This window comes from Paenibacillus sp. 2003, from assembly GCF_031455635.1.
GTDB classification, from domain to species: Bacteria; Bacillota; Bacilli; order Paenibacillales; family Paenibacillaceae; genus Paenibacillus; species Paenibacillus amylolyticus_B.
On sequence record NZ_JAVDTB010000001.1, the window covers coordinates 519044 to 576714 of the forward strand.

Annotated in this window: 59 protein-coding genes and 1 other RNA gene (2 of these 60 running past the window's edge); 38 read left to right on the plus strand and 22 right to left on the minus strand. The window is 46.5% G+C overall.

Annotated features, from left to right (window positions below; all coding sequences use genetic code 11):
• The 8 genes from J2X75_RS02480 to J2X75_RS02515 all read left to right on the plus strand — a co-directional run.
• Positions 1-345: the 3' portion of a DUF86 domain-containing protein gene (locus tag J2X75_RS02480; RefSeq protein WP_124113915.1), read on the plus strand. Its footprint begins 117 nt before the window's first position; 345 of the gene's 462 nt are visible here — the last part of the coding sequence; its start codon lies beyond the left edge, outside the window; the stop codon is at positions 343-345.
• A gap of 10 nt (positions 346-355) precedes the next feature.
• Positions 356-1270: a DUF4261 domain-containing protein gene (locus tag J2X75_RS02485; protein WP_310334121.1), complete on the plus strand. Its 915-nt coding sequence runs from the start codon at positions 356-358 to the stop codon at positions 1268-1270.
• A gap of 185 nt (positions 1271-1455) precedes the next feature.
• Positions 1456-1833 (plus strand): YtxH domain-containing protein, encoded by a 378-nt coding sequence (locus J2X75_RS02490; protein ID WP_091017573.1) that lies wholly within the window; start codon positions 1456-1458, stop codon positions 1831-1833.
• Positions 1834-2052: 219 nt separating this feature from the next.
• On the plus strand, positions 2053-2862 hold the full coding sequence (racE, locus tag J2X75_RS02495) for a glutamate racemase (RefSeq protein WP_076209504.1): 810 nt from the start codon (positions 2053-2055) through the stop codon (positions 2860-2862).
• 228 nt (positions 2863-3090) lie between these two features.
• Positions 3091-4302, plus strand: coding sequence for a M14 family zinc carboxypeptidase (locus tag J2X75_RS02500; RefSeq protein WP_397382977.1), 1212 nt, complete (start codon positions 3091-3093; stop codon positions 4300-4302).
• A 196-nt stretch (positions 4303-4498) separates the two neighbouring features.
• Positions 4499-4756, plus strand: a complete 258-nt coding sequence (locus J2X75_RS02505) for a hypothetical protein (RefSeq protein ID WP_017689423.1) — start codon at positions 4499-4501, stop codon at positions 4754-4756.
• Between the two features lie 142 nt (positions 4757-4898).
• On the plus strand, positions 4899-5201 hold the full coding sequence (locus J2X75_RS02510; RefSeq protein ID WP_036670085.1) for a heme biosynthesis protein HemY: 303 nt from the start codon (positions 4899-4901) through the stop codon (positions 5199-5201).
• 21 nt (positions 5202-5222) lie between these two features.
• Positions 5223-5444, plus strand: coding sequence for a YuzB family protein (locus J2X75_RS02515; RefSeq protein ID WP_017689421.1), 222 nt, complete (start codon positions 5223-5225; stop codon positions 5442-5444).
• Positions 5445-5544: 100 nt separating this feature from the next.
• Here J2X75_RS02515 and J2X75_RS02520 read toward each other — a convergent pair whose 3' ends face one another.
• Positions 5545-5943 (minus strand): hypothetical protein, encoded by a 399-nt coding sequence (locus tag J2X75_RS02520; protein WP_310334126.1) that lies wholly within the window; start codon positions 5941-5943, stop codon positions 5545-5547.
• A gap of 149 nt (positions 5944-6092) precedes the next feature.
• Between J2X75_RS02520 and J2X75_RS02525 the strand changes: the two genes are divergently transcribed.
• Positions 6093-6374, plus strand: a complete 282-nt coding sequence (locus J2X75_RS02525; protein WP_310334128.1) for a hypothetical protein — start codon at positions 6093-6095, stop codon at positions 6372-6374.
• Between the two features lie 174 nt (positions 6375-6548).
• Positions 6549-7379 (plus strand): aldo/keto reductase, encoded by an 831-nt coding sequence (locus J2X75_RS02530; protein WP_310334130.1) that lies wholly within the window; start codon positions 6549-6551, stop codon positions 7377-7379.
• Between the two features lie 352 nt (positions 7380-7731).
• On the opposite strand, the gene J2X75_RS02535 is transcribed toward J2X75_RS02530, so the two are convergent.
• The 4 genes from J2X75_RS02535 to J2X75_RS02550 all read right to left on the minus strand — a co-directional run bounded on the left by J2X75_RS02535 (position 7732) and on the right by J2X75_RS02550 (position 12412).
• Positions 7732-8457: a DsbA family oxidoreductase gene (locus J2X75_RS02535; RefSeq protein ID WP_310334131.1), complete on the minus strand. Its 726-nt coding sequence runs from the start codon at positions 8455-8457 to the stop codon at positions 7732-7734.
• Between the two features lie 84 nt (positions 8458-8541).
• On the minus strand, positions 8542-8967 hold the full coding sequence (locus tag J2X75_RS02540; protein ID WP_310334132.1) for a cytidine deaminase: 426 nt from the start codon (positions 8965-8967) through the stop codon (positions 8542-8544).
• A 74-nt stretch (positions 8968-9041) separates the two neighbouring features.
• A complete protein-coding gene (locus J2X75_RS02545; protein ID WP_310334133.1) occupies positions 9042-11042 on the minus strand; it encodes an LTA synthase family protein in 2001 nt (666 codons plus the stop codon).
• Positions 11043-11257: 215 nt separating this feature from the next.
• Positions 11258-12412, minus strand: a complete 1155-nt coding sequence (locus J2X75_RS02550; RefSeq protein WP_310336624.1) for a THUMP domain-containing class I SAM-dependent RNA methyltransferase — start codon at positions 12410-12412, stop codon at positions 11258-11260.
• Between the two features lie 239 nt (positions 12413-12651).
• On the opposite strand from J2X75_RS02550, the gene J2X75_RS02555 reads away from it, so the two are divergent.
• On the plus strand, positions 12652-13284 hold the full coding sequence (locus J2X75_RS02555; protein WP_150364378.1) for an O-methyltransferase: 633 nt from the start codon (positions 12652-12654) through the stop codon (positions 13282-13284).
• A 182-nt stretch (positions 13285-13466) separates the two neighbouring features.
• Here the strand turns inward: J2X75_RS02555 and J2X75_RS02560 are convergent, their stop codons facing one another.
• Positions 13467-14678, minus strand: coding sequence for an asparaginase (locus J2X75_RS02560; protein ID WP_310334134.1), 1212 nt, complete (start codon positions 14676-14678; stop codon positions 13467-13469).
• A gap of 485 nt (positions 14679-15163) precedes the next feature.
• Between J2X75_RS02560 and J2X75_RS02565 the strand changes: the two genes are divergently transcribed.
• Positions 15164-16366, plus strand: coding sequence for a cytochrome P450 (locus J2X75_RS02565; RefSeq protein WP_310334137.1), 1203 nt, complete (start codon positions 15164-15166; stop codon positions 16364-16366).
• Positions 16367-16472: 106 nt separating this feature from the next.
• On the opposite strand, the gene J2X75_RS02570 is transcribed toward J2X75_RS02565, so the two are convergent.
• A complete protein-coding gene (locus J2X75_RS02570) occupies positions 16473-17684 on the minus strand; it encodes an MFS transporter (RefSeq protein ID WP_076209040.1) in 1212 nt (403 codons plus the stop codon).
• A 204-nt stretch (positions 17685-17888) separates the two neighbouring features.
• Between J2X75_RS02570 and hemE the strand changes: the two genes are divergently transcribed.
• The 6 genes from hemE to J2X75_RS02600 all read left to right on the plus strand — a co-directional run bounded on the left by hemE (position 17889) and on the right by J2X75_RS02600 (position 24373).
• Positions 17889-18953 carry a uroporphyrinogen decarboxylase gene (gene hemE, locus J2X75_RS02575; protein WP_133384225.1) on the plus strand — a complete coding sequence of 355 codons (1065 nt, stop codon included), beginning with the start codon at positions 17889-17891 and terminating at the stop codon, positions 18951-18953.
• Complete coding sequence (hemH, locus tag J2X75_RS02580) at positions 18946-19896, plus strand: ferrochelatase (RefSeq protein ID WP_036609705.1); 951 nt, start codon at positions 18946-18948, stop codon at positions 19894-19896. Before hemE ends, hemH begins: the two co-directional genes overlap by 8 nt.
• Entirely contained in the window at positions 19896-21320 is a 1425-nt protein-coding gene (hemY, locus tag J2X75_RS02585) for a protoporphyrinogen oxidase (RefSeq protein WP_307413924.1), read from the plus strand. Before hemH ends, hemY begins: the two co-directional genes overlap by 1 nt.
• Positions 21321-21504: 184 nt before the next feature.
• A complete protein-coding gene (locus J2X75_RS02590; RefSeq protein ID WP_310334142.1) occupies positions 21505-22917 on the plus strand; it encodes a CapA family protein in 1413 nt (470 codons plus the stop codon).
• A gap of 24 nt (positions 22918-22941) precedes the next feature.
• Positions 22942-23694: a glycerophosphodiester phosphodiesterase gene (locus J2X75_RS02595; RefSeq protein WP_047842367.1), complete on the plus strand. Its 753-nt coding sequence runs from the start codon at positions 22942-22944 to the stop codon at positions 23692-23694.
• Between the two features lie 46 nt (positions 23695-23740).
• Positions 23741-24373 (plus strand): fumarylacetoacetate hydrolase family protein, encoded by a 633-nt coding sequence (locus J2X75_RS02600; RefSeq protein ID WP_310334145.1) that lies wholly within the window; start codon positions 23741-23743, stop codon positions 24371-24373.
• Positions 24374-24495: 122 nt separating this feature from the next.
• Here J2X75_RS02600 and J2X75_RS02605 read toward each other — a convergent pair whose 3' ends face one another.
• Positions 24496-24903, minus strand: coding sequence for a hypothetical protein (locus J2X75_RS02605; RefSeq protein WP_310334147.1), 408 nt, complete (start codon positions 24901-24903; stop codon positions 24496-24498).
• Positions 24904-25291: 388 nt separating this feature from the next.
• On the opposite strand from J2X75_RS02605, the gene J2X75_RS02610 reads away from it, so the two are divergent.
• The 9 genes from J2X75_RS02610 (at position 25292) to J2X75_RS02650 (ending at position 34744) form a co-directional block, all read left to right on the plus strand.
• A complete protein-coding gene (locus J2X75_RS02610) occupies positions 25292-25849 on the plus strand; it encodes a MarR family winged helix-turn-helix transcriptional regulator (protein ID WP_124113931.1) in 558 nt (185 codons plus the stop codon).
• Between the two features lie 59 nt (positions 25850-25908).
• Positions 25909-27357, plus strand: a complete 1449-nt coding sequence (locus J2X75_RS02615; RefSeq protein WP_310334148.1) for an aryl-sulfate sulfotransferase — start codon at positions 25909-25911, stop codon at positions 27355-27357.
• 39 nt (positions 27358-27396) lie between these two features.
• A complete protein-coding gene (locus J2X75_RS02620) occupies positions 27397-28425 on the plus strand; it encodes an ABC transporter substrate-binding protein (RefSeq protein WP_310334150.1) in 1029 nt (342 codons plus the stop codon).
• 27 nt (positions 28426-28452) lie between these two features.
• Positions 28453-29229, plus strand: coding sequence for an ABC transporter ATP-binding protein (locus J2X75_RS02625; RefSeq protein ID WP_310334151.1), 777 nt, complete (start codon positions 28453-28455; stop codon positions 29227-29229).
• Positions 29230-29246: 17 nt separating this feature from the next.
• Entirely contained in the window at positions 29247-30020 is a 774-nt protein-coding gene (locus J2X75_RS02630) for an ABC transporter permease (protein ID WP_310334152.1), read from the plus strand.
• 228 nt (positions 30021-30248) lie between these two features.
• Complete coding sequence (locus tag J2X75_RS02635; protein ID WP_310334153.1) at positions 30249-31058, plus strand: DUF92 domain-containing protein; 810 nt, start codon at positions 30249-30251, stop codon at positions 31056-31058.
• A 13-nt stretch (positions 31059-31071) separates the two neighbouring features.
• Positions 31072-31650: a TetR/AcrR family transcriptional regulator gene (locus tag J2X75_RS02640; protein ID WP_310334155.1), complete on the plus strand. Its 579-nt coding sequence runs from the start codon at positions 31072-31074 to the stop codon at positions 31648-31650.
• Positions 31651-31710: 60 nt separating this feature from the next.
• Positions 31711-33642 carry an ABC-F family ATP-binding cassette domain-containing protein gene (locus J2X75_RS02645; protein WP_310334156.1) on the plus strand — a complete coding sequence of 644 codons (1932 nt, stop codon included), beginning with the start codon at positions 31711-31713 and terminating at the stop codon, positions 33640-33642.
• Between the two features lie 163 nt (positions 33643-33805).
• Positions 33806-34744 carry a hypothetical protein gene (locus J2X75_RS02650; protein ID WP_310334157.1) on the plus strand — a complete coding sequence of 313 codons (939 nt, stop codon included), beginning with the start codon at positions 33806-33808 and terminating at the stop codon, positions 34742-34744.
• Between the two features lie 119 nt (positions 34745-34863).
• On the opposite strand, the gene J2X75_RS02655 is transcribed toward J2X75_RS02650, so the two are convergent.
• From J2X75_RS02655 to J2X75_RS02675, 5 genes are all read right to left on the minus strand, one after another.
• Positions 34864-35904, minus strand: a complete 1041-nt coding sequence (locus J2X75_RS02655; RefSeq protein WP_310334158.1) for a M42 family metallopeptidase — start codon at positions 35902-35904, stop codon at positions 34864-34866.
• A 113-nt stretch (positions 35905-36017) separates the two neighbouring features.
• Entirely contained in the window at positions 36018-36398 is a 381-nt protein-coding gene (locus J2X75_RS02660; RefSeq protein ID WP_310334160.1) for a LapA family protein, read from the minus strand.
• A 133-nt stretch (positions 36399-36531) separates the two neighbouring features.
• On the minus strand, positions 36532-38322 hold the full coding sequence (gene pepF / locus J2X75_RS02665) for an oligoendopeptidase F (RefSeq protein WP_310334162.1): 1791 nt from the start codon (positions 38320-38322) through the stop codon (positions 36532-36534).
• Positions 38323-38535: 213 nt separating this feature from the next.
• Positions 38536-38721, minus strand: coding sequence for a hypothetical protein (locus J2X75_RS02670; RefSeq protein ID WP_047842378.1), 186 nt, complete (start codon positions 38719-38721; stop codon positions 38536-38538).
• A gap of 3 nt (positions 38722-38724) precedes the next feature.
• The gene (locus J2X75_RS02675) at positions 38725-38958 is read right to left on the minus strand and encodes a hypothetical protein (RefSeq protein WP_017689395.1); all 234 of its coding nucleotides are present in this window, start codon (positions 38956-38958) and stop codon (positions 38725-38727) included.
• 162 nt (positions 38959-39120) lie between these two features.
• On the opposite strand from J2X75_RS02675, the gene J2X75_RS02680 reads away from it, so the two are divergent.
• A complete protein-coding gene (locus J2X75_RS02680) occupies positions 39121-39318 on the plus strand; it encodes a cold shock domain-containing protein (RefSeq protein ID WP_017689394.1) in 198 nt (65 codons plus the stop codon).
• Between the two features lie 154 nt (positions 39319-39472).
• Here the strand turns inward: J2X75_RS02680 and J2X75_RS02685 are convergent, their stop codons facing one another.
• Together J2X75_RS02685 and J2X75_RS02690 are read right to left on the minus strand one after the other, a co-directional pair.
• On the minus strand, positions 39473-40645 hold the full coding sequence (locus J2X75_RS02685) for an MFS transporter (protein WP_074094449.1): 1173 nt from the start codon (positions 40643-40645) through the stop codon (positions 39473-39475).
• A 40-nt stretch (positions 40646-40685) separates the two neighbouring features.
• Entirely contained in the window at positions 40686-42026 is a 1341-nt protein-coding gene (locus J2X75_RS02690) for a polysaccharide biosynthesis protein (RefSeq protein WP_310334166.1), read from the minus strand.
• Positions 42027-42205: 179 nt separating this feature from the next.
• On the opposite strand from J2X75_RS02690, the gene J2X75_RS02695 reads away from it, so the two are divergent.
• The gene (locus J2X75_RS02695; RefSeq protein ID WP_206099097.1) at positions 42206-43285 is read left to right on the plus strand and encodes a tetraprenyl-beta-curcumene synthase family protein; all 1080 of its coding nucleotides are present in this window, start codon (positions 42206-42208) and stop codon (positions 43283-43285) included.
• A 53-nt stretch (positions 43286-43338) separates the two neighbouring features.
• Positions 43339-44310, plus strand: coding sequence for a 6-phosphofructokinase (gene pfkA, locus J2X75_RS02700; protein WP_053783630.1), 972 nt, complete (start codon positions 43339-43341; stop codon positions 44308-44310).
• 83 nt (positions 44311-44393) lie between these two features.
• Here pfkA and J2X75_RS02705 read toward each other — a convergent pair whose 3' ends face one another.
• From J2X75_RS02705 to J2X75_RS02720, 4 genes are all read right to left on the minus strand, one after another.
• Positions 44394-45746 (minus strand): MATE family efflux transporter, encoded by a 1353-nt coding sequence (locus J2X75_RS02705; protein WP_310336626.1) that lies wholly within the window; start codon positions 45744-45746, stop codon positions 44394-44396.
• A gap of 219 nt (positions 45747-45965) precedes the next feature.
• The gene (locus J2X75_RS02710; RefSeq protein ID WP_307537941.1) at positions 45966-47147 is read right to left on the minus strand and encodes a putative glycoside hydrolase; all 1182 of its coding nucleotides are present in this window, start codon (positions 47145-47147) and stop codon (positions 45966-45968) included.
• 162 nt (positions 47148-47309) lie between these two features.
• Positions 47310-47498, minus strand: a complete 189-nt coding sequence (locus tag J2X75_RS02715) for a hypothetical protein (protein ID WP_029880762.1) — start codon at positions 47496-47498, stop codon at positions 47310-47312.
• 173 nt (positions 47499-47671) lie between these two features.
• Positions 47672-48493: a YitT family protein gene (locus J2X75_RS02720; RefSeq protein WP_310334171.1), complete on the minus strand. Its 822-nt coding sequence runs from the start codon at positions 48491-48493 to the stop codon at positions 47672-47674.
• Between the two features lie 304 nt (positions 48494-48797).
• Between J2X75_RS02720 and cshA the strand changes: the two genes are divergently transcribed.
• From cshA to J2X75_RS02740, 4 genes are all read left to right on the plus strand, one after another.
• Positions 48798-50393: a degradosome RNA helicase CshA gene (gene cshA, locus J2X75_RS02725; protein WP_091017518.1), complete on the plus strand. Its 1596-nt coding sequence runs from the start codon at positions 48798-48800 to the stop codon at positions 50391-50393.
• A 208-nt stretch (positions 50394-50601) separates the two neighbouring features.
• Complete coding sequence (locus tag J2X75_RS02730; RefSeq protein ID WP_017689383.1) at positions 50602-51414, plus strand: YesL family protein; 813 nt, start codon at positions 50602-50604, stop codon at positions 51412-51414.
• Between the two features lie 51 nt (positions 51415-51465).
• Positions 51466-51657, plus strand: a non-coding RNA gene (gene ssrS / locus J2X75_RS02735) — 6S RNA.
• A gap of 181 nt (positions 51658-51838) precedes the next feature.
• Positions 51839-52231: a DUF1499 domain-containing protein gene (locus J2X75_RS02740; RefSeq protein ID WP_017689382.1), complete on the plus strand. Its 393-nt coding sequence runs from the start codon at positions 51839-51841 to the stop codon at positions 52229-52231.
• Positions 52232-52303: 72 nt separating this feature from the next.
• Here J2X75_RS02740 and tpx read toward each other — a convergent pair whose 3' ends face one another.
• The gene (tpx, locus tag J2X75_RS02745) at positions 52304-52822 is read right to left on the minus strand and encodes a thiol peroxidase (protein ID WP_310334172.1); all 519 of its coding nucleotides are present in this window, start codon (positions 52820-52822) and stop codon (positions 52304-52306) included.
• Positions 52823-52970: 148 nt separating this feature from the next.
• Here tpx and J2X75_RS02750 point away from each other — a divergent pair, with 148 nt between their 5' ends.
• Both J2X75_RS02750 and gltC read left to right on the plus strand, forming a co-directional pair.
• Entirely contained in the window at positions 52971-53597 is a 627-nt protein-coding gene (locus tag J2X75_RS02750) for a rhomboid family intramembrane serine protease (RefSeq protein WP_036609651.1), read from the plus strand.
• Between the two features lie 69 nt (positions 53598-53666).
• Positions 53667-54578 (plus strand): glutamate biosynthesis transcriptional regulator GltC, encoded by a 912-nt coding sequence (gltC, locus tag J2X75_RS02755; RefSeq protein WP_062833647.1) that lies wholly within the window; start codon positions 53667-53669, stop codon positions 54576-54578.
• 36 nt (positions 54579-54614) lie between these two features.
• Here gltC and J2X75_RS02760 read toward each other — a convergent pair whose 3' ends face one another.
• Together J2X75_RS02760 and J2X75_RS02765 are read right to left on the minus strand one after the other, a co-directional pair.
• A complete protein-coding gene (locus J2X75_RS02760; RefSeq protein ID WP_036609646.1) occupies positions 54615-55295 on the minus strand; it encodes a zinc metallopeptidase in 681 nt (226 codons plus the stop codon).
• A 28-nt stretch (positions 55296-55323) separates the two neighbouring features.
• Positions 55324-55752, minus strand: a complete 429-nt coding sequence (locus tag J2X75_RS02765; protein ID WP_017689377.1) for a MerR family transcriptional regulator — start codon at positions 55750-55752, stop codon at positions 55324-55326.
• Positions 55753-56103: 351 nt separating this feature from the next.
• Between J2X75_RS02765 and J2X75_RS02770 the strand changes: the two genes are divergently transcribed.
• On the plus strand, positions 56104-57504 hold the full coding sequence (locus tag J2X75_RS02770) for an ammonium transporter (protein WP_074094452.1): 1401 nt from the start codon (positions 56104-56106) through the stop codon (positions 57502-57504).
• A gap of 41 nt (positions 57505-57545) precedes the next feature.
• Positions 57546-57671: the 5' portion of a DUF294 nucleotidyltransferase-like domain-containing protein gene (locus J2X75_RS02775; RefSeq protein ID WP_397383475.1), read on the plus strand. The gene runs 960 nt beyond the window's last position; 126 of the gene's 1086 nt are visible here — the first part of the coding sequence; its start codon is at positions 57546-57548; the stop codon falls past the right edge of the window.

The following is a 57671-nucleotide window of genomic DNA, read 5'->3' on the forward strand; positions in this document are numbered from 1 at the left end:
CAGGAACGTTGTCTTCACCTGGCGATCGAAATTGTTACCGATGTGGGAAGTTATCTGATAGACGGCTTCATCATGAGAGATGCGAGCAGTTATGATGATATTATTCAGATTAATTATGAAGAAAAGGTTTTTGATGATTCGACCTATGAGATATTGCGTCAGCTTGTCACGTTACGCAAACCACTGGTGCAGGATTATTACAGTTGGGAGCGGTCTGAGCTGCATCCGATTAGCGTAGAGTTGCCGAGTATACTTGAACATTTTACTACTCAGGTTAGCGCCTACGTGGAAACAGAACTTGGTCCTTTCAATACGGCACAGGCCGAGGGACAGCGTAAGGAATGAGGGAAATCGCATGACAAATCAATCAAGAGAATTCAATGAAGTAAATACTGAAAGTAACGAAACGAATGAAATACCTTCCGGATTCCATCCGGTGTATATGGTTGAATTCTTGTTCCGGGAACGTCCAGAGGTGGATCACTTGCGTTTGCAGGAAGCGATGATTCGTCATACAGGACAAGTCCGACTGGATGTGAAACAAGAAAGCGGAGGGCAAAAGCATGAGATGCTCGTCTTCTACCACCTGGACCATAAGGTATCCTTTCAGGAAGGGGATATCCCTGCGCAGACCTGCATGCTTCCTGTGAATGAAATCGCAGATCGTGCTCGCTTTGGCGGTGCTCTGCAACAAGCATGGCATTGGCCGGAAGTGGGACAGGTTGTAGAAGCTTCGCGGTACTCCATCCGGATACATGATATGTTCACGGCTGCCATGCCTCGTAAGCAGCGCCTGGAGCTGTTTCAGAAGACTGTGCTGGCAATCATGGAAAGTTTGACCTGTGACGCGCTGTATTGGTATGGCAGTGATAAGCTCGTTGAACCGGAAGCATATACGCAAGCTCAGGAACGTGAGGAACATCTGTATGCAGCCATGAATGTTCGAATGTATCAAGCCGGAGGTACAGAGGAACAACGCGGGTTGGTCATGGATACCGTGGGATTATCTGCGCTGGGTGTACCTGATGTCCAGTGTCACTTCGTCGGTCTTGATCCAGATACGGTGGCTCAGACCTTACTGGGTGCAGCGTATTACATATTTGATCAGGGGGATGTCCTGCAAGATGGACAGACGCTGGGTTCTTCAGGTGGACGTCGCTGGCGTTGTGAACATCAGGCGGCATTGATTGCACCTGGACGATATGTGATTGATTTGGACCCGGGGGATGAGCATGCCGCGGCTGATCTCGAGCCGGCTCGTCAGAACTGAGTTTAAGCCAAGTCATTTGCATCCATTCAAAAAGGGCGTGCAGATTATTTTTAACATCTGGAGTGTCAAGTCAAGCCTGTGCTGCTTATAATGCATCAACAGAGTAGGCATTCGCCCGGATGGCTGAGCGACAGACCGTTGCTTCTAGTCCGGTACTTAAACAATAGTAAAGGGAGAGATGTGACGTGAAGGATTCTAACAAAAGTTTGTTGTGGGGAGCTCTTATCGGCTCCGTGGTTGGTTCAGTAACGGCATTATTGCTGGCACCGAAATCGGGACGTGAACTTCGTCAGGATATTACAGAAGGTGCTCGTCAGGTATCGGAGAAAGGTCAGGAACTGGCTGGTATCGTGGGTGAACAAAGTTCCCAGATCGTATCCAAAGTTAAAGAGACCGCAGATGTCGTGATTCAGGATATTCAATCCTGGCGCAATTGCGCTGAAGGAAAAGAAATTCGCATATCGGCAGCCATTGTTGATAACGAGATTGATAAAGAAGCTGATGAACCCGGAATTGACATTGTAGCGAAGCTTCCTGCGGATGAGTCCAAGGACGACAACTAAGCAAAGCTTGATAAGCAGGCTTTCCTCTATTTAGAGGAGAGCCTGCTTTGTTGCGTGTCCACACATAGATGACGTAGCGCGTGGATTTAATTTGAACCCTGCGATGAAATCGGGTAAGATGTAGGTACCTTTTTGCCGGAATGTTCATACGGTAGGAAGAAAGCTCTGAGAAACAATCATTTTGAGAACCAATTCAAGGAAGAAGGAAGCGGTGTGTTCGTGCAGCAAGCAATCGCTATATTAGACTCCGGTGTGGGGGGATTGACCGTCGCCAAGGAAGTGATGCGTCAGCTCCCGCGGGAAAAGATCATTTATTTTGGGGATACTGCCCGGACACCGTACGGACCCCGTTCGTCCGAACAAGTAAAACAATTTACGGAACAAATCGTTGATTTCTTGATCCAATTCGATCCGAAGGTTATCGTTATCGCCTGTAACACAGCAACAGCAGCCGCGCTGGAGTATATCCGTGCCAAGGTGAATGTGCCTGTCATTGGTGTTATACATCCGGGTGCGCGGGCCGCAATCACAGCGACACGTACAGGACGTATTGGTGTGATTGGTACCACGGGTACCATAGGTAGTGGGGCTTATACATCGGCACTCAAACAGTTGTCCCCCTATATTGATGTGGTCAGTCAGGCTTGTCCGGCGCTGGTGCCGTTGGTGGAACAAGGTGAATTTCGTTCCGAGCACACGACACATACGGTGGAACAATCATTGGGCGAGATCAAACAACAGCCAATCGATTGTCTTATTCTGGGTTGTACGCATTATCCCTTTCTCATGGACACGATTCAGGAAGTTATGGGGCAGGAAGTGAAGTTAATCAGTTCAGCAGATGAAACGGCACGTGAAATCAGTACGATTTTATATGATAAACGAAAGCTGGCCAGTGGGGATGAGACCCCGGTGCATCAATTTTTCTGCACGGGTGACCCGCGAATGTTCCAGAATATCACCCGTCGATGGTTGGGGGAGCAGATCTCCAAGACCCCTGTTGTCTGGCAGGTAACGCAATTATCATAGTTATACTCAGAATATGCATGAATAAGACTTTTAATTAATGTATTTTGGTTGTGGACTATCCCGGAACTGTGAAGTTCCGGGATTTTTTGTCGTCATTATGCATTAACCGGAGATAAACATGATTCATGTCACATGACGGACAACCCGACCTGCATACATATGTTACAGACACGAAATCGGTCAGAACTGGACAGGAAACCTGTCTTTTCCTGTGGAAAGGAGAACAACATGGATCTGCAGTGGATTATCGTTCAGCGGGGAGATACATTGCCGCGAATTGCGTCAGCGTATCATATGTCCAAAGAGTTTCTTGCCGCACTGAACCCGGAAGTGGCTTCCCAGCCATACTTGCTGGCAGGTCAGATGCTGCGTATTGTCCCCGGGACAGGTCGCAGATACGCTGTACCGCCTGGAGAAAGTGTAGGGGAGATTGCAGGCAGATTTGGTCTGGACGAAGAGGTTTTGCGCCAGGCCAATCCCGAAATCACCAATGTAACCGACTGGGTTGGTCGCTGTATTCATATTCCGGCTTCGAATGGAAAAACTATTGTAAAGATTCAGGGAGAGTATGGTTATCGAGAATTAATCAGGGATATAGACAAGCTGGAGAATCAATACCCTTTTATCGAAACAGGGTCCATTGGAACAAGTGTCATGGGGAAGTCGCTGCCTTATTTGCGTATTGGGCAAGGGTCGAGACATATCCATGTTAATGCTTCCGTTCATGCGAATGAGTGGTTGACAACAGCAGTTCTGATGAAGTTTATTGAAGAGTATGCCGAGGCGTATGGTGCGCATAGGGCATGGCATCAATACCAGACAGAACGCTGGATGCAAGAGACGACACTCTGGGCCGTGCCGATGGTTAATCCGGACGGGGTCGAACTGGTTCAGGAAGGTGTGGTCAATCAGCATCCACATGCACAGCAGTTGTTAACCTGGAATGCGGACAGATCACATTTTACCCATTGGAAGGCCAACATCAGAGGGGTGGATCTGAATGATCAATTTCCAGCCCATTGGGATGAAGAGGCAGCGAGAAGAGGTATAACCTCACCTGGCCCCAGGGATTATGCGGGGACAGCGCCATTGACAGAACCGGAGGCACAGGCGCTTGCGCAGTGGACGCAGAAACATACATTTGATGTGGTTGTATCCCTGCATAGTCAGGGACAGGAGATCTATTGGAACTACCGTGATCTGGAACCTAGAGAGAGTGGACCGCTGTCGCGTAGACTCGCCAAAGCTTCGGGTTACAAGGCGGTGAAGCTTGGTGGCAGTGATGCCGGATACAAGGACTGGTTTATTCAAGATTTCGGTAGACCGGGCTTCACGGTAGAAGTTGGATTGGGTGTTAATCCGCTTCCCGTAGAACAGTTTGATGATGTTTGTATAGAAGTGGGAATGTTGCTGGCTGAACTGTTATCCAATGGACAATGAGGCAAGACCCCGAATGACGAAGGTGTGAAACTTAACAGTAGATCATTCGTATAACAGGAACGGACGCCATGAGCGACGTTCCGTTTTTATTATTTTTGATAATGGCATGTCACGTCATTCGTTCTGAATGGTTTTCGAACGGGTAATGATGGATGTGCCGTTTCGGCGACATATACAATTATACGGAGGGATTCAAATGAAGTGGAGAAGACTGCTGTCGTTCAAACGATGGACACAAGTTTTCAAAAGGCTACCCCGGCTGCTCCGGGCTCCGCAGATTCCTTTGGGAGAAAAGTTGTTGTTTATTATTCCGGCGCTGTTATACTGGGTACTTCCTGACGTAATGCCGTTTATGCCCATCGATGATATCGGGGTCACTTTGATTCTGATGAACTGGTTTGTAAGCCGGGCAGAACGTAAATATCCTGTGCTTCAGGAGGGGGCACCTTCTTAATTTGCGGCCCAATGGATCATTTTAACACTGAATTCGCATCAATGTTATTGCGAAGAGTGGTAACTTTCTTTACAATAGATGCTGTAGTTTAAGAATGCTGAAATTGTTGAAACCTGCAATTACAATATAGGAGATGAAGAGAATGAACTGCAAAATTACGCGTAATGCTGCTAAAGTATTGAAGCTTGAATTGGACAAGCCGGAGAACGAAGGAAAAAAACTGCGCGTTGTCATCACCCATGCACATGGTGACCATGCTCACTACGGGCTTGATCTCGACACACCTAAAGAAAATGATACGGTTGTATCTACGGATAAAGAAATTGATGTCATTCTCGCGAATGATCAGCCTTTGTTGAACGGTGTTAAAATTGACTATCTCTACTTCCCTGAAGAGGGATTTGTTATTACGAATCCGTCCCAAGGCAATCACGGCGACCACTAAGGGCGCGAAGAAGGGGAACTCATGGCTAACGATATCCGCGTATGCGAAAAGTGTAATCATGTTCGACTGAAATCGATTGTGCCCAAGCTGCAAAAAATGGCTCCAGATACGGAGATCAAGATTGGGTGCAAATCCTATTGCGGTCCTTGCGCGAAACGCGCATTTGTTTTTATTAATGGTCGGTATATCAGTGCGCCGACTGAAGAAGAAGTGCTCGCCAAAGTTGCAAAGTTCGTCAAGTAATAGGATATAACAAGATGAGTGGAGAAAACTGTTCACACATCAGAAAGGAGGGGCTGCGTGCCTCTCCTTTTTTTGCGTTTGGGTGGCAGCGAAGGCTGCTTTAAAATGCAGCATCCTCCATCATTTCGATAATTTGGAAGGTATTTTCTTGAATTTCAATGGCGATGACGGTGTTCTCCTTTTTCAGAAAATGTACATTTCCCATTCGTTTTTCCTCCAGTTCTACCCAACCTGTATCCGCTAACTTCTGAAAATAATCCATTGGTGGGTATAGTCCTTGCTCACCCCCAATATGTTTCAGTTCATACTTAGCGCCTTTTTTAAGATTGAGATCATCGGAATAAGCTATGTTTTCAATAAGCTTTGCATTGGTTGGAACCGGGATGTCTGGGTTCATGTATGATGCTTTATATCCTTCTATCTCGTATGTTGCAGGAGCGCAGCCTTGTACCCAAATGAGCAAGGGCAACATGCAGAGTGTCAGTAATATTTTCTTCAAATAAATTCCTCCCGACTCACATGATTATCTAATAAACGTAGCGTAATCAACTAAAGTTACGATAAAAACACAAAAGAAGAATAAGGAAGGCTTGTGTTATCCATCCTAAAGGGGTAACAGGAACATGATAATCCCAAGGAGGAATACTCATGCCGAAGCGTTATGATTCCAGTTTGCAAGCCGATACCACCGTATCTCAGGCGCAAAATGCGGTGAACAAGCTTCATTATGCTGTATCTCAGGCCCTGTCTCATCCGACGGCACAGACCATTATACAGGCGGAACGTCGTCTGGCACATACGGAGCAAGCGATGCGACAAGCAGAGCTTTCACTCGGAGGGCAAGGTGTTGAGTTGGCAGAGGAAATGTTCATCGAGGAGAAGAGAAGATTGAATTCAATCCAGAGTCAGCACGGTCAAGGGAATATATAACGTTCCTGTCACATCAGAACCCGCAGGGCAGCAATGCTTTGCGGGTTTTTCATATCTTTTGCAAAGACTCTCGATCCATGGGCTTACTCCGACAGTATGTCGAATGGTCGCTTAAAATTCTGTGAGAAGGTTAATAGAACAAGAGCAGGCAAAATTCCATACGGGAGGTACAGAATGACAAAACATATTACAGATTGTACGATTCTGAACAACGGAGTAACGATGCCATGGCTAGGATTTGGAACATATAAAGCAAAAGGTAAGGAAGTACAACAGGCGGTTGAGACCGCTTTGGAGGTTGGATATCGCAGTATTGATACCGCGTCCATCTATGGCAATGAAGAAGAAGTGGGACAAGCTATTGCAAGCAGTGGTGTTGCCCGTAACGAACTGTTTGTGACGACCAAGCTCTGGAACGAGGATCAGGGATTTGATTCAACGTTGAGAGCATTTGAAGCCAGTCAGAAGGCACTGGGACTGAATGTGATTGATCTTTACTTAATTCACTGGCCTGGCAGAGACCAGTATAAGGAGACGTGGAGAGCATTCGAACGTCTATATAGCGAAGGAAGCATCCGTGCGATTGGTGTGAGTAACTTTCAAGTTCACCATTTGCAAGATATCATAGATGAGGGCGGAACGGTGCCTGCGGTAAATCAGGTAGAGCTGCATCCGGCTCTGATCCAGCAGGAACTTCAGGATTTCTGTGGGGCGCAGGGAATTCAGTTGGAGGCATGGAGTCCTATTATGAAAGGTAAGCTGAACCATGAGTCCACCCTCAAAGCACTGGCCCAGAAATATGGGAAAACACCAGCACAGATTATTCTGCGTTGGGACATTCAGAATCAGATTGTGACGATTCCGAAGTCCGTTACCCCGGAGCGTATTCGTGAGAATGCGGACATCTTTGACTTTGAATTGACACCGGATGAGTTGAGACAAATTGATGCACTGGATTCGGATAAGCGGACGGGTCCACATCCGGATCAACTGTTCTGGGATTAAGGGAGTAGGCGCTAATTGAATATAAGTGTTTGATGATAAGTTAGTGGAGGTTCCGGTTACGGATCGTTCTTCGTGGATTAAAAATGTAGTATAATCGGTCACGGTAAGACACTACGTGTGCAGAACAATCTTTCGATCGCCGTTATCCCCGGATTTTTGAAAGTTTCTATATTAAGGTAGAAATCCGGTGATAAATGCGAGCGCTCCGCTTCTCCAGCTTTGTTCTGCCCACTCCGTTATCGTGAAAATTATAAATTCATCTTTAGGTGGGTAGGTAATTAAAAGGCAGGTAAAAAAGCAGCAGGATCGGGAAATATCCCCTGATCCTGCTGCTTTGTGTGTGTGAATTGGCTTAATTTTTTTTCGGAACTTCGCACCCGTCATCTGTGCAGACACCGCTGCCGTCTGTTTCTGTTGTGTTGGATTCAACCATTGTGAATGGGGAACGCTCGTCCCATGCTTTTTGAATGGCATCCAGAAACACCTCGTCAGGCTGAGCGCCCGATACGGCGAACTTGCGGTCGAATACAAAGAACGGTACACCGCGGATACCGAGTTGCTCGCCTTCTGCTTGGTCAGCGCGGACATTGTCGGTGAATTGATCACTGGACAGCACTGCCGTAGCTGCGTCTCGATCCAGGCCTACTTCTTCTGCTAACTGAGCCAACACTTCAGTGTCGCCGGAGTGTTTACCTTCAATAAATACAGCTTGGAAGATCCGTTCACTCAGTTCAAGCGCTTTGCCTTGTGTATCCGCCCAGTGTGTCAATCGGTGAGCTGAGAAGGAGTTCGTAGGGATCATGGCATCGATATTGTATTCCAGTCCTGCCGTGCGAGCATTGGCATTCATCTGGGCATTCATACCTTTGGCCTGTTCCTCGCTCATATTATATTTGGCAGCCAAATATTCCGTATTGGTTTTGCCTGGGTTCAAAGCAGCGTTTGGATCAAGCTCAAAGCTTTTGAATTGCAGCTTCACTTCATCACGATGTGGAAATTGTTGCAATACATTCTCCAGGCGGCGTTTGCCGATATAACAGAAAGGGCAGAGAAAATCAGACCATATCTCAATATTCATTATGTTAAACCTCCATTATCCTTTTAGTTGAAACTAATATAGTTACAATTATAAAGCCACTTTCTATAATTCGCAAGGAGATTGCTATTTATCCCGATATGCCTTGGACCAATGATAAGGCTGGATCTCATCCAGTCTCTTGAAGACCAGTTGACCAGAAGGATCGTATACGGCAGCTTTGACTTCTTCGCCCCAGTAAAATAATCGTTCCTGGCATACACCGCAAGGTGTAAGGACCTTAAATTCTGAATGCTCGTCATCACGAGCGATACAGAGGGAGTGGGTGACACGTTCGTTCAATTTGTGGGCTTCCAGATAAGCTCCTGTTTCCATGCACAGATGCGTGGCATCGTTGATGACCTCTGGAGCTACGCTAATCAGCAGGGAACCGGCTTCGGTATAAACGGCACCCGCACCGCCCCATCCATGAGGATAACGTTGCTTCACAAAATTTTCGGCTGCATCGAACAATTTCTGTTCAATATTAAGTGGTTCAGTGTGTGATGTCATGTAATGAGAGTTCCCCTTTGTAAATCCAATTCAATTGATTTCGTGTATTTGTTTAGTTGTCATTACGATATTGCTCATTGCGATGTTGCTGTTGAACTGTCTTCCTCTCGAAAGCGCTGAATCAAATCATAGGTAATGACCGTGTCCGAGACATGCAATCGCTTGGCTGCTTCATCATGACCGGGGCGGCAAGCATTGATATCTGTTTTGTCACGTGTGGACAGGTCATAACAAGCGCCGCTCTCGTAGATATAATCATCCGATGGAATATAGAATACAGAACCATCCGAGAATGCGCCATTACGCAGCACAACCGTACGTTCAGACCCGTCATATACGTCGTTACCCATATGATAATAGGACTGGTCGGATAAGCCTAGCAAATGCAGTACGGAAGGTGTGATGTCCAGTTGTCCCGAAGGTTCGTCAATGGTTCCGGCAGCTGCTCCGTCCGGTAAATGCACGAGCAGAGGGACTTCGTTCATGATCTGTGCCATATCCAGTTCGTTCAGCGAACGTCCCAGGAACTGTTCGTATTGTGATTGTTCCTTGATCGAGTTGTCGTGGTCTCCGTAGAACATAAAGATGGTTTTTTCCCATAATCCCCGATTTTTCAGATCCTCCACCATCTTGCCGAGCGCCGAATCCACGTAATGAACGGATTGCAGATAGTTACCGAACATGCTCCCCTGGAACTCGCCTACATCCAGCTGCTGTCTCTCTTTAGGCAGGGCGTATGGGTGGTGACTGCTGAGTGTAATGAGGAAGGAATAGAACGGTTCGGTCACCTCACTACTCATTTTCTCAACGGATTGGCGGAAAAAGGATTCATCAGACAGGGACCAGCCAAGCGGGTCATCCTGTGCAAAATCATTTTTACTATAAAACTTGTCGTACTTCATGTTCTGATACATCGTATACCGATTCCAGAATCCACTCTCATAAGCGTGAAATACATTGGTGCTATAACCGTTATCCTTCAGAATGGAAGGAAGGGAATCATACGTATGGTCTGCATAGCGTACAAAGGCTGATCCAACCGGAAGTGGATGTAGGGAAATGTTTGCTCCAAAATCGGCATCAGACGTTCTGCCCTGACCTGTCTGGTGATAAAAGTGACTATAATACTGGCTTTCCTTCATCAGTTCATTAAAATGGGGTGTGATCTCCTGACCGCCAATGCTCTGGCCAATCATGAAGTTCATAAAAGCCTCACCCTGGACAATGATCACATTGCTGTCTTTATATTTGCCAAACAAGGCATCATTCTGTGGGGCAGCTCCTTGCCTTTCAGCGAAGAACGCTTTTGCTTGCTTAACATCAGCGGGATCAGCCTGCGGCCCGGAGCCGATATGGTCTTTGGCATAGTTGTACAGATCATAACCGTGAAAAGCGAGCAGTCCGGTCACATTATACATGGATACATTCCACCAGTTGTTATCGAACAGGCCTTTGGCCCATGTTTTGCTATAAAAATAAATCGGGCCGACGGCGAGGCCAAGTCCCAGCACAAGGGCAATGCTGCCAGCCGTGAGACGGCGGCGCAACCGTGCCTTGCCATCGCTATACGAATAACTCCCGTAACCAGTAACAGACGTACTGGAGTGCTTCGAACGGTAACGTCTGCTGAACATTACGATAGCTGCGAACGGAATGACGACAAGCCAGTCGGCAAAGAACCAAAGATCACTTGTGTAGATCAATGTAGCGATGCTGTCACCCAATGCGTCAACTTGTCTCGCCTGCAACAATACCGGGATGGTCAAGAAATCCTGGAAATAGCGATAATACACCATATCGGCGTAGATTAGTGCGGTAAGCAGCAGGTTAAGGACCGCGAGAGAAATGATCATGCCTCTACGTGGCAGCAACCAGGTCCAGAAGGACAAGAGTAGTAAAGATCCAATGGCAATGACTTTATCCAGCAGTCCCATCGTAATGTTATAAGCGTGAAGATTGTGATGGAGCCACATGAGTTTGAACAGCATGAGCACAAGAAAAATAAGATATAACGTTAATGGATGATTTAGAAGCCCGCGTGGCATGGAGCTGCGCGTAGGCCGAGTGACAACCATATGTATGTCCCCCTTGTTTTTGTTGTTTTGTTATCGGAATGTAAAATAGGGCTCCATTCATTATAGCGTGGCCTCATGTGTTTTCAACTATGCCTCGGGGAGAATTGATTTCTGCGGAAGCGAAGACCGAAGTCAGTGAATTCTTATGACCAGAAAAGCGCACAAAAAAAGCGCTCCCGGCCATGGATGGAAGGAGCACTTTAGATTCGGAACAATTATGAAGATTGTGGTGTTTTATTTCGTGGGGGCAGTGGGCCCAAATACTGATAGTACTGGGTTTCAATTCGTCCGTTGAACAACTTGCGACGTTTGTCAGCCTTATGACCGAAATACTCCTCGAAAGCTTTGGTCGACGTGATTGCAAAAAAGGACCATGTTGGCATGTCGAGGTAACTGCGCCCTAATGAGCGGAGCAACTTCTGAACTTCTTTTTCTTCACTCAAACGTTCACCATATGGGGGATTGGTAATGATGACACCATATTCACCCTGTGGTCTTGCGCGATGCGCGGGCAGGACGCTGACTTCAATATCTTTGGCGAAGCCGGCACTCTTGATTGCAGCCTGAGCTACTTCAATCGCTTCAGGATCAATATCGCTGCCTGAAATCTGTAACGGGACATCGTCACGTACAGCATCAAATGCTTCTTCGCGCGCCTGTTCCCACAATTCTTCAGGAATAACAGCCCAGTCCTCTGAGTTGAAGGTCCGACGAAGTCCTGGTGCAATGTTCCAGCCGATCATAGCGGCTTCGATCAGCATTGTGCCTGATCCACAGCATGGGTCATAGAATGGACGGGATACATTCCAGCGACTGAGTTGAATAAGAGCGGCAGCAAGTGTTTCTTTGAGTGGCGCTTCGGTAACGAGTTTACGATAACCCCGTTTATGAAGACCTGGTCCCGTTGTATCTAAAGTAAGCAGGGCGCGATCGTTCAACAGAATGACCTCAATTACATAACGAGACCCATCCTCTGGGAACCATTCCGTGTCATAAGTCAGCTTCAGTTTCTCTACGATTGCTTTTTTCACGATTCCTTGTGATGCAGGCACACTGCTTAACTGGGATTTTTGAGAACGACCCTCTACAGGGAATTCGCCGTCGGCTGGAATCCACTCTTCCCAAGGCAGTGCTTTGGTGCCTTCAAACAATTCGTCGAAAGTCGTGGCAGGGAATTCACCCATTTTCACCAATACACGATCCGAACTTCTCAGCCATAGATTACAACGGCAAATATCAATATAATCTCCTGTAAAGAAAACCCGTCCATTGTCGATCGTAACATCTTCATACCCCAGTTGTTTCAGTTCCCGGGCAACAACAGCCTCGAGTCCCATCGCCGAGGTTGCAATCAATTGCAATTGAGCCATGTGATTCATTTCAACTCCATTTCAAGCTGGAGAAGGGAAATCCTTCTCTCTGCTGTATAGTAACGGTGCGGCCTTGCCGCTTTCCGTGAAAAAACTTACAATGAGAAATGCGGTGAACGTATGCATTCCTCTCTCAAGGTGATGCACTAGTCAACCGCCTGTGTTGATAACAAACATTTATTATAGAACATTGGCATCCATATGGAAAGCAGTCCAAGTGTCCAAGGAGGATTTTAGTGGTGAATCTGACCCCTGATGAATATGTAAATCAATTATTTCAAGAGGATGAGCTTTTGCTAAAAGTGAAAGAGGCTATCCGTTCGAACGGTATGCCGGAAGTTTCGGTTGCTGCGGCGTATGGACGACTGCTCACGTTTCTAGCCAAGACATCCAAAGCAGAAGCTGCGCTCGAAATCGGCGTGCTGGGCGGTTACAGTGGGATTTGCATCGCACGCGGTTTACGTGAGAGTGGAACCCTGACTTCGCTGGAACTAAAAGAGGAATATGCGGCAATGGCGCGTGGTCATCTGGAAGAAGGCGGTTTTGGTGAAAAAGTGGAGTACCGCATTGGCCCGGCGGCAGACAGCCTGAAGCAATTGGAGCAGGAAGGTCGCACATTCGATTTCTTCTTTATTGACGCAGATAAGGAGAATTATCCGGTATATCTTGACTATGCCATTAAGCTGGCCCGGCCAGGTGCTGTTATTGTAGGCGATAATTGTTTCCTGCGAGGTCGTACACTGAATCCGGACAAGCAGGGTCCGGCCGTGCTTGCTGTTCGTCGCTTCAATGAACAGATGGCAAGTGACCCGCGTCTGGTGACGACGATGTTGCCGGATTACGATGGGTTGGTACTTGCCTGGGTAAAGTGAAGAACCCCTAATGATAAAACTCTGACGGAACACGATCTCACCTTTTATGTTTGTGAGGGGGATCGTGATTCTGTGCGGAGTTTTCTAAAAACACACAAAGAAAGAGATGACTACATTTTGAATGACAGAAAATGTGTCGTCTCTTTCTTTGTGTTTACAGATATCGTTGTAGTAGTTCTTTTTTATACTTCAGGTGTTCCGTACGTTTCGAACCATTTTTTGATGGTGTCAAAATCATCACTGAAGGACAAGCCCAGCATCAATAATACACGAGCTTGTTGTGGACTGAGGTTGTCGCCTGCAATGATACCTTTGCCACCGCCATACACACTTCCTGAACCCGTCCGAGTGGTGGTCACAAAGATGACACCTTCTTCAATGGCTTTGGTACGAGCTTGTCCCATAGCTCTGGAGATACCGCCAGCTCCGGTACCTGAAGTCACGATTCCTTTGGCACCGCTGCTCACAAATCCTTCAATGGCTCCGCCGCCAGCTTCTTGATATGAGATCGCAATTTCTACTTTGGCCAGATCTGCCTTTGTGATTTTACTTAGATCAAATACGGGCTTTGCTGTGCCTTCAGGTTTCAAGGCACGTGCAGGAGCACGGTAGATTCGAATGTTCTCTTCATCAATATATCCTACAGCGCCGAGCATCGGCGTTTCAAACGTATCTGTCCGATAATCATTTGTCTTGGTTACACCACGAGCAAGCTGGATTGTGTCATTCAACATGAGTACTGTGCCGAATGAAGTGGTACGACCACTACCTGCAAGCTTGATGGCGTTGTACAGATTGGCTTGAGCGTCAGAGCCGATGACTGTCCATGGACGCATGGAGCCTGTGATGACGACCGGTTTGTCACTCTGAACAGTCATATCGAGGAAATAAGCGATTTCTTCCATTGTATCTGTACCCGTGGTAACGACAACACTGTCGTACATTGCCAGAGCTTTGTCTACCGTCTGCGACAAGTCATAGAGGTCGGCCATGCTATAGGAACCTGAACCTGAGTTTCCGAATTGGAGCGTGCTAACATCAGCAATCTTCTGTTTATCCGGTAAGGCGTCTACCATCTCTCCAATCGGAAGTGTGCCTGCCTTGTAATTCTGGAAGCTGGTGGCATCCTCGGATTGTCCGGCAATCGTTCCGCCAGTTCCGATTACCAATACATTAGGTAGTGCAGATTGCTTGGAAGAGTCTGGTATTGCGGGAATGGAAGTATTGCGAGCTGGGGTAGTGGTTACTGTCTGAACAGCACCTGTTGTGCCTTTCACCTCTACCGTAGCTGCGTGCGTGGCGTAGGTTCCAATGGGGGACAACGAGATGGTTAATGCTGTTAAAGCTGCGGTACTCCATACGGCCCAGGGACGAAGATTGGATGTTTTACTCATGAATAGCACTCTCCTTCAAGTAAGTGTGATGTTAAGTTTGTTAAGAAGAATATGTATACCATTTCAAATTGATTGTATTTTATGTTAAGTAATATGACAAACATAGATAATGGTAGAGTAATCGGTTACATTCATAGATAATGAGAGTAAAGTGATTATTTATGAGGAATTACGAAAGAATATTCATTCTGATAGAGATATATAAGAGTTGATTTTAGTTGTTTTGAAGAGAAATATGCTTTAATTGTGTTAGTTAATATTACATATTGAGTCTTTTGTCCTGATAAAATGAAGAATTTTAATAAAAGAATGTCGAATTGGGACTCATATCAGAAGTAGGTAACAGAATAAGAGGATGATAGTAACGCATATTAGGTAATGGGGATCAATTACGGTCTAAAGAGTGGTTTCGTTATAGAGTTATGTTTATAATAGGGTGATCAACATATGTAAATAAATATATAATATTGATTGGAGGAGAAACGATGAAACAGGCACCGAGAAAGTATGCAAATTACATTCCGATTCGGGAACTGGAGACTTTGGAAGAGAGGTTATCTCCCTTCAAGGTGTATGCAGAACTTCGTGATAACACTCCAGTCCGATATGATGAGCATCGAGAATGTTGGGATGTTTTCGGGTATGAAGATGTGAAGTACGTTCTGAAAAATCCCAAACTGTTCTCTTCTGCACGTGATCGTGCCAATACGAGCATGTTGACGACAGACCCTCCCAAACACAAACAGCTGCGTGATCTGGTGAATCAGGCGTTTACACCTAAGGCAATTGAAGCATTGGCTCCGCGTATTCAGGAGATCACAGATGAGTTAATTGCTCCACACCTGTCAGAAGGACATATGGAACTTATTGATGACCTTGCAACACCATTGCCCGTCATTGTCATTGCGGAATTGATCGGAGTCCCTGCGGCGGATCGTCAAAAGTTCAAAGACTGGTCTGATGTATTGGTGAAAGGCGCACGTGACGATAGTGAGCAGGCCTTCCAGGAGTTATTGGAGGAGAAAAAAAGAAATATGCAGGAGTTGCATATCTATTTCACTGGCATTATGGAAGAACGTCGGTTGCAGCCAAAGGATGATCTGATCTCATTGCTGCTTGCTGCGGAGATTGATGGTCAGAAATTGACTTCAGATGAAGTGGTAGGCTTCTGTATTCTCTTACTTGCTGCCGGTAATGAAACAACAACCAACCTGATTACCAATGCGGTTCGTATTCTGTCTGAACAACCCGAGCTACAACAGGAGTTGCGCGAACAGCCTGAACGGATTACTTCTGCGATTGAAGAGACGCTGAGATATTATCCGCCAATTGTCGCGATTGGGCGGGTCGCCAAGGAAACTGTAGAGTTGAATGGTCAGATGATTCAAGCTGGAGAGCAGGTGATTTCCTGGGTTGGAGCAGCCAATCGGGACAGTGCCCAATTTGAAAATCCGGAAGATTTCATCTCTGATCGCAAGCCGAACAGGCATATGGGCTTTGGTTTTGGCATTCATTTTTGTTTGGGTGCACCACTCGCTCGATTGGAGGCAAGGGTAGTTCTTCATACATTGCTTCAGCACATGGAGCACATTCAACTTGTGCCGGGAACGCCTCTGCAACCGATACAAAGTGCTTTTGTGTATGGTGTGAAACATTATCCGATACAATTCAATCTAATAAATAAATGATGAATGGCGCATGAATGACAAAAGCCGCTCTCAGGCCAATTAGGCGCTGGAAGCGGCTTTTTCAAATAAAAAAGTAAGATGTACTCATTAAGAAATGGATAGGGAATCAGGATTCTCGAATAGAAGCAGGTTTGTTATACAATTTGAATCGGACCCAAACCATATTAATTAGCAGCAGTCCGCCAGATACGATAAACAGACCTTCGATCCCGATGAATCCTGCCATAAAACCTCCAATGATCGCTCCAAGCATGTTGCCCAGCGCCAGAGTACTCGTATTAAAACTGAATGCACGGCTGATCATGCTATCGGATGTGTAGGAGCGGATCAAGGCGTTAACGCTTGGAAGCAGGCCACCCATGAACACACCCATCATGAAACGAACAAGAATGAGCTGCCACACGGTCTGAACAAATGCCTGCGGAATAAGCATGAGTCCTGTACCTATGAGGGAGAACGTCAGCACCTTGTGAGGACCAATCCGGTCACTCAGCTTCCCGAGAATCGGAGACATCGCCATATTGGATAGTCCCGTAACTGCACCGACAAGCCCTGCCCAGAAGGCCACGTTTACATCCGAAGCATGCAATTTTTGCACATACAGCGGCAAGAGTGACATGGGGCTAATCATTGCAAACTGCAACAGAAAGGTCACAGCAAACAGTGCGGGCAGTTGAGGTGACTTGTTCAATTCCTTCAGACCGGACAATACGGATTGTGCCGGCAGTTTGGCTGCTTCTTGACGGTCAAATTTCTCCCTCACCAGGAACATGGCGAGCATGGAAGCAACAAAGATCAGTCCACCTGTAATATAGAAAATGGGGCGGAAGCCTACCGCATCCGCTAACAAGCCACCAATGAGCGGCCCCAGAATTGTGCCGGCAACCTGCCCGGACTGACTGATTCCCATGGCAAAACCCATGCGGTCTTTCGGAGTGGTACCCGATATCAGCGCAACAGCCGCTGGATTGAAACCGGAGATGGTACCGTTAAGCAAACGCAATAAGAGAAGCTGCCAGGGATTCTGTGCCAGACCCATAAGGGCAATTACGATGGCCATCCCGAATCCCGAACGCAGCAGCATTACTTTTCGGCCATACTTGTCTGATAACTTGCCCCAGAGCGGTTGGAACAAAAATGAGGTGAGGAAATTGGCTGCAAAAATAAATCCCGCCCATATGCCAATTTCATGTTCGCCAACAACGCCCAGATCTCTTGCGAGATAAAGAGACAAAAATGGGGTAATCATGGTCATGCCCGAATTGACCAAAAATTGTCCGAACCAAAGCACAATGAGGTTTACTTTCCACGTTTTCAAAGTGCTTTCACTTCCTTTCAAAGATATTTCTGTAATTCTCAAAAAAACACCATTCTTTCATTATAACATAATTGGCATATGAGGGATGGGTGTAAGGAATGTCATAGTATTGTCACGTAGAACGCATCTGCATGTGGTTGTTACGGCTGTTTAAAAAGGGCATAATGGTAATTATGAGTCCAAAAACTATTGGAGGCTTCTTACATGAGCTATAATGATCGACTGATTCGGGCAAGTTTCAAACAACAGGTAGACCGTGTCCCGGTGTGGTACATGCGTCAAGCTGGGCGTTACGATCCTGAATATCGCAAAATCAAAGAAAAGTACTCCTTGTTAGAAATCTGCAAACAACCCGAGCTGGCGGCTGAAGTTACACTCATGCCGGTACGCAAACTTGGTGTAGATGCGGCTATTTTGTATTCCGATATTATGAATCCGGTTGCCTCTCTGGGCATTGATTTTGACATTGTAAAAAATATTGGTCCAGTTATTGATAATCCTATTCGGTCCGCTGCAGATGTGGATCGGCTCCGTCCCATCGACGTAGAAGGAGATCTGTCACATATTCTGGAAACCATTCGAATTCTGGATAAGGAGCTTGACGTGCCTTTGATTACGTTTGCGGGCGCACCATTCACGATTGCAAGTTATCTGATTGAAGGCCGACCTTCGAAAGGTTATATCCGCACCAAAACGATGATGTACAGCGAGCCTGAGGTGTGGCACAAGCTGATGCAGAAGCTTGGTGATATGGTTATTACATATGTCCGTGCGCATATTGCGAATGGCGGTAAGGCATTCCAGTTGTTTGACAGCTGGGTTGGAGCACTTTCTCCCAAAGACTTCAGAACATATGTGTTGCCTACGATTACCCGTATCTTTACCGAATTATCGGATTTGAATGTACCGAAGATTTATTTCCCTGGTGTTGCATCCGGTGAGTTGTTGCCAGCACTGCATAATCTGCAAGCCGATGTGATTGGACTGGACTGGAGAGTATCCATTTCGGAAGGGCGTCAACGTCTTGGCGGCAAATTTGCAGTACAGGGTAACCTGGACCCATATGTGCTGACTGCGCCGATGGAACTGATCAAGGAGCAAGCCAAAGTGATTATTGACGAAGGAATCAAGGAGCCGGGTTATATTTTCAACCTGGGACACGGATTATTTCCTGAAGCATCGCTAGAGAAGCTCAGAGAACTAACGGCGTATATTCATGAATATTCTGCCGAAGCAATGAAGACTGGGGTGACGGTAACCAATGACTAATACTGTAGGTGTACTGGTGATGTCGTATGGCACACCCGAAAATATGGAGAGTGTTGAAGCGTATTACACACATATCCGCAGAGGACGTCCGCCTGAACCGGAGCAATTGAAGGAACTGACGGATCGTTATGAAGCGATTGTTGGCGGTGTTTTCCCCCTTCGCGAGAACACAGACAATCAGGTCAAGGCCCTTCAAGAGACATTAAACCGCGATGAGCGTGGCACTGATGTGGAATTCCGTTGTTATCAAGGACTGAAGCATGCCTATCCGTTTATTGAGGATGGCGTGGAGCAGATGGCCAAGGATGGAATTCAGACAGCGATTGGTATTGTACTGGCTCCTCATTTTTCCACGATGAGTGTAGGCAGTTATATCAAACGTGCGCGTGAAAAAGCAGAAGAGCTGGGCGTTCATATGTCCTTTATTGAGAGTTATCATCTGCATCCGAAGTTAATTCAGGCGTTGTCCACACGTGTCAGTGCCAAGTTGGATGCGTTCGAAGAAGCTGGAGCAAAACGCGGAGATGTGAAGGTGTTGTTTAGTGCGCACAGTCTGCCGGCACGTATTGTGGAGATGGGTGATCCATACCCGCAACAATTGCTGGAAACTTCGGAAGTGATTGCCTCACGTGTAGGAATAACCAATTGGCAATTTACGTGGCAGAGTGCCGGACGAACAGCTGAGCCTTGGCTCGGACCGGATATTCTGGATACGTTACAGGAGCTTTCTCGTGAACAGGTAGAGGATGTGCTTGTGGCACCAATCGGGTTTGTCTCGGATCATCTCGAAGTGCTCTATGATCTCGATATTGAGGCCAAATCGATTGCCAAAGAGATCGACATGCGCCTGATGCGTATTGATTCTCTCAATAGCGATCCTCTATACATGGAGACGTTAAGCGACGTTATTATAAGCCAATGGCAGCAAGGGTCGGATGAGTAATGGGTGATAAGAAACGCCGTGTTGTTGTTGTCGGCGGTGGCCTTACCGGCCTCAGCGCGGCATTTTATATCCGCAAGCATTACCGGGAAGCGGGCGTTGAACCCGTGATTACTTTGGTCGAGAAAAGCTCGTCCATGGGAGGCATGATTGAGACACTGCACCGGGATGGATTTGTGATTGAAAAAGGGCCGGATTCTTTCCTGGCTCGCAAAACAGCAATGATTGACCTCGCTAAAGAATTGGAGATCGATCATGAACTGGTCAGTCAGAATCCGGAGTCGAAGAAAACGTATATCATGCAGCGTGGCAAGCTTCATCCTATGCCAGCAGGACTTGTTCTCGGTATTCCGACAGAACTAAGACCATTCTTGAGAAGTGGTCTGGTCTCTCCGGCAGGCAAACTGCGGGCGTTGATGGATTTTGTCATCCCGCCGCGTCGTACAACAGAGGATGAATCGCTCGGTTATATGATTGAACGCCGTCTTGGAGCAGAAGTGCTGGAGAACTTGACGGAACCACTGCTCGCGGGAATCTATGCAGGTGATATGCGGCGATTGAGCCTCCAGGCTACCTTCCCGCAGTTCGGAGAAGTAGAGCGCGATTACGGCAGCTTGATCCGGGGCATGATGACGGGTCGCAAACCGGCTGAGACGCATACCGGAACAAAACGGAGCGCTTTTCTGAACTTTCGCCAGGGACTTCAGAGCCTTGTTCATGCACTCGTCCATGAGTTGCAGGATGTGGATCAACGTCTGAACACCGCGGTCAAATCGCTGCAACGACTTGATGGAGCGGAGACCAGATACCATGTTGAGCTGGAGAATGGTGAACAGCTTGAGGCGGATGATGTAGTGGTTACTGTGCCGACATATGTCGCGTCCGAGCTGTTGAAGCCTCACGTCGATACAGCAGCTCTGGATGCGATTAACTATGTGTCTGTAGCCAATGTAGTGCTCGCTTTTGAGAAAAAAGAGGTGGAGCATGTATTCGACGGGTCGGGTTTCCTCGTTCCGCGGAAAGAGGGTCGGAATATTACGGCTTGCACGTGGACATCGACGAAATGGCTGCATACCAGCCCGGATGATAAAGTACTGCTCCGCTGTTATGTTGGTCGCTCCGGTGACGAACAGAACGTAGAGCTTCCGGATGAAGCGCTGACGAATCTGGTTCTCAAGGATCTGAGAGAGACGATGGGAATTGAAGCAGTGCCGATCTTCTCCGAGATTACAAGGCTTCGTAAATCCATGCCACAGTATCCGGTGGGACACCTCCAACATATTGCCGCCCTCCGTGAGGAGCTTGGCAGCAAATTACCGGGTGTATACATTGCAGGTGCAGGTTATGAGGGTGTAGGCTTGCCTGATTGCATCAGACAAGCGAAGGAAATGTCTGTTCAGGCTACACAAGAGCTTGCAGCAGATTAAGTACAGCAAGAGAGCTGTCTCAAACGTAGAATTATCTACTGGAGAGATGGCTTTTTTATATGAAGATCTGGAAGCTAACCGAGTTAATACCCTTTCAATCGATACAGTTCCAAGGAATGATGGAAATCCAGAATATGCCTGATATAATGGTATGTATGGCTGTGAAGAAGAAGAGGAGTTGCTTATGTATCCCCCAAGATCAGAGCGAAGTGTAAAGAAGAAAAAAGGCAAACGCACGCGCAATACAATCATCTGGACAGTTAATATTGTATTGATCATGGCAATTGGTCTGGTGGGCATTTTTTATGTCATTAATACACGTCAGCAACAGGCAGACCAGCCAGTGAAACAAGAAATAGTTGATCAGGATAAGCCTTCCATTGGAGACGATGCCAAAGGTGGGGATCAAGTAAGTTCTCCAGACTCGGAATTCGATGAGACTTCGGAAGAAGAACCCGAAGCTACGGATGAAGAGACAACAGCGGATGCAGATAAGACATCTGGAGTAGCGACACCTGAAACTTCAGGCAATACCAATAGTGGGAAAGCAGAATCCGGAACGAAAAAACCTGCGGCAGATTCGACACCGTCCGGCACCAAGGGAAATGCAGGTGTGGATCAGGAATCAGGGACGTCGAAACCTTCCAATTCAGCGAAGGATGTCACGATTAACTTTGTGGGTGATATTCAATTTTCGGGCAAAGTTGCTGAGTTGCTGGATAAGAACGGTTATGACTATCCCTTTGCCAAACTCGGCAGATTATTCAAGGATGATGATCTTACCATCGGCAACCTGGAGACACCGATAATCCTGGGTGGAACTGGTGCAGTCGACAAAACCTATGTATACAAATCTTCGCCCAAAGCATTGGCGGCAATGGCCTCTGCGGGTTTTGATGCTGTCAACTTGGCTAACAATCATATTCTGGATCAGGGCGTAGAGGGCTTGGTGGATACGTTAACTTATCTTAAGGAATATGGCATAGCTCACACCGGGGCAGGTATGAACAGGGATGAGGCCTATGCACCAGCGTATCTGGAACGCAAAGGTATGAAGATTGCATTGCTTGGATTCTCCCGAGTGGTACCGGAAACGAGTTGGAAGGCGGAAGGCAATCGGGCTGGCGTGGCTGAAGCCTATGATTCCACAGGAGCAGTAACAGCGATCCAGGAGGCCCGTAAGAAGGCTGATCTGGTGATCGTGGTTGCACATTGGGGAGAGGAACGTGTAAGTACCCCGAATAGTGACCAGACCCGATTGGCTCATGAGTTTGTAGATGCTGGCGCTGATCTGGTCATAGGTGGTCATCCTCATGTGTTGCAAGGGTTGGAGTACTATAAGGGGAAGTGGATTGCATACAGTACGGGAAATTTCATTTTCTCCAGATCCACAACCGAAGAGACGTGGAAAACGGCGGTATTTCAGGCTCGCTGTAGTCAAGATGCAGCTTGCAGCATGAAAGTTATCCCTTATGAGGCCGGGCTAGGTCAGGCCATTCCAATGATTGATGAGGCGAACAAACTGCTGTTGGAACAGATGGCAAAGCTCTCCCCGGGTATTCGATATGATGGGAATGGAGTCGCTTCACCTAATTAAAAACCTTTTTGAGGAGGGAATCGAATGAACAACCTTTGTGTAGCACACCGTGGATTTTCTTCTATTGCACCAGAGAATACGATGGCTGCATTCCTGATGGCCATGGAGCGGCCTGAAGTTCAGTGGATGGAGTTGGATGTGCAGTTGTCGCGTGATGGTGTGCCAGTGGTTATTCATGATTTTACAGTGGATCGCACGACGAATGGGAAGGGTCTGGTTCGGGAAACTGATTGGGCTGATCTGCAACGTCTGGATGCCGGAGCATGGAAAAACAAGTCTTACAAAGGCGAACGGATTCCGGCGCTAAGTGAATTGTTAGATCGCTCGTGTGGAAGAGTGCGTTTGAACATTGAATTGAAAACACAGGGAGACATGTACCCGGGTCTGCCTGCGGCTGTTATACATGAAGTGAGAAAAAGACATATGCAAAATGATGTTGTGATCACCTCATTTGAACCAGCCGCTCTGATCGAAGTGAAGAAACTTGCACCGGAGATCCAGACGGGGCTGATTATTGATGCACGACCAGGTGATCTGTTAACCGCCCTGCGGCAGATGAATTGTACATTCCTCTCGATTGGATACACCAATGTAGACAAATCCTTAATGAACGAGATGCGGAGTGCAGGCATTCGGGTGATGGCTTGGACAGTGGATGACAAGACCATTATGAAGAAACTGGCGGCAGTTGATCCAGAACTCATGTTATGTACGAACCGTCCTGACGTATGGGAGTTGGCATTTCAGGAGACGAGCAGCCGATTTTTCAGACCCTAACTTTCCTATATGCACTAATGAATCCGATAAAGGTGGTAATATACCCATGTTGACTAACATTCGCAATGTATACTGTGTAGGACGCAATTATAAACTTCATGCGGAAGAATTAGGTAACGCGGTTCCGGATGAGCCAATGATCTTTATGAAACCTTCCCATGCACTCGTGCCCCTGAATGGTGAAACCCTTGAATTGCCTGCTACCAAGGGTGAAGTTCACTATGAAGCTGAATTGGTCGTGCAAATCGGCCGGAGTTATGAGCCAGGTATGGCGGTAGATGAGCTGGCGGATGCGTATGCGTTTGGTATTGATTTTACGTTACGTGACGTACAGACCGTGATTAAGAAAAAGGGCCACCCGTGGACAGCGGCCAAAGGGTTCAGAAATTCCGCTCCGGTTACTGCATTTAAGGCATTTCCGGGTGCGGCAGCATTACTGGAGAAAGACTTTACATTGACCAAAAATGGTGAGGAAGTCCAGCGTGGTAACATTCGTAACATGATCTTCAGTTTACAGGATATTGTGGATTATGTAGGTCACCATTACGGCCTAGGGCCGGGCGATGTCATTTTTACAGGAACACCGGAAGGCGTTGGACCAACACAAGCAGGAGATGTGCTCGAACTGGCATGGGACGGCGAATCCTTGGGTGCCTGCACGATTGGGGCAGCGCAATAAGGATTACACATCATACCTGCTTGAGATGAATAGGTTACAAGAAAGGGGCGTGAATACGCTCCTTTTTGCTGTGTTATCGTGGATATATGCTTATACCTTCATCGTACGGATACGCTACTAATTTACACCAAGCTGTATGCTGTATTTGCGCTCTGTGTGACCAACTCTTCAAGTTCAGCTTGTTGTGCAGCATGTTGCTCCGAACTGATACTTCCACTTGCGAGCCGTTCATCCAACTGCTCTCTGAGCTGTCTTATTTGTATAGCAATGACCTCATCCAAATTCCCGTTGTTTTCTTCCGTAATCGTCCTCAGTGATTTGCCGTTGTACAGCTCCTGATACAGATCCGCTTCTGAAGCTTGATTCAGAGCGCTGAGCAGCTCGTCGCTGTTTCCCTCACGAGTATCCAAGTCAACGATGGACCATTTAGCAGTAGGTATGGGAGAGATGGCGGATTGGCCCCAAGCTGTTCCAGCGAAGGACATGGTGACAATCATTGTGCCTATAATAATGACTCTTTTCATATTCATATGGATAATCCTCATTTCTGTAGTTGAGTACGAACTGAATCGTAACTTGTCGTTGATGTATTTGTAGGTGTTTCGATCTGAGAATAGTGTAAACGGGAAACCTGAAGTGAAACTTAAAACAGGATAAGTAATTTCAACCTAGCGGAGAATGGCTGCAAAAAGAAAAGATCACTAACATAATTCACACTTGACAGGTTGGGTTAGTTGGTTATATGATAATCTCAATTATTTTAATACTCATTAAATGAACAGTGAAATAATTTGAACTGAAAACTGCATTGAGCTGATTGGACCACCAAAGGCTCCCGGGACTACTCCTCTAAGGAATGTCCTCGGGGGCCTTTTTTTGTTCGCTGTTGAAGCTTCAAACGATCAAGGAGGTTATGAAATGAGCGATAGAGACTGGGAAGCGTTGGAGCGGACGGATTGGTTATTTCGCAAAATGGTCAGACGATTCGTCAAAGAGCGGGATCGCATCTCTGTAGAAGGTATCAGCCTGCCAGGCATGCTTATCCTGCACAAAATCATTCGTGAGGGAGAACAGCGGCTTGGAGATCTGGCAGAACAATTGGATTTTACATCGGGTGCCATTACAGCTCTGACCGATAAGTTGGAGAAAAAGGGACTCACCATCCGCAGACGAAAGGAAGATGACCGCCGGACGGTTTTGCTGGACATCACATCCAGCGGGCGGGAGATGTATGCGAGAAACAGCAATATCGGTGCCCGATGTATCACGCTTCTGTTTGAGGGTTTTACGAGTGAGGAACTGGAGCAACAAAGTCGATTCTACGAGCGGGTAGTAGCGAATCTGGAGGGATTCTCGGACACGGTGCTGGAATTGGCGGAGAACAACGGGATACAAGAACATGATCGGTCCTCCACAAGTAACCTTGAGCAGAAGCAGCGGGACAATACCGGGAAGAGTAACTATCTCAGTTATTGAGGTTGGGTCAAAGTAACGACATTTGATATACCACAAACATTCTAAGGGAGAGATGATCAATGGGACACTCAACAATATATCCAACTGGAGCAACGTTATACAATCCGGATAAGGCTTGGGGCGGTTATACCGTTTATCAGGCAGGTGAGGAAGGCGTAGTGTTGATCGATATGAATGGCAAGGAGGTTCACCTGTGGAAAGGATTATTAGGTTTTCCGGCCAAAATATTACCTGGCGGCTACGTGCTGGGCAGCACGGGTCGGAGAGATCCGAAGTTCGGTATTCAGGATAATGTCGATCTGGTTCAGGTGGATTGGGACGGCAACATTGTATGGAAATACAATAGCTACGAACACATCGAAGATCCGGGGTATGAGCCACTATGGTATGCCCGCCAGCATCATGATTATCAGCGTGAGGGAAATCCGGTAGGTTATTATGCACCTGGCCTTGCGCCAAAGACGAAGAGTGGCAAGACCCTTATTCTGGCACACAAAAATGTGAGTAACCCGCAAATTTCAGATAAGCCATTGCTTGATGATGTCATTATCGAAGTCGATTGGGAGGGGAAGGTACTTTGGGAGTGGCTGCCTAACGAACACTTTGAAGAATTAGGTTTTGATGAAGCTGCTCGAAATGTCCTGTTCCGTGACCCGAATACACGCTCTTTCGGTCATTTGGGTGGTGGTGTTGGTGACTGGTTACATATTAATTCTGCTTCTTATGTCGGACCCAACCGTTTCTATGAGGAAGGAGACGAACGGTTCCACCCCGACAATATTATCTGGGATGCCAGAGAGGCCAACATTATCGCCATTACAGACAGACAGAGCGGAAAGATCGTGTGGAGACTAGGACCAGACTATACTTCAACTGAAGTGAAACACATTGGCACAATTATCGGACAGCATCATGCACATATCATTCCCCAAGGTCTACCGGGTGAAGGGAATTTGCTCGTATTCGACAATGGCGGCTGGGCAGGTTACGGCCTTCCAAATCCGGCTTCTCCATTTGGATTGAAACATGCGATTCGGGATCACTCCCGTGTACTGGAGATTAACCCGGTCACCCTGGAGATTGTCTGGCAGTATACATCGGCAGAAGCAGGTTTCTCGGTTCCGACGGATTCTTATAAATTTTATAGCCCATACATCAGTTCCGCCCAGCGTTTACCTAACGGCAACACCCTGATAACCGAAGGTTCCAATGGCAGATTGTTCGAAGTCACAGCGGAGCATGAGCTGGTCTGGGAGTATGTCTCCCCGTACACGGATGGGCGGAATACCAATATGGTCTATCGCTCGTATCGAGTTCCTTATCAGTGGGTTCCACAGTTGGAGAAGCCGCAGGAAGTTGCCATCGAAGCCATTGATGTCTCCACCTACAGGGTGCCGGGAGCAGCACCCAAAGGTTCTGCATCCATCGTGAGCGTAGAGACAACTCTTCCATTTGTGGAGGGTGCAGCCTGTGTGGCAACTTCGGATGAAGGCAAGTCGGGCGGTTAAGCGTCAAGAATCACGACTAGATCGAATGGGGTGTATATTGTGAGAAAACCATCCATAATTACCGGCGTATTGATATTATTCCTGGCTACGGCACTCATATTATCCGGATGCAGTTCAAACGCAGCAGGATCTGGAGCAAACGACGCTACCGGCAAGAATACCGATAATGTAAAAATTCGAATTGCAGATACAAGTACGAACCCAACGTTCAGGGTAGCCATTGCCAAAGGTTTTTTTGAAAACCGGGGCATAGATGCAGAGAGTATCACGTTTGGCTCACCGGCTGAAGGTGTAAATGCACTATTTATCAAACAGGTTGATGTTGCGTACGGAGCGGACTTCCCTGTATTGAATGCTCTGGCTAAAGGGGAATATTCAGTCATCGCTTCTGCAGGCCAAACTACGGATGAAGCGGCAGCCGCCTGGAAGCTGTATGCAAGGGATGATATTCAGAGTGGAGCAGATTTGAAAGGCAAGAAAGTGAGTTTCATTCGAGGCACATTTATTCCATATCTATGGGATGAATATTTGAAAGATCAGGGGGTGGCGCTGAGTGATGTGACGCAAATTGGTCAGGGGGCTTTTGATGAAGCCTACATCGCACTGAAACAGGGAGACCTTGATGCCGCTTGGGTTATAGGTTCCGCGTTAACTGATAAATTCGATGCACTCGAAGGAGTCCATCAGCTGACAGATATGTCTCAGACCCCTATACGCCTTGGTATGGGATTGGTATCAAGTAATGAATTCATCCAGGCAAACCCTGAAAAGATAAGTGACTTCCTTGCGGCGCTGGATGAAGCATCCACGTATGCCCAAGCGCATCCTGAAGAGGTTGCCGATCTGATGTATCAAGAGACAAAACAGCCTAAAGATGCCACGTTGAAAGATCTTCCGATCAATCCATGGGAAGTTGGATTTACGCAGGCTGCTTATGATAGTTTGGCGGGTCAGAAGCAATATATGGTGGACACCGGAATCATCGAACAGGATTTTGATCTCGACACCAAACTCAATCTGACTTCTCTCCAGCAGGCTCTGCCGGAAAAAGTGACATATAGTAAATAATTCATATTGAAATGGGAGGTGTCCGTTATGTCCTTTCCTGCAACTCAGCATACCATTCATATTGAACAGCTGCGGAAAACGTATCATGCCCCGACCAATGGGGATGTGCATTATATCATTAAGGATGTCGATCTGGTTATCAAGGGAGGAGAGTTCTTTGTCCTGCTTGGTCCCAGCGGGTGCGGGAAGTCAACGCTGCTGAATATGATCGCGGGTTTCATCTCCAAGTCGGGTGGACAGCTCAAGGTAGACAACGAGGAGATCGACAGACCGGGCAGGGATCGGGCAATGGTATTCCAGCAGGCGGATTCTTCTCTCTTTCCATGGCTAACTGTGAGGGAAAATGTTGAATTCGGACTTCGAATGTCCAAGGTACCTAAGACACAACGACGTGAGATCTCTGATCGATACATCCAGCTTGTGGGACTGAGTGCTCATGAGGGGAAATTTCCAAAAGAACTATCGGGGGGCATGAAGCAGCGGGTTCAATTGGCCCGTGTACTTGCGAATGACTCGGCGATCTTGTTGATGGATGAGCCATTCGGTGCGCTGGACGCGATGACACGGCGGACGATGCAGAAGGAACTGGTGAATATCTGGAAAGAAACTCATAAGACCGTTATCTTTGTCACCCACGATATTCAGGAGGCGTTATTGCTTGGTGAGCGCATAGGCATTATGTCCGTAGGTCCGTCTTCGAATATAACGGATATTTACCACAACACGTTACCTTACCCTAGGAACATCGCCTCGTCTGAGTTCAACACCCTGTATGACCGAATTCAAGGCCACTTTGAAGAATAACTGAGGTGATATGTAAGATGAAATGGTTAGAGAAAAAATGGGTGTCTATCCCGCTTCTATGGGTAACGGTCATCTTAATCTGGCAGCTTGGTGCCCTTATCTATGGGCCCGACGTGATCCCTGGTCCGTGGGATACGATCCTGGGAGCACGCGAACTGATAGCTGACGGTACGCTGATGGAGTATATCGGAATCAGCTTCACTCGTGTACTGGCGGGCTGGGTACTCGGAAGCATCATTGCTATTCCGGTAGGGCTGATTATTGGCAAAGTTCATCTCATCCGGCTGTTCGCGGAACCGTTCCTTAACTTTATACGTTTTATCCCGCCGATCGCCTTTATTACCTTATTTCTGGTGTGGTTCGGAATTGGTGAGCAATCCAAGATCGCGCTCATTATGTATGCAACCTTCTTCATTGTTGTATTGAATACACTGACAGGTGTACTCTCCGTTGAAGAAGACAAAATCCGGTCGGCCCGCAGTATGGGAGCCAATGAACGGCAGATTCTGCTGCATGTGATTGTTCCGGCGACAACCCCGTATATCTTCACGGGTGTGCGACTGGCGATGGGAACCTCGTATATGGCCATAATCGGTGCTGAGATGATTGCCTCGAATGAGGGAGTGGGTTACTTAATCTGGAATTCCAGACTCTTTTTCCGAACAGATTGGATCTTTGTCGGACTGATTTCCCTGGGTTTTATGGGATTCCTGACGGATCGATTGTTCAACTGGTTTGGTCGCAGAGTACTTTACCGATATGGAGTCATTGGAGGAGCGAAGCGGGTCTGAAACAGAACCTAGAAATACCGAATTACAGACGTTACTTGAAAAGGGAAGTTATCTTGTTTTAACGTTTGATCAATAACCTGTTTTGGCACTTCTACACGAGGCCGAAACAGGTTTTTTGTGTGCTGGCGTAAGGAGTTTCGGCATTGGGATCAAACCGTGGTATAATTGAATTTCAAAAATACAATTAACGTCATGCGGGCTGTACATACGCTGCATGCAGGAGACATTATGGATTGGATTATTGGCGCCGTATGCGCTTCTATGGTGGCAGGTGCTGCCTATGCGAAAAAGTCGCTAACCCTGTCTGGCTGCCTGGCAGCCATCATGATGGGAACGATATATTACGGAGCGGGTAACCTGTTCTGGTTTGGCACGTTATTGTTGTTTTTCATTACTTCAACGTTGCTCTCCAGGTTTCGTAAAGATCGGAAGCAGGAGCTGGAGAAATCCTATGCCAAGTCAGGAAATCGGGATGCCGGGCAAGTGATGGCTAATGGTGGAATGGGCATGTTCCTATGTCTGGGATACTGGATATTTCCACATCCGGCATGGGTATATGCTTTCATTGGTGTAATGGCTACCGTTACATCGGATACATGGGCAACCGAAATTGGGAGTCTCAGTCGTAAGCCGCCGCGCTCTGTGCTCACGTGGAAGGTACTTACGCCAGGTGCTTCAGGTGGTGTTTCACTTCTTGGCACCGTGGCTGCAGCCGTAGGCGGGGCTCTGATTGGTGCGGGAGCATTCTTGTTTTCCTGGATCGCCGGGATCGAAGGGCTTGGTCTGCTTAGTTGGACTTTTGTCGGTCTTGTAGGCGGGTTGGCAGGGGCTTTTGCCGATTCCTATCTGGGCGCAACGGTGCAAATGATGTATCGTTGTACTGTGTGTGGCCGTGAAGTTGAGGTGCATGAACATTGTGGGCATCCAACGGTTCGGGCTCGTGGCTGGACATGGATGAGTAACGACCTGGTGAACGTGCTTAGCTCAGTGATCGGCGGATGTGTGGCGATTGGTTTAGGTAACATTTTGGCGTTGTAGGAGGGAGTAACATTTGAACACTGTACAGGGAGACAAATCGGAAGCTATTTTGGATGCGGCCTATGGTATTTTTGGCTCGAAAGGTTTTTATGAGACAAAAATGTCTGATATTGCAGACGAAGCCGGCATCGCAAAAGGCACCATTTATTTATATTTCAAAAGCAAGGAACAATTATTTATCGCAGTATCCAAGCGGGACTGTAACAGCTTTATTAGCCGCCTGGAATATGCTTTGAACTCGCATGAGAACACAGGTGATAAACTTGGAGCAATAGCCAAGACTCACCTTACGTATTATTATGAGCGCCGCAATCATACCAAGCTCTTTTTTATGGCACCCAATAATGATCCGGACCTGATGAAATTCATGAAGTCATTCATGAATCAATACATGAGTATGGTTTGTGAGGTATTGGAAAGTGCAAGTGTACCTGAGCCTGTATTGCTTGCTGAAGCCTACATTGGAATCCTGGACCGGCTGAAGATGGATATTATGTTGAATCCGGAGTTTAATGAGGAACATCTGAACAAACGAATTGCTTTTGCAGCAGCATTGTTTCTGGATGGATGCCGTTCCTTTTTACAAGTTTAAAGTAAGTGCGTGGATGTACGTAATATTGAATTTTAATTTACAGAGAAGTGGGTACGAGCAATGAACATAATGACGGTAGAACAAATTGCAAAAAGTTATGGCGAGAAAATATTGTTCAAGGACGCTTCATTTGGCATGGCTGATCAGGACAAGATTGGTGTCGTTGGGGTAAATGGAACCGGAAAATCCACGTTTTTGCGTGTAATTTCTGGCATGGAACCTGCAGATTCGGGACAGATCTCGATCGGTAATGATGTACGTATTCAGTTCCTGGCGCAAAATCCGGACTTCAATCCGGATAATACGGTACTGCAACAAGTATTCGAAGGTGACAGCATGGAAATGAAAACCGTGCGTGAATATACGGAAACGATGGAATTAATGGAGCTGAATTCCTCCGATCCAGCGTTGCAAGAGCGATTATTACGTTTAAACCAGCAAATGGAGCAGCTTCAGCTCTGGCAGATGGAGAGTGAAGCGAAGAGTATCTTGTCCAAACTGGGTATTCGTCAATTCGATGCACTGATGGGCACTTTGTCTGGTGGACAACGCAAAAGGGTAGCACTCGCTGCTGCGTTGATTCATCCTTGCGAACTACTCATTCTGGATGAGCCGACGAACCATATTGATAATGATTCGGTAGTATGGCTCGAGCAGTACTTGCAGAAGCGTCGCGGCGCACTGCTTATGATTACGCATGATCGGTATTTCCTGGATCGTGTGGCCAATGTCATGCTGGAATTGGATCATGGTCGTTTGTTCCGGTATGAAGCCAACTATACACGTTTTCTGGAACTGAAGGCAGAACGTGAAGAACGGGAAGCTTCTTCCGAACAGAAGCGTAAGAACTTGCTTCGGACGGAGCTCGCGTGGATTCGTCGTGGTGCCAAGGCACGGACGACAAAACAAAAAGCGAGAATTGATCGCTTCGAACAACTCAAAGACCAACAAGGAATCCAGCGCTCGGGTTCATTGGAAGTATCAGTTGGCTCCACTCGTCTGGGTAAAAAGATTCTGGAGATCGAGCATCTTTCCAAATCCGTCGGTGGTCGCAAACTGATTGAAGATCTGAGTTATATTGCCGTACCTGGAGATCGGGTCGGGATTGTTGGACCGAATGGTAGTGGTAAGTCCACGCTGTTACAGATGATATCTGGCAAGCTGGAACCCGATGCAGGTGTGGTTGATGTTGGTCCTACGGTCAATCTGGGCTATTTCACACAGGAACATCAGGAGATGGATGAATCCCTTCGTGTGATTGAGTACATCAAGGAAGTGGCCGAGAATGTGAAAACAGCCGATGGCTCTCTGATTACAGCATCCCAGATGCTGGAGCGGTTCCTGTTTACTCCGGCATCCCAGTGGACGCCAATCTCGCGTCTGTCTGGTGGAGAGAAGCGTCGCCTGTATCTGCTGCGTGTGCTGATGGCTGCGCCGAATGTATTGCTGCTGGATGAGCCGACGAATGATCTGGACATCCAGACACTCGCCGTACTGGAAGACTATCTGGATGATTTCCCTGGTGTTGTTTTTGTGGTATCCCATGATCGCTATTTCCTTGATCGTACTGTGGATAAAGTGCTGTCTTTTGAGGGCAACGGTGCTGTACGTGTACACGTCGGCGGCTACAGTGAGTATGCGGAATGGATGCTGAAAAATGCACCCGGAGTTACTCAGGAAAGTGACACAGGAGTAGCGAAGGTGAAGCAGTCATCGGAGAAAACGACGCCTGCTGTGTCAGCGGCTAAACCGAAGTTGAAATTCAGCTTTAAGGAGCAACGTGAATACGACCAGATTGATGAAAATATTGAGAAGGCTGAAGCCAATCTTGTCCGGATTAACAAAGAGATGGAAGAGTCATTTAGTGATTCTGCCCGTCTGCAGGAGTTGATGGCGGAGCAGGTTGAGGCTGAGCGTCATCTGGACGAATTGATGGAACGCTGGACCGTTCTGAATGAACTTGCAGAGCAGATTGAACAGAGCAAGTCTTGATTTATAACTAAACATCGCCCTTTCTTCTATAGTGACTTTATGTCGCATTGGAGAAAAGGGCGATTTTTTTGTTTGTGAATTTGCGCATTAAAGTGAAACGTTCTGTATGCTCATTACGTTTTATAAGTAAAGAATTCCATAGAAGGGAGAGAACACCACACTTATGTATAAGGAAATTAATCAACAGTTGGCAGTGCTCAAGGAAAAGGGGAGAATTTACGAGAAATGGACCAAACGTTTGGAGAAGCTTCAAACGGAGGAAACTGAATGGGAAGCAAAGGTAAAACGTCGTCTGGAGCATCTCCAGAAGGAGCAGAAGGACGTTGATCGATTGAGCAGTATGACATTGTCAGCATTTTTCTATCAACTGATTGGCAAGAAGACAGAACGTCTGGAGAAGGAAGAGCTCGAACTCATGGAGAGCAAGGCTGCATACGACACCGCTTGTCGCATGTTACAAGACGTACAGGAGCAACGAATCCATGTGGAGCAGGAGTTGGAGGGCGGGCGGCAGTATCAGTACTGGCAAAGCGATTACAACGCTCTGTGGGGGAAGAAGGAAGGTCGACTGCTGGACCAGGATGTGGAATTGCAACAGATGGCTGAGAATCGGGAACATCTGGCGAGCGAGCTACAAGAACTGGAAGAAGCTTTCCGGGAGGGAGAATATCTGCTCTATGCTCTTGAACGTGCCGAGAAGGCTTTGTCTTCGGCGGGTAATTGGGGTGTATATGACATGATGGGCGGTGGGGTCATCTCCACACATATCAAGCGAGGAAGAATGGATGATGCTCAGGTCGCCATCATGGATGCTGGTAAGCGTCTACGACGTTTTCAGAAGGAACTGGAGGATGTAGAGATGGCAGTACACGCGGATCTGCATCTGGGAGGTCTGCTTTCATTCGCAGACTATTTCTTCGATAACCTCTTCGTAGACTGGATGGTTCAGGACAAAATTCGCAAAGCCGAACGTCAGGTGAAGGATGGACTGAGCGCGGTTCAGCAAACCATGCATGTGTTAAGAAATGAAATGCGTGACCATAAGGCAGAGTTAGAGATATTGGATCGTAAGTATCATGCATATGTGGAACAGGCAGATTAAGAGATATGACAACAAAGGCCCCTTGCAAGCACACCGAATTGTGTGCATGCAAGGGGCCTTCTGCTTAGACGAACATGTGAATGTTATCCATGATAATTTCGTCGATCAATGATTCTGTTTTACTTGGTTGTAATGTAGGCTGCGAGCAATCGTGCCGTATTCAGTACAGCAACCTTATGCGTACGCTCCATGGAATGAGATGCGTGAACCCCCGGACCGATCAGTGCTGCTCGGATATTGTTTCCTCCGCGTAGTGCTGCACTGCCATCTGAGCCATAGTGGGGATAAATGTCCACGACGTAATCCATCCCATCTTGTTTGGCCAGTTCAATGAGACGACTGGTCATATCGTAGTCATACGGGCCAGAAGAATCTTTGGCACATATGGAAACGTCAGTTTCTTTACAGCTCAGGTCATCACCCATGGCTCCCATGTCTACAGCGATCATTTCACTGATTTCCGCAGGGATATACGATGCGCCATGTCCAACTTCTTCATAGTTCGAGATAAGCAGAGAGACGTTATGTAATGGTTTCCAGCCTTCACGATGTGCAGACTCAAGGATGCCGAAGAGGGCTGCCACGCTGGCTTTGTCGTCCAAATGACGTGATTTGATATAACTACTCGGCGTGATGACTGCGCGAGCATCAAAGGAGATAAAGTCACCGACAGAGATCCCGAGTTTCAACACATCTTCCTTGGAGGAGACAACTTCATCGATTCGAACTTCCATATGGCTCTCGGTCCGTTCAAATGTGCGTGCATCCGGATAGACGTGTACAGACGGATGAAGGGAGAGAATGGTGCCTGTGTATGTCTTTCCATCCCGTGTATGGATGGTGCAATATTCGTTTTCGATACTTTGCATCGAAAACCCACCGACAGAGGTAAGCTTCAATGTGCCATAGGATGTAACCGAGCGAACCATGGCCCCTAGCGTATCTACGTGAGCGCTTAAAGCAATTGTCTTGGAAGAGTCCTGTCCGGGCAATGTAAGCACCGCACCGCCCTTGTTATTCAGCTCACAGGCGATGCCCAGTGCTGCTGCTTCCTTCCGGATCATCTCGATAATATGATGTGTGTAACCACTTGGGCTTGGTGTATCCAGCAATTTTTTCAGGAAAGACATAACGTATGATTCATCAATTGTAAAACTCATTGTGTAATTTCCTCCTCGGATCGTGGGTATGGTGTGAAACAAAATACAGCCTGTCTGGGGGAGAGAATGTGATACTACCATTCCTGACTCGCCAGCAGGCTGTCTCTGATTGGTTACATTGTTCCCGTAGGGTTTCCTTTGCGCTGACTCTGGATCGAATCATTCTCCAATGGGCTGTTGGATTCATTTGAGTCAAGCGAATCCATCGATTTGAAAGAATCCAACGTAGATTTGCTTGTCGCGGAACTTTCCAATTCAGATACACGCAATTTCAGTTGTTTATTTTCACGTTGCAGTCTGTATTGGCGATAAATGCCATATGACCCTACAATAATTCCACCGATCAGGGTACAGCCGAGAATGAGCAAAATCAGCGGGATTTGTACCGTGTTAAATAACAGGTTGACTTGTACGGAATCCACATTAATGACCGCAAAGATTCCCGTGAGCAGTGCAAAAACAAGACCTGCTATGAGTGCCCATTGCATTTTCATGGTGTTGCCTCCTTGTTGAACAATTGAGAACTAGATATGCATTACCCAATATTCGGGTATGTTGCATCTTGCAATGATGATAAAATCCCCTGCCCAAACGGGCAAGGGATGCAGGTCACATGGAAAGACAACCTTATTTGGTTAGCTGCTCCATCTGTTCAATCAATTCCTTGAACACACTCATAGCTTCACGAATTGGCTGTGGTGTAGACATATCCACACCAGCTTTTTTCAGAATGTTGATGGAGTAATCACTGCCACCGCTCTTCAGGAAGCCAAGATATCGGTCAACCGCCGGTTGGCCCTCTTCCAGGATTTGCTTGGAAAAGCTTGTCGCTGCGGAGAAGCCTGTAGCATATTTGTAAACGTAGAAGCTGTTATAGAAGTGGGGAATACGAGCCCATTCCATTTCAATTTCTTTGTCGACAGCCATGCCTTCTCCGTGATATTTAACGTTCAGATCATAATAGATCTCGGATAACAATTGTGGTGTTAATGCGTCACCTTGTTCCGCACGTTCATGAATGATTTTCTCGAATTCAGCAAACATGGTCTGACGGAATACCGTTGTACGGAATTGGTCGGCATAATAGGTTAACAAATACAATTTTTCCTTTGGATCTGTTGATTTGTTAAGCAGATAATCCATGAGCAACGCTTCGTTGGTTGTAGATGCAACCTCAGCCAGGAAGATGGTGTACTGGGCATCACGATACGGAAGTGTTGTATCCGAGTAATGTGAATGAAGAGCGTGACCCATTTCATGTGCGAGTGTAAACATGCTGTTCAGGTTATCTTTGTGATTCAACAAGACATACGGGTGAGTGCCGTAAGCGCCCCAGGCATATGCGCCTGAACGTTTATTTTCATTCTCATATATATCGATCCAGCGGTTATCATATCCAGTCTGCAATGCGTCAGCATAGTCCTTGCCGAGTGGTTTCAGACCATCTTTGACCGTTTGTTTCGCTTCCTCATAGGTAATATCCATTTTGTATTCGTCTACGAGTGGAGCGAACAGATCGTACATGTGCAATTGATCCACACCCAGCAACTTTTTGCGCAGGTCCATATAACGATGCAATAACGGAAGGCTCTCGTGAATGGTGTCTACCAGATTGGTATACACATCCGTTGGGATGTTATCTCCATATAGGGACATTTCCATCACGGAAGGGTACTTCCGAACATTAGCATAGAACATATTTTTGGTTACATTTGCATTCAGGGCAGCCGCAATTGTGTTCTTCTGTTTGGCATAGGTTTCGTATACCGCTTTGAAGGCACGTTCGCGAACTTCACGATTAGGATTCTCCAGGAACTGAATGTAGCTGCCGTGTGTCAGCTCAACTTCCTTACCATGTTCATCCTTGATTCTTGGAAACTTGAGATCGGCGTTATTCAGCATGCTGAAGATGGTCTGTGGTGCTTGTGAAAGGTTGCCTACCTGTGCAAGCAAAGCCTCTTCTGCTTGGCTAAGAACATGTGCTTTTTCACGTTTCATCTCTTCCAGCGTAAATGTATAAGCAGAGAGTTTTTCGTTCGCAATAAATGCGTCCAACTGATCATCAGGCAGGGAAAGAATCTCCGGTGTGACATAAGAAAGTGCTTCACCAACCCGTACGCCTAATTTCTGGGCTTTTTGGGAGAGGTTTTGATATGTAGGATTAGCTGTGTCTTCATCTTGATGCATACGTGCGTACACAAAGAGGCGTTCTATTTTGAGGCTGATCTCATCTTCGAATTCGAAGCAAGATTTGAGTACATCGGGTTGATTCAGTTTGCCTTGGAATTCGGAGGCCTTCTTGGTCAAAGACGATACTTCTTCATATTCCTGATCCCAGGCTTTCTGATCGGCAAATAAATCTTCCAGTTTCCAGCTATGCTCAGCTGGCACCTCGGAACGTTTCAATAATTGACTCATGGAAATCCTCCTTTGATGATCTGATGAACGTATGGACGAAGCTGCCTTCGTCGCGCTCGCCTGTGCGGAGAGAGACGAAGGAATCAGACTAAGTACCAGGATAACAGATAGCGATTTCTGGTATTTCAACGGCCTTCCTCCTTACGATACGAACAATCTCGTATAGTATGACCTTAGGCACGTTGAAATATTTGAGCATCTGGGTCCCCGTGATTAGGTTCCCATGTTATACAGAAAATAAACGATCAGGAAAAAGGCGAAACAAATGAGCAGGGTAGCAATAAGCGCCATTCCCCGTCTCAGTCGATCCGGGATGGAATTGCGTCCCAGAATAAGCACAATACCAAGGGAGAAGGCAAGGATAATAAAGATGACGACATTGCTTGAGTCAAGCTGCATGGGTTAGACCCCTTTGAAGGCAGCCATCAATTGACGCCATTCATCCTCACGGTTCTCAAAATCTGCTTTTGGGAAACGGCGTTCAGCCCAGTGCATTAATGCAGGACGGCTTAGGAAAGTATGGCATTCTTCGCCCCACTCTTCCGAAATTTCTCGCAGTACGAGATATTTGCCTTGAACTTCTACGGTCATCATATTCCACTTGTCTGTTTTGTATATTTCATGTTTTTTTATCATAGGTAGTCTCCAAACTAACGGTTTTGGTAAAATGATACCGTACCCTACGATTCAAAGCAAATTTTTTCGACATTTATGGAAAGATAAATTGCAAAATGGAAGCCCATACAGTATAATAAGGGTATTCGCCATAGATGGCGATATTTTTAGGAGGTTTTTCATTTGAAAGGTACAGTTAAATGGTTTAACGCAGAAAAAGGCTATGGCTTTATTTCAGTTGAAGGCGGCGAGGACGTATTCGTACATTTCTCCGCAATCCAAGGAGATGGCTTCAAAACATTGGAAGAAGGTCAAGCGGTAGAATTCGAAATCACTGATGGAAACCGTGGTCCTCAAGCAGCTAACGTAAACAAACTGTAAGAATTTTTCCGGTCAACGGACTTCTTATATATGATAAATTTATAGCTGAATATTAAGAACCTAAGCACAGTCCCCCAAGGGAGGCTGTGCTTTTTTTGATTCTAAAATTTTCAGTGTAAATAACGGTTGAATACGGTGTATGTTCCCTGTGTGTTCAGGAGACGCGATTGGTCATGCTGGACCATAACTTCAATCCGAAACCGATTAGTGCAGCCAGGGAGAAAGCCATAGCGGTGAGATAGAAGGTTTGTCTGCCTGCATGTTCCAGCAGCAGTCCGCCTAACGTTCCACTAAGAAGTCCCGAAGCACTGGACCAGACAATGGTGAACAAAGCCATACCCGTAGCTCTGTAGCCGTCCGGAACTAGGCGAATGATATAGCGGACCGCCGTAACGTAGAAAATACCAAAGGTAACACTGTGCATCGTCTGAATTGCAACGACAGCTGCTGGTGTATCGGATATGGACATGAGAAGCAAACGAACCGTATACATCAGTGCAGCAAAAGCAATTAGCGGCAGTTCTTTATAACGGTTTCCATACTTGCTGAGCAGTAGAAATATGGGGATTTCACTTACGGAAGAGATCAGCAAAGACCAGCCGATCAGCCCCTCGCTGGCACCCAGATCTTTTAGCGTGATGGTAAGAAAAGCTTCGTTCATGCGATGTCCCATGGCAAGCAAAAATACACAGCCAAAAAAGGTGAGCACATCTCTGCGTTTCAAAATAGCCCATAACCCCGATAGATCCATTTTGCTACTGCTCCCCGAAGGTTGATCCTTCAATTGAAAACTGATCAATAGTGTAGTTGCAGCAAGACCAACGCAGACCCAGATCGTCCATGCTGGACCAAAAGATCCAAGGAAATATCCGATACTTAATGCAAAGAAGGCATAACCGATCGATCCGAAGACTCGAATGGAAGTGAAATTTCGGCCGTACTTGCTGGCCGTTGTAATAGCCATCGTATCGGAAAGTGGATAGACCGGATAATAGAAAAAGTAAAACAGGGTCACGAGTACAAATACCTGACCGAAAGTTGTTGCGTTGGCAAGCATGATCCCTGTGATCAATTGACCACCAAGCAGAATGATCATCACTTTACGTACCGTTTGGTAGCGGTCGCTGGCCATGCTCCAGAACATATTGGAGAACACGGAGATGAGGGGGCCAATTCCGTAGAGATATCCAATCTCAGCCCGACTGAAGCCCAGATGACTGAAGTAAAGCTGGAAGTAGGATACCACCAGAACGGTGGAACCAAAGATGGTGAACATGAGAGCCCGCAGCCAGTTCTGGTCCGGGCGGGCGTTGTGACTTAATTTCATGATGAGAGACTCCAATCCTGATAACAATTCAATGATTTTATTACCCTTTCAGGGATGTTGATTTACGGGCTTTCGGCACGGACATCGTAGGTTCTTGCTTCGTGCGCCGGATGACAAGCCAGACAATAACAAGTTCGGCGAGCAGACCAAGGGATTGGGCTACAGCTCCGATCATGCCGTTCCACGCAGGGAAAATACTAACCAGTATAAGCAGCACAATTACCGTGCAGATTGCATTCGCAGTTTGCGAACGAAACATCGTTTTCGTCTGACCGCGAAGCAGAATAAGGCCATTGCTGAAATCCAGAAAAGGGAAGATCAGCGGAAATAAGACGAACGCACGCAGTGTCCACAGACTTTGTTCCAACAGTTCGCCCTGAACGCTCATGACATTTTCGAGTACCCATGGTCCCAAGGGGGTATAGGCAATCGACACCATCATCGCAAACGGAATAAATCCGGTGACAAGTGCGAATTTTCGTACCAGTTTGGCGTCCACAAGGTAGAAATTCAGCACGATCTGATGGATGTATGTAAAGAAGCTTAGCATCAACTGCATCAGACTGCTTGCTATGGCAAAGGACGAAATGGCTAGTGCGATCCCGGTCGTTTTGCCAAGTACGATGTTAATAACCGGTCCTATGAACAGCGCTACAAAGCTGGATAACAGCAGTGGCTTATAAAAGCGAAATACGTCCCCCTTGCTCTCGACGGGATGATCCTCAAGCTTGGCTGGCATCTTGCGCTTGATGCTGTTTCCCTCCAGAAAGCTGACGAGCGCTTCAATCATCATGCCAGCAGCAAAAATGATAGCGCCTACACGTCCACTGTCAATGCTGTCTGTGTATATGAAATAGAGGGATAGGCCGTACATGCCGGCTAAACGGAATACCATCCCAATAGTTAACCACTTGGTGCGGTTATTCGTAATGATGATCCCCTGATAGATGTTGCGGATCACTGAAAAGATGCTCACATACATGAGAATTTCATATACGTCGATGACTTTGGTCAGCAGATCCGGACTTACACCAAACAGGTATTTGAACACCCCAGTACCAACGGGAGAGTATACGATGAGAAACCCAATGAGAAGCACACAGGCAAGAAATATTTTGGTCACAAACGTGAGGGCCTGAAAGGAAAGGCGATCGCGAACCAGTGCGGAACAGGTTTGCCGCAGCAGGGTGGAGGGGCGTTCCGTGAGGGTTAACAAGCTACCAGCGATGGCATAGCTGGCAATAACCGTCTCGGGATGAGCGGAACGTGCTAATGTGCTGTTTATGATGACGTGAGAAATGGTGACGAGAGAGGCGGAAATGCCAAGTGGCACAAAAAAAGAAAATAACCGTCTCCACGAAAGTGATTCACTTGACGACATGTCAACGACTCCTTTGATGGATGAAATATGCCTAGTATATCACAAAGCTTTGGGCGCGGATGCGATTTTTTATGCGGAATATGCGGCAGATCATTTGTACAATTAAGGGGATCATATTATAATAGGAATGGTTAAAAATCGCTCTAATACGTATTCAACCAAGTGGAGGCACATTTATTTTGAGCCAATCAAATCGAAAACGTCATCAATATCCGCGTGGACCGCTGGCATTGATGAGAGGGGTGTACAAATACACCATTCCGGAAACACGGAAGGCACTGAATGGATGGCGTGCTCAAGCTGAGGCGATTCCGAATGAGGAATTGCGTACACAGGCACTTGCCAGTCTGAAGGATAAACAGTTTCACTGTGAAGGCGGAACCGTCTACGCATTAGCTGATTTGCCCAACAGACACATTCTGATTCCGCTGATCGTTTCATATCAAACTATTAGTGATTATTTGGACAATCTGTGCGACCGCAGCACGTCGATGGACCCGGATGACTTTCGTCTTCTCCATCAATCCATGCTTGATGCGGTAGATCCCGAAGCAATTCCCGTTAATTATTATGCCCTCCGTGAGGAGCAGGATGACGGTGGATATCTGCGGAATCTGGTGACCACATGTCAGGAACTGACCCGTCAGTTACCAGGCTATGAGTCCGCCAAGCCCCAAATTCAGGATCTGGCAGGCCTATACACGGACCTGCAGGTATATAAGCATATCAAGCCGGAACTGAGAGAAACGGCACTGCTCGAATGGTGGTCGGAGCATCGTCATCGCACACCTCAGTTTCGTTGGAACGAATTTGCTGCTGCAACTGGCTCTACACTGGGCGTTTTCATGCTGTTTCTGGCTGCGAGTGACGATCAGTTGACTGAAGAGCAAGCGGCCTCGATCCACACGGCCTATTTCCCACATGTATGCGCATTGCACATTATGCTCGATTATTTAATTGATCAGGATGAGGACCGCATCGGGGGAGATCTCAACTTCTGCAACTATTATGAGAATGTGGAGACAATGCTGGACCGAATTGCTTTTATTGTGGAGATGGCACGCAGTGATGTACAGAAGATTCCGGGAAGCTCCTTTCATCGGATGATCATCGAAGGACTGATTGCCATTTACCTGTCTGATCCCAAAGTCAGCGAACAACAGGAAGTTCGCGTCGTATCCAAACGTCTGCTGAAAAATAGTCCGATCACAAGAATATTTTTCTTCATTTTCAGTCGCTGGATTCGGAAAAATATGTAAGTCAGGTGTAATATTGCGGAGCCTGAAGTGAAACTAGAGGAGGAAGAAACATCATGACAGCAGTAAAGAAAATCGCAGTATTAACGAGCGGTGGTGATTCACAGGGGATGAACGCGGCTGTTCGTGCGGTTGTTCGCAGTGGACTGTTTCACGGTCTCGAAGTATATGGAGTTCAACGTGGATACCAGGGTCTTTTGAATAATGACATTTTCCCAATGGATTTGCGGAGTGTAGGGGATATCATCCAACGTGGCGGAACGGTTCTTCAATCGGCACGTTGCAAGGAGTTCTATACCGCTGAAGGTCAGCAAAAAGGTGCAGACATTCTGCGTGCGCGTGGCATTGACGGTCTGGTTGTTATCGGTGGGGATGGTTCTTACAACGGAGCAAACAAACTGAGCAAGCTGGGCATTAACACGATGGGTCTGCCAGGAACGATTGATAATGACGTTTCGTTCACCGATTATACCATCGGATTCGATACAGCTGTAAGTGTAGTGGTGGATGCCGTGAACAAATTGCGTGATACGATGTCTTCACACGAGCGTTCTTCCATCGTGGAAGTTATGGGCCGTCACTGTGGGGATATCGCTCTGCATGCCGGACTTGCTTCGGGTGCTGAAACGATTCTTGTCCCAGAAGTTCCATTTGATATGGACGAAGTAGCAGATCGCATGAAAGCTAACTTTGCACACGGCAAACGCCACAGTATTATCATCGTTGCTGAAGGCGTGGGCAAGGGTGAGGATGTAGCAAAAGAACTGATGGAACGTTGCCCGACATATGAGCCGCGTGTAACCGTTCTGGGTCACATTCAGCGTGGGGGGACGCCAACTCCATTCGACCGTAACCTGGCAAGCCGCTTAGGTGACTTCGCTGTTCGTAGCCTGATCGCAGGCGAGACAGACAAAGGTTGTGGCATTATCAAGGGTGAGCTTACCCTGACGGATATTGATAAAGTGGTTAATACAAAAAAAGATTTCGATATGGTGACTTACGAGCTTGCACAACGTTTGTCCCAATAATTCGATTCATAAGCAAAGAGCACAATCCCGCTTTAACGTGGATTGTGCTCTTTTTGTTGTTTTCAGGAGTGAGTATATCAATGCTACGCCTTGCGGAGTGCGGCTTGTTTTTGTATCAGGAAGAGTCTCCAGAGAAGCGCTGTTGCTCCTACAGCAAGGCCGACAATGAGGCCGATCCAGTATCCGAAGGCTCCGAGTGAAGTATACGTAGCAGTTAGATAACCTACAGGCAAGCCAATGATCCAATACGCTATGAACGTAATGATTAGTGCCGGATTAACATCTTTGTAGCCACGTAATGCTCCTTGAGTCGGTGTAGCAATCGCATCCGAGATCTGAAAGAAAATAGCATAGATGAGGAAATGCTGTGTAAGTGCAATGACCTCTCGATCGTTTGAATACACGCCTGCAATCTGTTCGCCGAACACAATCAATACAATTGCTGTCAGCAGTGAGAGGCCGATGGCACCACCAATTCCGAGCAGACTGTATTGTTTGGCATCTTTCAGACGCCCTGCACCTGCCTCATAGCCCACGAGGATTGTAAGAGCCATGCATATGCTCACAGGCAGCATGTAGAGCGTAGAAGCGAAATTCAGCGCTGCCTGGTGGGCAGCAATTGTTGTGGTATCGAAACGGCTCATCATTAAAGTCACAGCAGCGAAGATGGACGTTTCGAAAAAAGTCGCAAATCCGATGGGCACTCCAATCTGGAGTAACTCTTTCCATTTGGACAATGATACACGGGTCCATTGACGGAAAATGCCATACTGGGCGAAAGGTTCGACCCGATGGACAAAAAAGAGACTAATAAGAAAGATCAGCCAGTATGTACATGCTGTAGCAACACCAGCACCAACACCGCCCAATTGTGGAAAGCCCCAGCGGCCGAATATCAGCAGATAATTCAGCAAAATATTAACGGGCAGGGAGACCAGCGTAATGAACATTGTAGTTCGCGTCTGGCCTAGTGCATCCATAAAGCTGCGCAGCACGGTATATCCGAAGAGCGGGATAATGCCAAAAGCGAGTGCGCACAAAAAAGAGAAGGCGACTTGGGCAACTCGAGGTTCCAGAGGCATTCCGTTTAGTATAGGGCCAAGTAACAACGCCCCGGCTCCGATCACGACGAGACTGACAGCAATCCCGAGATACAACGCCTGGATGACGTTATACCCGATCTGGTCATTACGTTTGGAACCTAACAGATGGGAAACGACAGGTGTAATACCGATCAGAATCCCGCTTAGTCCAGTTTGAACTGGCATCCACAGACTTGTGCCGATTGCGACTCCTGCAAGGTCGGCCGGAGAAAACTTGCCTGACATATTGGTGTCGAAGAACGACATGGCAGAGAGGGCGATTTGAGTGGTGAAGATGGGCAAAAATATAATCAGGAATTGCTTCACTTTTTGGGAAAAACTTGTTGTGTTCATGTTCACTGGCAGTGCCTCGCTATTCTAAAGAGATGTCATCCAAGTGTCATATCTGGACAGCTATTTATTGTAGAGGATATTGTTCAATTTGAATAGGGACAGAAGGAGAGTAGGGGGTGTACAGAGAAAAATGAACACCAAAAAATGAACACCAAAAAACCTCGCTCCGCTTCAAGCAGAACGAGGTTGGATGAAAAGAGAAGTATGAAAGAGTGTGGATTACTTATATTGTACACCTGATGTATAACGGTTGGACGCATTCCAGAGCAGATATTCATGCACATCCATGTCCTTCATCGCTCTAATTTGGTCTTCCACTTGTTTCTTGCCATACTTGATATAATGCCCACTGCCCAGCCAGCTTGCTGTGAAGTCCTGAATCCACGGACGAATGACGGGTTTGAGTTCATTGGTAGGGTCTAGTTTCTTGTGTGTATCTTCCATTGAGCCCTTGATGGTTGTGTAAGGATCTTTGTCAGGGTCCTTCACCCCATACCATCCCGTTGAATAGTGACTAGGGTATACCATCGGAGAGATGACATCCACATTTTCGGATATTTTAACAAAATCCTGTCCAATGCCTTCAGCTGCAGGTACAGAAGCGGCATAACCGAAAATGTCCACCGATACACGAACACCTAGCGGGGCCAACTCCTTGCGTGCATATTGCACGAATTCAGCCACAACATCGACCCGTGACTTATCGGATTTGGTATATTTCAGGACATCGGCTCGAGTTTCGAAACCTTCCGGGAAACGAACGTAGTCAAATTGAATCTCTTTGAATCCAAGTTTGGCCGCTTCCTTTGCAATCTCGATATTATAGTCCCACACTTCCTTGCTGTACGGATTAACGAAGCTGTCGCCTTTGCCATTGGCCCATACAGATCCATCCTTATTTCGGAAGGAAAGCTCTGGATTTTTCTTGGCAAGAATCGTATCTTTGAATACAACGACACGTGCGATCGGGTAGACATCATGTTTTTGCAACCGTTTCATCAATGCATCTATATCCCGAATAAAGGGCTGAGATTTGCCCATTTTCTGTAGCGCTTTGTTTTCTGTGGGATAAGTTATGTATCCGAGATCGTCTTTGATATCAATGACCATGGCATTCAATTCGGTACTGTCTGTCAGTTCAAGCAATTCTTTCATACGTGCGCCGCCAGCGCTGTAGGCTGTGACATAAATACCTTTGACCACAGGTGCGTCAGGTTGAGGATCAATTTTGGCAGGTGGGTTATCGGCATCAATAACGACCTGATCTTTTTGAGATTGGATGATTGCGGTGTTAAAACTGTTGGTTAACGATTGGAACTGGGGATTTCCCTGATCCGCTGCTGCGGGGGCACCACCAAAACTTCCAAAGGCCATTGCCAATAAAGCCAAAAACATGTTCATTCATTTCCACTCCCTTATGTGCATTCCATGTATGAATTATACATTAAAGCCTCCGGGCTTTTAACCGTATTAAGCAAGTAATGAAACACATGGAAAAAATGAAAACCGCTTCCTGCTGAGGAAATCCCCTGCAAAAAGCGGCGTGATCAATCTGAAAAAAAATTATTGAATGTAAATCTCATTTTGATGCTCACAAATACTGTACTGAATGATTTCCATTGCGTCTCCCTGTTCCAGGATGCCCAGCCCATCCCGGAGGACAATCAGTGAGTCGAGTTCATTCGGTTTCAAGAAAGGGAGCATTTCCGGGCACCATCTGTTGACAATTTCAAACAGTTTTACCGTTTCCATATCCACATTAATCACCCTTTCCTACTCGAATTCCAAAATGGTAAGTCATTCGGTGCATTCGGGAAAGCATATGGCCTGTGAAATTGAAGGGTTGAACCTGCTATACAACATATTTAGGAGCCGTACACCGTTATTATACCACAATGTTGTGAATTGTTAACCGTACAGGTGTCTCAACTTCTGCGAAATGAGCCCATAACACCAACCGTTTCCACTATGTTAACAAAAGCATTTGGATCGGTATCCTTGATAATACGTTTAATTTCAACCAACTCGTAGCGGGTGGTAACGGTCATGAGCATGTCCTTTTCAATATCCGTGAATGCTCCCTGAGTCTTAATTTTGGTAACTCCACGAGGCCGAACAAGTAATTTCTTCAACATGGCTTCGGTTTCGTTTGTAATAATGTACAGCGTTACTTTGACGTGACTGATATGGATCAGATCAAGCACTTTGCCTGTAATGTAAATGGATACCATGGAGGCCAAGGCTGTGTTCCAATTGTCACTCAGGTATCCTGCAAGCATAATAATCGAACCGTTCATGCCGGCCATTACCGTACCAATCGGAAAGTCTCGTTTACGCGTGAAAATGGACCCAACAATGTCAAGTCCTCCGGTGGAGCCACCGACTCGGAAGGAAACGCCAGTGCCCATTCCAATAAGCACACCGCCAAATACAGAACTAAGTAAAGGGTCTGTAGCCACAGCAAAAACAGGCAGAAGCGCAATGAACCAAGAAGTGGCTGCTACCGAGAGAATACTTAATGTAATGAAACGACGTCCAAGAATAAACCAACCTGCAATGAGCAGGGGAATGTTAAGAACAAAATACATTATACTAAGATTCAACGTTGTAAAATAACCCAGAAGCATTGAAATACCGGACACCCCGCCGCTTAAAAGCTGATGGGGGACCAAAAACCAGTTAAAGCCGCAGGCAATAGCTGCAGCACCCAAAATGATCACTATAGAGTGCCAAATTATTTTGGGCAATTTAATCACCTCATTTATATTTAAAACCAGATTGCTGGTAATCTTGAATTGTTTTGTGATATAATAATTTGTGGATATTCTTGAGTAGGAAACTTTTCCTAAATGGAGCAATAAAATTTTGAAATGTTTCAAACACATGTATGTAGTTTTAGTCTTATGTTGGGGACCCATTCATGGAATTATATTCGTTATGAAAATAATTCGTCCCGTTGGGATACCCTATAAATATTAACGCTACTTAAGAATACAGACAACAAAGTGGATTGTCCACCATGTCCACCATATAAAAGGAGCATGAATAATTTTGACAAATTTAAACTTTACAGATTTCAATCTTGAACCACTGGTGCTGCAAGCCATCACTGAGCTCGGGTTTGAAGAAGCAACACCGATCCAATCCAAAGCGATTCCTTTGGCACTTGAAGGCAGAGATTTGATTGGTCAAGCTCAAACAGGTACGGGTAAAACAGCTGCATTCGGTATTCCGTTGATCAGCAAAATCACAAAAAGTGATGAGAAAATCCGCGCCCTTATTATGGCACCTACACGTGAACTTGCAATTCAAGTTGCTGAAGAGATCGAAAAACTCACTCGCTTCAAAGGTCTGCGCTCCCTGCCAATCTACGGCGGACAAGATATCGTGCGTCAAATCCGTGCACTGAAAAGAAAACCACAGATCATCATTGGTACACCTGGACGTCTCCTTGACCACATCAACCGCAAAACAATCAAACTAGATGATGTACAAACTGTTGTACTGGATGAAGCAGATGAAATGCTCGACATGGGTTTCATGGAGGATATCCAATCCATCCTGAAACAAGTTCCAGACGAGCGCCAAACCATGCTGTTCTCAGCAACAATGCCTCCTAACATTCAAAAATTGGCACAACAATTCTTGAACAATCCTGAACACATTTCTGTGATTCCGAAACATGTTAGTGCACCATTGATTGACCAATCCTATATCGAAGTACCTGAGCGTCAAAAATTCGAAGCGTTGAGCCGTTTGTTGGATATGGAATCTCCTGAACTGGCGATCGTATTCGGACGTACAAAACGTCGTGTTGACGAATTGGCTGAAGCTTTGCAAAAACGTGGATATTCTGCAGACGGTCTTCATGGTGACTTGTCCCAGAATCAACGTGATGCGGTAATGCGTAAGTTCCGTGACGGCAGCATTGACGTACTCGTTGCAACAGACGTGGCTGCACGTGGCCTCGACGTATCTGGCGTAACTCACGTTGTTAACTTTGACCTTCCGCAAGATCCGGAGAGCTATGTTCACCGTATCGGTCGTACAGGTCGTGCGGGTAAAGAGGGTGCTGCTTGGTCCTTCGTTACACCGCGTGAGATTGATCACTTGCACTTCATCGAGCGTGTAACACGTCACCGTATTCCTCGTAAACCACTGCCAACAATGGCAGAAGCGGTTGAAGGTAAACAACGTTTGACAGCAGAGCGTTTGCTGGAAATCGTACAATCAGGCGAACTGAACGAATACAAAGGTATTGCGATTCAAATGCTTGAGCAATATGATTCTGTTCAACTGTTGTCGGCTGCACTGAAGCTCCTGACAGGTGACAAGAAAGATGCTCAAGTTGATCTGACTCCTGAAGATCCAATCCGTGCGAAACGTCGTAAACCAGATGTTCGCTCTGGCGGACGTAAACCATCAGGTTACAGCGGTAACCGCACAAGTGGTAGCGGCGGCAGTGGTGGTGGTTACAACCGCGATCGCAACAGTAGTGGTGGCGGACGTGGCGGTTACAACCGTGATCGTAACAGCGGCAGCAGCACTGGCGGTGGAAGCAGAGAAGGTGGTTACAACCGTGACCGCAAACCGCGTCCAAGCAGCAACGAAGGACGTCGTCCAGCGAAAGATTCTTCTTTCGAGTAATATAAACGTATAATCTTAAAAATGGAGCGGGCAACTGCTCCATTTTTTTATTTTCAAAAGTACTGCATCATTTTATTTCACTGCCAGAAGCGCTAGTTAAGGACAGTGACGATCTCTTTTCGGGAAGTACTGGCTTTTCCTATCTATAATAAGGTATATTAATATTAGACTTCAGGTAATACGCAAGGCTGCAGAGGAGGAGAAATGTTTGGAATTTAAAGGAGCTATGGGTGGGATCTACCGGCTTACAGAGTGGATTACGAGACTGGCCGCAACCAATCTGTTGTGGGCTATTTGTTCGTCTCCGTTCTTGTTTTTCTTGATTATGAAACTGCTCGTGATGCAGCAGAACCTCGCAAACGAATCATTGCAAATGAACTGGGCTATAGCTATTGTGGCACCGCTTACACTGTTCCCGGCGACTTCGGCGCTGTTTACGGTTGTTCGTAAATGGAATATGGGCGATACGGATGTACCGATCTTCCGTACTTTCTTTGTAGGTTACAAGGAAAACTACAAGCAAAGTTTAATTGGGGGTATTTTTTACACACTGCTGTTCGCGATTATGTATCTGGATTATACAGTGTACATGACGCAGTTCCGCAATATGCAGCTCGTGGGAATCATCATGCTAGTACTGCTTCTCTTGTTATTTGTATCACTCTTTAACTTTTTCTCGATGGTTGTACACTATCATATGTCCATCGGACTCATTATCAAAAACGCGGTATTGCTTACGCTGATCAGACCATTCCGTGTATTTTCCACATTGCTGGGAAGTGGGTTGCTGTTCTACATCGGTTTCCGTTATCCGGTCTTGTTCGTTTTCTTCATTATCAGCATCATTGCTTGGTTCGCTTTCTTTAACTTCTACGCAACCTTCAACAAGATGCAGGAGCAGATGGAGAAGATGCAACTCAAAAAGGAAGAAGAGGAAGCTGCTGCGCTGGCTGAACAATCAGCAGAGAATGGTGAAACATCTGAGCCATCAGACGACAAAAACATTACATTGCAAAAATAAAACATGATGGATCGCCATTTACTTTTTACACAGTTAGGGATATAATAATTGTACATCCTGCGATGTACGTTTCGGTTATTCGTTGTTTTGAACCAATGATGATGTCTTCGGGAGATCAACACAGAATGTTGCTGAAAAGCCCTGTCTATACGACATGGGGACTTCAAAAAGCATTTTTGCGGTCACCCACCTGCCAAGCAGGTTCATAAGACAATGTAGCCGGACGGCATAGGCGGGTTCCTAAATCTTATGTACAGCACCCTGACTTTTCCTCTTCAGAAGGAATTTCAGGGTGTTTTTAAGTTGTGATGAATGTTTTTGATTGGTTTTACGATAAATATGATGCTTGCCCTTTTGTTACTACTTGAACAATGTTACACTAAGATACATAAATGGAACGGTTACATTCAAAGGAGGAAGGGTCTTGACCTTAAAGAGAACGCTCGTCGGTATCATCCGCAGCATGGAGGGGACCAGCGATCGAGCCAAGGATCCCAAATTAAAAACACGGTATTATAACTTATCCAAAGACAGAGCCTGGGAAGAGGTCTCTTCGACACTCAAAAAGATTCCGGGTTATAAAGTGCTGCATGAAGTGCCTTCTGTTGGAGAAGTTATTCTGGAGAAGCGGACTACCTTTGGACGGACGATGGATATTACAGTTTCCATTATCTCGGTAAGTCCTGTTCGCAGTGCGGTGGATATGTATTCAGCTTCTCGTGGTTCACTTGGAGACTTGGGTTCCAATTATCGCACGATTATGAACTTATTCTCTGTACTGGATAAAAAGCTAAGCAAGTATAAAGCAAATGATTGAAATAGATGATAAATAACAAAAAGCGAGTGAAGGTTAACCTTCCTCGCTTTTGTTCTGAACGTATGATAACTTCTACAGCAAAGCTTTTACAGCAGCAATCGCTTGTTCGAAGTTAGGGGAGTCTGTCATTTCAGGCAAATACTCCACATATGTAATCCGGTCTTCGGCATCCAAAACAAAAATGGAGCGCATGTCGAGTTGGAATTCTTTGATCAAAACGCCGTAGTTTTCACCGAAAGAACGTGTTTTGTAGTCTGACAATGTAACTACGCGGTCAACACCAGCCGCTCCACACCAACGGGCCTGAGCGAACGGAAGGTCAACGCTTACTGTCAAGACAACAACATTGTCTCCGAGTTCTCCGGCTTCCACGTTGAAACGACGAGTTTGCGCATCGCATACGCCAGTATCCAGGGAAGGAACAACGCTGATTAATTTGATTTTGCCTGCGAAGTCTTTCAGGGAAGCATCCTCAACCAGGTTCTTGCTCAGTGTAAAATCAGGTGCTTGATCGCCCACTTTCAGTTCGGGTCCGATCAATGTAATAGGGTTGCCTTTAAATGTGGCTGCGCCTGTACGTTCTTGTGTCATAATAATGTTCCTCCTTATAAATTGGTGATCCGTGCCAAAATCCATTATAATCTTTTATGAAAGGCATTGTCCAATTCGGACATGTACCATTACGATGGATCAGAGATGTAAGTCCGATCTGAACAGGGTGGAGTGAAAGAAGAAATTTATGATATTTATTCGCTATGAGAACTGGAAAGGTTATTTGAAGTATTTCCCTTTGACGTCGCTTTTTTTAATTGCCAATGTAGTCATGTTTATTGTGTTAACGGTGAACGGTGGATCAACGAACAATATGGTGCTGCTGAAATTCGGGGCACTTACGAATCATGAACTGTTCGCGCATGAATGGTGGCGTTACATTACATCCATGTTCCTGCATGCGGGCTTCAGTCATTTATTGTTTAACAGCTTTGCGTTAATCGTATTTGCACCACCGATGGAGCGGTTGCTCGGGTCGGTAAGGTATGGTGTATTGTACCTGGGTGGCGGTGTATTGGGTAATATTCTTGCTGTTGCGTGGTACAACTCGGTTGGGAGTATTACCATCTCGGTAGGGGCTTCAGGAGCGATCTATGCCGTCTATGGTGCATTCCTGTATGTAGCGCTGTTCCAGCGAACGATGATGGACGAGGCTTCGCGCAAAACGATGTACACGTTGCTTTTGTTCGGGATCATATTCTCTTTCGCCATGTCAGGCATCAACTGGATGGCTCACCTTGGCGGATTGTTGGGTGGATTCTTTATTTACGGACTGTTGATCAGATTGTGGAAACCCCGCAGCTTAAAGCGGTAGTCAGAACGTTCTCATGATGGAATGCAATCAAGGATAAGTAGGGTATAACAGATTGGAGCGATCAGGCGAGTGGAATTAAGACAGTTGCATTACTTTTTGAAAGTGGCACAGAAGGAACATGTAACACAGGCTGCTGAAGAGTTGCATGTGGCACAGTCGGCGGTGAGTCGTCAGATTCATCAGCTGGAAGAAGAGCTGGGCGTGGATCTTTTTATGCAAAAGGGGCGGAACCTGCAGTTGACTGCAGTGGGACAGCTTTTTTGCAAACGAATTGAAGGTATATTAAAAGATTTGGACAAGGCAGTCGGGGAAGTTCATGAGTTTCTTGATCCGGAGCATGGGGAGATTCGAATTGGATTTCCGCATAGCCTGGGGATTCATCTCATTCCTTCCGTGGTGGCTGCTTTCCGCCAGCGTTACCCTAACGTGAAATTCAGATTCAAGCAGGGGATGTTCCCTACACTGATTCGTGATGTGTTATCTGGAGAGGTAGACTTGGCATTCATTTCTCCTTTTCCAGAGAAGCATGATCAAGTAGATGGTGATATTGTACTCACAGAAGAATTGCATGCGATCCTTCCTCCCAATCACCCGTTAGCTGGTGAAGAGACCATTGCGCTTGAACAACTCAAGGATGATAAATTTGTATTGTTTAGCAAAGGTTATTCTCTTCGTCCTATTGTGTGGCATGCCTGTCTGGAAGCTGGTTTTACACCCAAGATCGCTTTTGAAGGGGAAGAGACCGACACCATCCGCGGATTGGTTGCTGCGGGCATGGGGGTCAGTCTGCTGCCTGAGATGGCGTTATTCCAGACGAATCCTTTGCAACCGGCACATGTGGCCATCTCTCATCCCAAAGTAACACGGACCATCGGGTTAATTCACCGTGCGGATGACAAATTGCCGTTGGTTGCCCAGTCCTTTCGTTCATTTTTGCTTCATTATTTCGGTTTACAACAAAACAATACCCCATCCGATTAACGGTGGGGTATTGTTTTTGTTGTATTAGGTATCCAATTAATCGCGGCTGTTGAAGATTCCGATATAACGAATCAACTCAAGCAGTGAGATCAACGCTGCAGCAACGTAAGTCAAGGCTGCGGCATTCAGAACCTTTGCAACACCTTTTTCTTCTTCGTTACGGATGTACCCTTCGGATACCATAATCTCTCTGGCGCGATTACTTGCATTGAACTCAACCGGTAAAGTGATGAGTTGGAATGCTACAGTTACGGAGAAGAAGATGATACCGATACCTACAAGGTTCATGGCATTGAAGATGAATCCTGCAATCAACAGGAATGGAGCTAATCCGGATGCAAAGTTCACAATTGGGAAGATCCGGTGACGCAGTGCCAGCATCGGATAACTTTCTTTATGCTGAATGGCGTGGCCAACTTCATGACACGCTACCGAAACAGCTGAGATTGAGTTTTCATAATATACTGGTTCTGATAAACGTACAACCCGATTGATCGGATCATAGTGATCAGAGAGCGTGCCGCGTACAGGTTCAATTGGAACATCGTGCAGGCCGTTAGCATCAAGCATCTGGCGAGCGGCATCGTAACCAGTCATTCCGTTCTGGTTCGGTACCTCCGACCAACGTCTGAATGTACCTTTAACGCGAAATTGCGCCCATAAAGAGAGCAGAAAGGCGATAATGATCAATACGAACATACCGTTATTAAAACTCATATTCATTCCTCCGCTTTCTAAGAATAAGCTACATCATGGTGTTCTCAAGCAAGATTTTTAGTGCCTCCATTGTACCGGCACTTTTGGTGAGGAGTCCTGCCATCATTTTACGTGCTTGTACAGGTTTCATCTCTCCAAGTAGCGGTTTGAGTTCGTTAACCTCTCGCTCAAGTTGTTGTACATGAAGCTCCAATGTTGTCAATTTGCTGGCAACTTGTTCTTCTGTGCTAACCAGACGCCACTTTTCAAGAGATTGCTTAATCTCGTCGAGACTATACTTCTCTTGTTTCATCTGTACAATACGTTCAAGCCTCGTTAAAGTTTCATTACTATAGAGACGATAATTTTTTTGTGTACGTTCTTCGGGAGCGATTAGTCCAAGCTTCGTGTAATAATCAATCGTCCGTTCACTAACACCAGCGGTCTTGGCAAGTTCGCCAATCCGAAAAAGTTTCATATCCCCAATGATATTCACCTCGCTTGCAAGTTCAAATGTAGGGAATTGTAGTTTCCACTTGTGAAATTCTAGACTACGCCCAATTTTCTTACTAATAAGTATGATACATGATCTTTAACCGTACAGTCAAACGTTATGCTTTGGCAATCAGCATACTGCATTTCTATATCTATGTACTCATAGAATGTGATTATGTACTTAAGTGCAAGAAAAAGACGTATGACTTTATTCCCAGAAATATTTTTCAGTTTTGATGAAAATACTCTTGTCAACTTTCCTCTCTTCTGCTTATAATGACATTAAGAGTTTCACGTTATGTGAAGAAACTTAACATAAGAGGGAGTGGGGTATATGAGAAAGAAATGGTTGGTTTCCGTGTTAGTAATGCTTACTTTGTTCGCTTTTCCGGTCAGCGCATTTGCGGCTGCGGAGGGTCCGACTAACATTGAACTTCAAAGTGGTTTGAACTCAGCCTTTACGTTTTTGGCTGTTGTACTCGTGTTCTTGATGCAAGGGGGATTTGCTTTACTCGAAGCGGGTTCAACACGAATGAAGAATGCAGGACACATTGCGGGTAAGACCATCCTGACACTGGGAATTTCAGTTATTGCCTTCTGGGCTTTGGGTTTCGGTCTTGGTTTCGGTAATGGTAACAGCTTCTTTGGAACAACAGGATTCTTCCTGAGTGGTGACAAGATGGCTGCTTCCTTCGAATCACTGGCTTTCTCCGATGTTCCACTGACTATTAAATTCGTATTCCACCTCGCCTTTGCGGCGGTATCTCTGGCCATTGCCTGCGGTGGTATGGCTGAACGTGCAAAGATGAGCGTATATATTGTTTTCGGTACTCTTTATACCATTATCATGTATCCGGTTGTTGCTCACTGGGTATGGGGCGGCGGCTGGTTGGCTGAGCTGGGTATGCAAGACTTTGCAGGATCGACGGTTGTTCACTTGACTGGTGCGACTGCAGCATTGGTAGCTACCATCTTGTTGAAACCACGTATTGGTAAATATAACAAAGACGGCAAACCTAACATCATTCCAGGTCACAACCAAGTGTATTCCGTACTCGGGGTTATTATCCTCTGGATCGGTTGGTTCGGATTCAACCCAGGTAGTACATTATCTGCCATGGGGGATGGATTCTTCGGTTATGTTGCATTAACTACTAACGTAGCTGCTGCAGCTGGTGGTGTTGCTGCGCTGTTGATCTCATGGGCAGTACTTGGTAAGTCTGATATTCCTAGCATGTTAAACGGTGTGCTTGCGGCACTCGTTGCGATTACAGGAGCATGTGCATTCGTTGAACCTTGGGCAGCGCTGGTTATCGGTGCTCTGGCGGGTATCATCACATTCTTCACAGCACAGTACTTCGATCGTAAAGGAATTGACGATCCAATCTACGCTTTCTCCGTGCATGGTATTGCTGGTATGTGGGGTGCGATCTCCACGGGCTTGTTCGCTACTCCTGAACTTGCCGAGAATGCTGGTGTAGGTCAAGCGGGTCTGTTCTATGGCGGTGGATTCCACCAATTGGGCGTACAGCTTCTCGGTCTGGCAGGTGCTTTTGCCTTCGTACTGGTAATGTCCTTCATTATTCTGGGCGGAATGAAAGCGATCATGGGCATCCGTGTTACTGAAGAAGAAGAAACAATGGGTCTGGATATCAGTGAGCACGGTACTTACGGATACCCTGAACAAATGAAAAATGTAGATTCTAAATCCAATGGTGGTACGTTCAGCTCCTGAGGTGAATGATGCTGAATCATGCTTCAAGGAGGCTGGACATGATGGAACCCATCTCGTATACAAACTATTCCTGGTCTTATCAGGGAATCGATGGTGCGGTGTCTTCTCAAGAACTGCGGCAGGCACGTGTGATATTACAGAACGAGCTCCAGGAATTGTTGTCCGCT

What these genes read in the sequence shown, in the direction of transcription:
- J2X75_RS02485 (WP_310334121.1), top strand. Translation starts at nt 356, where the DNA reads ATGACAAATCAATCAAGAGAATTCAATGAAGTAAATACTGAAAGTAAC.
- J2X75_RS02500 (WP_397382977.1), top strand. Translation starts at nt 3,091, where the DNA reads ATGGATCTGCAGTGGATTATCGTTCAGCGGGGAGATACATTGCCGCGA.
- J2X75_RS02505 (WP_017689423.1), top strand. Translation starts at nt 4,499, where the DNA reads ATGAAGTGGAGAAGACTGCTGTCGTTCAAACGATGGACACAAGTTTTC.
- J2X75_RS02510 (WP_036670085.1), top strand. Translation starts at nt 4,899, where the DNA reads ATGAACTGCAAAATTACGCGTAATGCTGCTAAAGTATTGAAGCTTGAA.
- J2X75_RS02515 (WP_017689421.1), top strand. Translation starts at nt 5,223, where the DNA reads ATGGCTAACGATATCCGCGTATGCGAAAAGTGTAATCATGTTCGACTG.
- J2X75_RS02525 (WP_310334128.1), top strand. Translation starts at nt 6,093, where the DNA reads ATGCCGAAGCGTTATGATTCCAGTTTGCAAGCCGATACCACCGTATCT.
- J2X75_RS02530 (WP_310334130.1), top strand. Translation starts at nt 6,549, where the DNA reads ATGACAAAACATATTACAGATTGTACGATTCTGAACAACGGAGTAACG.
- J2X75_RS02535 (WP_310334131.1), bottom strand. Translation starts at nt 8,457, where the DNA reads ATGAATATTGAGATATGGTCTGATTTTCTCTGCCCTTTCTGTTATATC.
- J2X75_RS02540 (WP_310334132.1), bottom strand. Translation starts at nt 8,967, where the DNA reads ATGACATCACACACTGAACCACTTAATATTGAACAGAAATTGTTCGAT.
- J2X75_RS02545 (WP_310334133.1), bottom strand. Translation starts at nt 11,042, where the DNA reads ATGGTTGTCACTCGGCCTACGCGCAGCTCCATGCCACGCGGGCTTCTA.
- J2X75_RS02550 (WP_310336624.1), bottom strand. Translation starts at nt 12,412, where the DNA reads ATGGCTCAATTGCAATTGATTGCAACCTCGGCGATGGGACTCGAGGCT.
- J2X75_RS02560 (WP_310334134.1), bottom strand. Translation starts at nt 14,678, where the DNA reads ATGAGTAAAACATCCAATCTTCGTCCCTGGGCCGTATGGAGTACCGCA.
- J2X75_RS02565 (WP_310334137.1), top strand. Translation starts at nt 15,164, where the DNA reads ATGAAACAGGCACCGAGAAAGTATGCAAATTACATTCCGATTCGGGAA.
- hemE (WP_133384225.1), top strand. Translation starts at nt 17,889, where the DNA reads ATGAGCTATAATGATCGACTGATTCGGGCAAGTTTCAAACAACAGGTA.
- hemH (WP_036609705.1), top strand. Translation starts at nt 18,946, where the DNA reads ATGACTAATACTGTAGGTGTACTGGTGATGTCGTATGGCACACCCGAA.
- hemY (WP_307413924.1), top strand. Translation starts at nt 19,896, where the DNA reads ATGGGTGATAAGAAACGCCGTGTTGTTGTTGTCGGCGGTGGCCTTACC.
- J2X75_RS02590 (WP_310334142.1), top strand. Translation starts at nt 21,505, where the DNA reads ATGTATCCCCCAAGATCAGAGCGAAGTGTAAAGAAGAAAAAAGGCAAA.
- J2X75_RS02595 (WP_047842367.1), top strand. Translation starts at nt 22,942, where the DNA reads ATGAACAACCTTTGTGTAGCACACCGTGGATTTTCTTCTATTGCACCA.
- J2X75_RS02600 (WP_310334145.1), top strand. Translation starts at nt 23,741, where the DNA reads ATGTTGACTAACATTCGCAATGTATACTGTGTAGGACGCAATTATAAA.
- J2X75_RS02605 (WP_310334147.1), bottom strand. Translation starts at nt 24,903, where the DNA reads ATGAATATGAAAAGAGTCATTATTATAGGCACAATGATTGTCACCATG.
- J2X75_RS02610 (WP_124113931.1), top strand. Translation starts at nt 25,292, where the DNA reads ATGAGCGATAGAGACTGGGAAGCGTTGGAGCGGACGGATTGGTTATTT.
- J2X75_RS02615 (WP_310334148.1), top strand. Translation starts at nt 25,909, where the DNA reads ATGGGACACTCAACAATATATCCAACTGGAGCAACGTTATACAATCCG.
- J2X75_RS02625 (WP_310334151.1), top strand. Translation starts at nt 28,453, where the DNA reads ATGTCCTTTCCTGCAACTCAGCATACCATTCATATTGAACAGCTGCGG.
- J2X75_RS02630 (WP_310334152.1), top strand. Translation starts at nt 29,247, where the DNA reads ATGAAATGGTTAGAGAAAAAATGGGTGTCTATCCCGCTTCTATGGGTA.
- J2X75_RS02635 (WP_310334153.1), top strand. Translation starts at nt 30,249, where the DNA reads ATGGATTGGATTATTGGCGCCGTATGCGCTTCTATGGTGGCAGGTGCT.
- J2X75_RS02645 (WP_310334156.1), top strand. Translation starts at nt 31,711, where the DNA reads ATGAACATAATGACGGTAGAACAAATTGCAAAAAGTTATGGCGAGAAA.
- J2X75_RS02650 (WP_310334157.1), top strand. Translation starts at nt 33,806, where the DNA reads ATGTATAAGGAAATTAATCAACAGTTGGCAGTGCTCAAGGAAAAGGGG.
- J2X75_RS02655 (WP_310334158.1), bottom strand. Translation starts at nt 35,904, where the DNA reads ATGAGTTTTACAATTGATGAATCATACGTTATGTCTTTCCTGAAAAAA.
- J2X75_RS02660 (WP_310334160.1), bottom strand. Translation starts at nt 36,398, where the DNA reads ATGAAAATGCAATGGGCACTCATAGCAGGTCTTGTTTTTGCACTGCTC.
- pepF (WP_310334162.1), bottom strand. Translation starts at nt 38,322, where the DNA reads ATGAGTCAATTATTGAAACGTTCCGAGGTGCCAGCTGAGCATAGCTGG.
- J2X75_RS02670 (WP_047842378.1), bottom strand. Translation starts at nt 38,721, where the DNA reads ATGCAGCTTGACTCAAGCAATGTCGTCATCTTTATTATCCTTGCCTTC.
- J2X75_RS02675 (WP_017689395.1), bottom strand. Translation starts at nt 38,958, where the DNA reads ATGATAAAAAAACATGAAATATACAAAACAGACAAGTGGAATATGATG.
- J2X75_RS02685 (WP_074094449.1), bottom strand. Translation starts at nt 40,645, where the DNA reads ATGAAATTAAGTCACAACGCCCGCCCGGACCAGAACTGGCTGCGGGCT.
- J2X75_RS02690 (WP_310334166.1), bottom strand. Translation starts at nt 42,026, where the DNA reads ATGTCGTCAAGTGAATCACTTTCGTGGAGACGGTTATTTTCTTTTTTT.
- pfkA (WP_053783630.1), top strand. Translation starts at nt 43,339, where the DNA reads ATGACAGCAGTAAAGAAAATCGCAGTATTAACGAGCGGTGGTGATTCA.
- J2X75_RS02705 (WP_310336626.1), bottom strand. Translation starts at nt 45,746, where the DNA reads ATGAACACAACAAGTTTTTCCCAAAAAGTGAAGCAATTCCTGATTATA.
- J2X75_RS02710 (WP_307537941.1), bottom strand. Translation starts at nt 47,147, where the DNA reads ATGAACATGTTTTTGGCTTTATTGGCAATGGCCTTTGGAAGTTTTGGT.
- J2X75_RS02715 (WP_029880762.1), bottom strand. Translation starts at nt 47,498, where the DNA reads ATGGAAACGGTAAAACTGTTTGAAATTGTCAACAGATGGTGCCCGGAA.
- tpx (WP_310334172.1), bottom strand. Translation starts at nt 52,822, where the DNA reads ATGACACAAGAACGTACAGGCGCAGCCACATTTAAAGGCAACCCTATT.
- J2X75_RS02750 (WP_036609651.1), top strand. Translation starts at nt 52,971, where the DNA reads ATGATATTTATTCGCTATGAGAACTGGAAAGGTTATTTGAAGTATTTC.
- J2X75_RS02760 (WP_036609646.1), bottom strand. Translation starts at nt 55,295, where the DNA reads ATGAGTTTTAATAACGGTATGTTCGTATTGATCATTATCGCCTTTCTG.
- J2X75_RS02765 (WP_017689377.1), bottom strand. Translation starts at nt 55,752, where the DNA reads ATGAAACTTTTTCGGATTGGCGAACTTGCCAAGACCGCTGGTGTTAGT.
- J2X75_RS02770 (WP_074094452.1), top strand. Translation starts at nt 56,104, where the DNA reads ATGAGAAAGAAATGGTTGGTTTCCGTGTTAGTAATGCTTACTTTGTTC.